We start from the raw sequence: 57,671 nt of genomic DNA, 5'->3' as shown, positions 1-57,671 counted from the left end.
ATCACGATGTAATGCACATCGCCTTCGTTGTCGATGTCGTACGCCAAGACAATGTTGGGGTGATTCAGCGACGCGATCGCTTTGGCTTCGAGCTGGAATCTCGCCAAGTAGGTGGCGTCATTGACGCGTTTTTTCGGCAACACCTTGATGGCACGTTTGTCGCCCAACCGCATGTGTTCGGCAAGATAAACGCTGCTCATCCCCCCCGAACCGATGTGCCCGAGCAGTTTGTATTTGCCGAGGAAGAAACCCTTGTATTTCCCTACCAGCAACTTATCGAGATGCCACTGGGTCAATAATCCCTGACGCCGGAAAAGAGCCGCCAACTTATTGGCGTCCGACGGAAGCTGACCGTCACACTTTGCGCGCACCTTCTCTAACAAGCGTTTCAGAGTCGCTTGCTCGACTAGACCACTTTTCTCGACCATCTCGAGAAATTTTTCCGTGGAAATCTTGGACATACCGTCCTGATGTTTCCTTGAAGGTTGTCAATTGCACGCGCGAAGAAGCATAACAATTTCTAGATGACGTGAATAACCTTATCCTAGCCGAAATTCTACATTACGCGAATTTTTCACTCGGTGAATTCAACCGCCGCTAAGTCTGTACACTTTGTCTGAAAACCGAATCCCAGCGGTGGCCGTTCGTATCGAGCCGTCAGCGTCGCTGCCGCCGAGATGATCAGCCGCCAGCGTAAATCCATCGAGCAAGCATTCCGTTGGGGCAAGATCGTGTCGCTGCGTTTTTTGCCCCGAACGGGCTCGTTTGATGCGGAAATGCCGTATTTCCAGCGGTGCGGCACGATCCCGGTCCAGTCGCGTGTTCGAAATCAAAGTGGGATTTGCCAGCCCGATCCTCATTTCTGCCATCGCTTGTCGGTGTGCGGAAAACGACCTCGCGAACCTCCTTTGCAAGGCTCGAATTTCGGAAAGAACCGTGCCTCGCTGACACGCCCCGCCAGGGCGACCCTGGACCAACCCGAGTGAATTTAGGCAAGGGGGCAAGGATATCCCGCTGCGAATTGGATGAATCTCGTAAAAAACGGCTCATTCGCTACTACCGGTACCAGTCCCCGCTCGAAACAAAAAGATGCCTCGGATTATTGAGTCTGTGAATTCTACCTTCATTTAATGCCATGCTCCGCCCTAAAACCGCATTCATGTTGATGCTGGTCATCATCGTATCGGGCTGTCATTGGTCGGATCGCTGGGCCAATCGCCGCGACCGAGTGAGTATGCATTATGCACTAGACGCAAACCGAGCGCTGGATCGCGAAACGGTTCACTCGACGCCACTACCAGAACCGCCGGTGCAGTTGGCGTCGATGAATGTCGCGGAAGAAGTCGTCGAGACCGAAACGCCGGCGGCCGAGACTCCGCCCGCAGCGGGCCCGAGTAACCTGCACCCCTACGGGGGCGATCGCGAACTGTCGCTACATGAGGCTATCGAGACAAGTCTGCAGCAATCACGGATCGCTCGCGTCGCCGACGGGGGTCAGATCACCACATCTGCGACCACTTTTTATGACGTCGAGGCGTCCGAAGCCCGACTGCAAGCCGCGCTGGCGGCGTTTGACACCCAATTTGAATCGCAGTTTTACAGCAACGAATTCAACAATCCACCGAATGCTTTTTTTGGCCCCGGATTGTCCGAACCGCTACAACGAGATGAACGGGCGTTAACCGCTTCGCTGACCAAACCGCTTCGCAACGGCGGATCCGTCACCGCGGCCTACAACCCCAATCCCGGTTATCTGTTTCTGCCCGATTCGACCACTTCGGGATTCAATCCAACGTATGCAAGCGAGTTGGCGTTTTCGCTTCGCCAACCGCTGCTGCGGGGTGCCGGCACCCAGGTCAACATGGCGCCGATCCAAGTCGCAAGACTCACAGTGGAACAATCCGCTTGGGAATTCAAAGGCTCGCTGATGGCATCGGTACGCAGTGTCACCGAAGCCTTTTGGGATCTCTATCAAGCTCAAGTGGCGGTCGATGAGTATCGCAAAGTCATCCCGGTACTCGAAGAGATCGTGCGAATCCAACGAGAATCGTTGGCAGCCAAGTTGGTCATCCAAGCCGATGTCGCCAAAGCACGTGCCCAGCTTCATGAGTATCAACAAGAGTATATCCGTTTGCAGTCCGAACGGCTCTCACGAGAGCTGCGTCTGCGCAACCTACTGAAACTATCGCCTGGCGCCGGAGGCAAGATCGTTGCGATCACCGAGCCGACTGACCAAAAAATACACGTCGATCCGCAGGGTGCCTATTTCCAAGCAATCGACAACCGTCCCGACGTGGTGCGGCGGCGACTCGACGTGGGGCTCCGGCGACTCGAATTGTTGGTTCGCAACAATCAACGCCAACCCAATCTCGATTTTACAGCCTTGTACCGGATGAACGGTTTGGGCGAAAACTTAGGCGATGCGATTGAGCAAATGGCTTCGGCCGATTTTTCCGACTTGCAACTTGGCATCGCCATGACGATGCCGGTGGGATTGCGGCAAGCCAAGGCGTTGTCGCAAGAAGCCCGTGTAAACCTAGTGCGTGACAGTGAGCTGCTCAAGCAGCAAATCTTTACGGTTTCGCACGAGATCAGCGAATCGGCCCAGCGAATTGAGTACGCGTACCAAGAATACGAACAAGCCAAACTGCAACTCGAAGCAGCCGATGAGTGGACCCGTGGTGCCAAATTGCGTTACCAGAACCCGGCGCCCGATTCGAGCGACAACAATTGGATGCTGCCCTATCTGGATGACTACTATCGCGCCATTCGCTCGCGTACCGACGCTGCGATCGCGGTCGCCGAAACGCTCACCAATTACAACTCCGAGATCGTGCAGTTCGAAGAGATCAAAGGCACGCTGCTCGAGTTTTTCGCCATCCACTACCTGGGCGACCCTTGCCACCAATCGATCGCGCTACCGAAACAGAGCGAACCGGTGATCATGAGCCCCTTGCAAAACGATCTGTGGACCGAGGACGGATTTGAAAGCTTCATCGAAGCCGCAGCCCACCCCTGAATCGCAACCCAACCCTGAATCGCAACCCAACCCTGAATCGCAACCCAACCCTGTATCGCAGCTCACCGCTGAAACGCAGCTCAATGCTAAACCGCAGACGCGGCCTCGACCCTGATCACGAATACCGATCATCGGTCGGTACCGTGTTACCACATGAATTCACTGCGGACCAATCGTGCGCCGGCTTGAAACAGCAAGATCCCCAGCGGTTGCCGTTCGGATCGAATCCGTCCAAATCCGGTCATCCCGGTTCGCAGCATGCCGTCGCGGTTATCGACCACACAATACACGGTCACTGTGCGAGGTGCGTTGGGAACAAGCGATTGAGCCGCCGGGGCGATACGATCGACGGTCGCAGGGATGCTGGTGAACGGAAGCGAACGGGGTTTTAGCGTGATCGGATGCCCGGCGACCAACACGCGAGCGTCCTTTTCGGAAACGGAAATCTCCGCTTCAAGCTGATGAAGATCCTCGATCACACAAAGTGGCATGCCGCGTTCGACGAACACGCCCACCTTTTCCTTTAACCGGGGCGTGATGATCGTGCCGCCGACAGGACATTTCACAAGCTGCTGCGATTGTTGATGCAGTAGATGCTTTAGTTCTTCATTGAGCCGCTGCAGATGTGCTTTTTCGGCATCGATGTCTTCAAGCCGCGAACCCGCCTCGAGCAGCGTTAGTGCTCCGACGGCATCAGCGAGCTCTTTCTCGCGTCGTGCCAATTCGCCTTCGAAACGAATCACCCCTTCCGCCTCGCGAGCTCGCATTTCGGCCACCGCCTGGTTCGCATCGAGGACAGCGTCTTGATGGTTCTTTTGATGTGTCAACAATTGCTGTCCCGCCAATCCACCTCGATCGTGCAGCGATTGCATCTGAGCAAGGATTTCGCTGCGATATTTGACTTGCGCATTGGCGCGCTGGACCGTCAATTCCAACGCCGCCAACTCTTGAACCAAACTCTGCCGCGCCCGTTTAAGATCGCTTTCAGCCAACTCTTTCCAATGTTTCGCCCGCTCGATCCGTTCTTGTTGATCGCGGATCTGCTCGACGCGAGGTCCACAGTTCAGCCGTCGCAGCAGCGCTTCGGATTCGGCGATTTCCGCTTTCTTGCGAGCGATATTGCTGATCAATTCCGGCACCTCGATCATCGCTAACAACGAATCGGCCGCCACCGTATCGCCTTCGTCCGCGTTGATTTCGCGTAAGAAACCGGCGATCGGCGCCCGCACCTCGCGGCGAACCACCGGACGAACATGGAATTCGCCGCCCGCACGATCGTGAATGGGAATGGCCAAGACGCCAGCGAAGATCGCCAGTCCCGAGAAAACGCGGAGTTTACGTGAACGAAACATCGTACTGAAATTCTCTCCGAGTGTTCCTTTGAAATAGCTTTTCGTCGTCAACGAAAAGAAACCCAACGCGGCCACGACCCCGCCGATGCCCATCATCGATTGCAGGTACACCGAGGCTTGGAAGCTCATCAGCCCCAAAAAGCCGACGGTAAAGACCCAATTTCCCGCCCCATACACCATTAACATCGTATGTTCGGTACTTGGTTCTGGTTTTTCGCCGCCCCATAAAAACCACCGCGAGTACCCAACAAAACGCTTGCGAGCCCGACGACGCAAGTTATGGGTATGCAGCAAATCGCACAGTGCATAATAACCATCCAAACGCATCAACGGATTTAAATTAAATGCAACTCGCAACCCGCACGCCGACACGATCACCCATGCCGCAAAGTTCAGCGCCGCATCGGGCGTCGTCACTCGCCACACCGCCACCGCGACAATCCACACCAAAAAATCGACATAGGTTCCCGCCATGCTAATCAACAATCGCTGCCAACGATTCGGCAACAACCATGCGTCCGAAACGTTGCAGTAGAAGCAGGGGGTGAAAAAAATCGACAACGCCCCCATCTCGTGGACATCGCCGCCGTAGCGTTTGCAGGCCAACCCATGACCATATTCATGACAGATCGTGATTAGAATCGTGGTGCCCCAAGCCACCACAAAGGCTTGCCAACCAAAGTTGGCTGCGAATTGTTGGACAAACAATTCGCGTTGAATCCACACCGTCCCCAATGCAACCATCCCGCAACATAACGCGATCACAAACAACACGGGGCTGAACAACCATCGCGTCTTGGGCTCTAACCAATTCAGCGTTTCGTTGGGATCAAACAGTTTGACGCGAAAAAAGAGCAGACTCTGTTTTCTGGCTGCCTTGACACAGTGGCGATAGAGTTCCCCGAGCGTCTTAGGGGTATCTCGCTCGGACGTCGACTTCGAAGAGGATGTGCTGCGAAGCAACCCTTCGCTTTTGGCCAACGCGATAAAGTCACCAAATTCATCGAGCGAAATCGGCTCGTGAAAATTGGACTCGAACCGCGACGCGGCTTCCCCATACGTCGTTTTGCCGTCAAGCATCGACAACAGGAATGATTCCTGCGGCCCCAATCGCATGTAACGATTCTTGCGTCGATTCTTGATCACCCGGATCCCGTCCCGATCCGGCGTCGACATGCGTATATCGTCACTCAGAGAAGGCGGGATCTCAGTAGCGACGGGAGTTTCGGTAGACATGGGACGGAGTTGACACCGAGCTTGTGGACAATGGCATTCGGGCCAAGCAAGTCATCAATCCAAAACGGGAACTTTTGCACCAACAAGATGCTCCGGAGTGGACCCTTTGGGCGACCGGATCAGGGTCGCGATACTCTCTTCCTCGCTCAACACATAAACATAAAACGGCATCTTATCCTGGCGACAACGGCTGGCGCGATGATGCCCATCAATCAACCGGTGCGCGTGCACCAGGGTCCCATCGTCCGCAGGGTAGTACAAATGAGCGACAATCCCGGGAATGCTAGGATCGACATGCGCTAGATGCCCTTGGTTGATCTCCACGCGGTCAACCGAATAGTTGACATCTTCGGGTTCAAGCTCGATCGATTCGCGACCGTCACTGACAAACGCCCTCGCCATATCGACGTCAAACACGTAGTTTTTTTTGAAGCAGTAGAATGCTTCTCCTTCGCGAGTGCAGCGTGAACACTCGATTGATTTCCGCTGCTTGGCTTTTTTGCCTTTCTTTTGGCCCATTGTCTGCTCACCGCTGAAGAAGTAAGTGGGACGACGCTCCATCGCACGCGAGATCATCCACTATTGAACACAAACTGGGAGGACGAAGCAAATACGCAACTCACTGTCCTCCCGGTTGAAAAAGACAGGCCCCGCTGAAAATGACAGGTCGTTTCCGACCAACAACAAACCTTTCCGACAGCAAGGCCTTGAAACAGCAACGAGATGGCAAATTTTTTAGATGGCAAGGCTCAGAGACAAACCAACAGGGCTGCGTGATGCATTCATGCTAGTCTCCAGGGCCTTGCCTCGCCATCTACTTGCTCTTGCTCTTGGATCCCGACTTGGACTTGCTCTTCGATTTACTCTTAGACTTGGACTTCGACTTCGATTTGCTCTTCGACTTCGACTTGGACTTGGACTTGGACTTGGACTTGGACTTGCTCTTCGATTTCGATTTGCTCTTCGATCCCGAGCCGCTCTTGCTCCCAGACCCGCTTTTGCTACCGGAGCCCCCGCCACCGTAGGAAATCTTGCTCGGCGCGATTCGTTCTTCAAGACGTTCCAGTTTGAACTTTTTCATTGTCTCAACTCTCATCTCTAGAAGGGAGAAATACCTGAGCACTTGATGAAGATTCATCAAGCAAGCCCGTTAAGAACGCGTGAGTCTCTACCATCCGGGGGGACCAGTCAACTTAATAATCGGAAAAATCCGAAAAACCGTTAAACACGCCACAAACCACGCAAACAACCAAACTAGGGGCATTTACCTACCGCAAAGCGAACTTCGCTATACTGAAACCGGAAACCGCCGGATCGGTAAAGTGGGCGGCGACGTGCCAGCCCGACAACACCCCCCCCATCCGGCGAAGACATTTGATTTTGCCAAGATCCGCTATCGAGGCAGAGCAGAAGTCACGTAGCGAGATGAGATTTGGTCGCGGCGAAAACAACCGCGACCGCCCAACGGTCGTGATCCCACCGGTACGCCTCGCTGAGCCGCTACATGGCAATATCCGCCGCCCCTGGTTTAACGCGGCACTCCCTTTCGTCTATCCTGTTCGTCGACACCGCGAACGTCTCTTCACCCCCTCTTTGCCATCGACCCAACCAAAATGCCACATCCCGCTTCCGAACTGACGTTGGGGATCATGGCGAAATACTGGACCCCAGGAAGCGTCAAGACACGGTTGGGGCAATCCATCGGCATGAAGGCAGCAGCCGAAATCCACCGCGAATTTGTGCTGCATTTGTGCAACCGGTTAGCCGCGGTGCGAGATCGCCGCGTCCTTTCGATCGCTCCCGACTCTGCCACGACGTGGGTTCGCGAGGAACTGGGATCCGCCGACTGGCAGATCACTCCTCAAGGCGACGGTGATCTGGGGGACCGAATGTCACGGTTCTTTCGAACCCAGCTGGGCACAGCGTCACGCGATACGTCTACTTCGCGTGTCATCTTGATTGGGGCCGATTGCCCCCTGCTTGGCGCGTCCGACATTGCCAACGCGGCAAAACAGCTCGAATCTCACGATATCGTCGTGGGCCCGGCGATCGATGGTGGCTACTACCTGATTGGGTTGCGAGGCCCTTGGTTGGACCGATTCGAGCGACTGTTTCAGGAGATGCCATGGAGTTCAAGTGACGTGTTTGCGATCACGAAACAACGCGCCGAGGAGACTCGATTATCGCTGGCGGTGCTTCCCCAAAATGAAGATATTGATACGATCGAGTGTCTCGACCGCTTACGCGATCATTTAAACGAATCCCGAGCACGAAACCGATCGCTTGCCGAATTTGCAGATCGGATCGACACCATTCTGAGCCAAAATCCAGCGTCATGATGCCCGCCACTACCACCGCAACCATCGTCGGCGGCGGTGCGATCGGACTCAGCCTGGCCTGGGAACTTTCCAAGCGAGGCATCCAATCGCGAGTGCTCGAGCAACGCCGGATTGCCGAAAGCACGTCGACGATTGCCGGTGGCATTCTGCCGCCCGCTAATCTCGATCGCGCCACCGATCCGCTGGACCAGCTCCGCGGGCTAAGTCATCGATTGTTTCCCGAGTGGGCCGAGCAACTCAAACAGATCACAGGAATCGACATTGGACTGCGTCGCTGTGGTGGCTGGTACTTGGCCAGTTCCGCGGGCGAAAAAGCGGTGATGCTGGGGATGTCCGATTACTGGAGCGAGATGCAGATCCAGTGCGAACGGGGCACAATCGATTCGCTGCAAGCGAATGAACCCGCACTCGCTAGGTGGCTTTCGCAGCATCCTGACACCCAGCCATGGTGGGTGCCCGATGAATACCAAATCGACTCGCCGCTTTACATCGACGCATTACACCAAGCGTGTCTTGCCGCCGGAGTCACGGTTTCGCAGCAAACTGCGGTACTGGATGTCCGCAACGACGAAACCTCGGCGGCAGTGCAAACCGCCGAGGGCTGGATCGACAGTGACATGGTGATCGTTTGTGGCGGATCCTGGACAGGACTGGTATCGCCGGAATTGCGACTGACGCACAGCTTGATTCCGATTCGAGGCCAAATTTTAGTCGTCAAAACGGAACGTCCTCTGCTTCGCTCGGTCATCAACATCGGCAATCGTTACGTGCTGTGTCGTGATGATGGACGGACGTTGATCGGATCGTGCGAAGAAGAAGTCGGCTTTGACAAAACGACCACTGACGACATGATCGAAACGCTTCGCCGGTTCGCTGTCGACTTGGTCCCTGAGCTAGCCTCGGCTGCGACGGTGCAAAAGTGCGCAGGGCTACGTCCATTGACGTTCGACGGGTTTCCGATGATTGGCCGCGTCCCCGATCAGCCTTGTCTGTACGTGGCATCGGGTCATTATCGCAGCGGCATCCATTTCTCGCCCGCCACTGCGGTCTGTCTCGCCGACGTAATCACCGGCCAAACGCCAACGATCGATCTGCAACCCTTCCGGGTCGGCAAGCAACAACAAAAGGGGTCCGACACCTTCAAGTCGACCTAGGCAAACCCAAAAAACCTTCCTTCCCACAAAAGGTGCGTGACACCTTTGTTACTCGAGATTCTTTATATGAGCTCTGAAACTGCGACTCTTGATCCGCCTGGCAGTATTGCAATTGTTGGGGCGGGGCCGCTTGGCGTCGAAGCGGCGTTGTATGGCCGATTCCTTGGCTATAACGTGACTTTGATCGAAGCGGCCGGCGTGGGGCATTCACAGCGGGTGCACTATGCATCGCCGCTGCCGATCATGCCGCACGAGTGTTTATCGCCGCTGGCGGTTTCCGCTTTGCACGCGCAAGACCCCGAACTGCTTCCGCAAACCTTGCCGATGACGTACGAGGATTGGGTCGAAAAAGCCTTGAAGGGAATTGTCGCAGGGGACCTGCTCGAAGGCCGACTTCGCTGCCCGTCACGCGTGACGAAAATCTCGACGGTCCCAGTCGAACTCGACGAAGAGGATTCCGAAGACGACGATCCGATCCCTCCCGATTTCCGGCTGGAATTGACCAGCGTGTATGGCCAAGCGGATCCCCTCGATGTGGAAGCCGTGATCTTGGCGATTGGCAATTCCGAGGAAATTGCATTGGAATTCTCGCTTCCGGCAGACTACTTTTTCCGGATTGGCCAATCGTCCACGGGCGACCTTGCCGAAGACCTAAAACGGGGGCGCCAGGAAATTGTCAACCTGTACGCCGGGCTTGCCGGTCGCGAGACATTGGATCTGTATCGGCCTCGCCGCAGCGAGTAAACGTCCTCGCCATCGCGAGTGATTGGACTTGCCGCCGCAAGTCCCGTGCCCTGGAATAAAGGATGCCGCTAGAGTGGCTGCGCGCTCTAGCGATGTGGCGATCGGGTAAGACGTTCCGGCGGTGACGATTATCCCGATTACGTCAACATGTTGCCTACATCGCTCATCAGAACGAGCTGTTTCTTTTTTGCAACTGACGTCTTGTTGCCACAACGTGATCTAGCTTTCTACAGACTCACGTCGAGTCCCATCGTCCACTTGGGCGTGACCAATCCGCACGGGGAATCCATCGATGATCAAGTTGACGCGACTTGACGGCGAGCCATTTGTGCTCAACGCAGACCTGATTCGCTACGTCGAACGGCGTCCGGATACGTTCGTGACGTTAACGTCGGGCGATCGGATTGTGGTCAAAGAGTCGATGGACGATGTCATCGAGCGTGCGGTGCAGTACCAACAACGCAAACACTACATGCCCACGCCGCACGTCGCCCTAAAAACCACGTCTTAGCACCGGTGTTGGTCACCCTCCGCGGGGTGACGACCGTCCGCCGGGCATCAAACCAAAATCAAAATTCGCTGAACAAGCTTCGGAATTGAATCACCATGGATATCGCCAGCCTTATCGGGTTGATACTCGCCATCGGATTGATCATCGCATCGATCGCGCTAGGCAACGCGCCGTTCTCGGCCTTTATCGACATCCCCTCCCTGTTGGTGGTTGTCGGGGGTGCCGTTGCTGCGGCACTGATTTGTTTTCCCATGGCCAGCATGCTCAAGTCGCCGATGATCGCGTTGAAAGTACTGCTGAACAAAGGCGAAAACCGCTTGGAACTGATCAAACAAATCGTTGAACTCGCGGAAACGGCCAGACGTGACGGGTTGTTAGCGTTGGAGTCCAAGGTTGGGGACATCAAGAATACGCTGGTCAAAACCGGCATCCAAATGGCGGTCGACGGCAGCACGCCTGAGATCGTCGAAGAAGTGCTTCGCACCGAAGTCAATGCGATTGCCGTGCGTCATCGCGAAGGCAAAAGCATCATGGACCAACTCGGACGCTTCGCTCCGGCCTATGGAATGATCGGAACGCTGATGGGGTTGATCATGATGCTTCAAGACATGAGTGACCCATCGGGGATTGGTGCGGGGATGGCGGTCGCGTTGATCACCACACTTTATGGAGCGATCGTTGCGAACGTGTTCTTCAGTCCGTTTGCTGAAAAACTAGGACTGCTAAGCCGTAACGAAATGGTCAGCATGGAAATTGCAATCCGCGGTGTGATGGCGATCCAACAAGGCGAAAGCCCTCGAGCGATTGACCAAAAACTTCGTACCTTCCTGCCACCGAACCAACGTGGTGCGGAATAACCGTCGACGACTCGCTCCGAAAATGAACATCCCCGTGCATTCCCTCGCAATCATGTCAAAAGAAGTAAACGATGGACGATGAACCAGATGAAATTGGCATCCCCGAGTGGGTTGTCACGTTCGGTGACATGATGAGTCTATTGCTGACGTTTTTCATCATGTTGGTTTCGCTTAGCGAAATCAAAGAAGAAGAAACCTACCAGGCGCTTGTCGATTCGATGAAGCAACAGTTTGGCTATGCGCGAACGATCGATGCGTTGACCCCAGGCGATTCGCGTCCTCGATCGAGCAAATTCAGCGTGCTGTCGACCACCGGTCGCGCGAAGAAGAAAGACACCGCCAAGGGGGGCGTTCCCGAGAAGGCTCCTAGCGGCGAAGACCCGATGGTGCGAATCGTTCGTCCCGGGCAAGTCACCGCGGTCGGTTCGGTGATCTTTTTCGACATAGGTTCGGACGAACTGCGTCCGAGCGCAAAGGCAGCAATCAAAGACTTGGCGGCTCAACTGCGAGGCAAACCTCAGAAGATCGAAGTCCGCGGCCACACCTCGGCCGAATATGCCGCTCGCACCGAGGGTACCGACGAAGCAGTTCAGTTGGCGTTTCGGCGAGCGATTGCCGTCCGCACCGCATTGGTGTTGGAACAGGGGATCGAAGCCGAACGATTTCGGGTTTCTTCCGCAGCCGACAGCGAACCGATGCACCGCGCCGGCGGAAGCGTCGCGATCGCTCGCAATCCTCGCGTCGAAGTCTTTCTGTTGGACGAAACGGTCGAGGATCTGCACGGAACTGCCGATGAACGCAAGGCACGAACCATTCAAATGCACGACTCCATTGGGGAGGAACACTAGATGGCAGACGAAAAAGAAACGACTGAAAACGGCGATGGCGAAGCCGTTGTCCCGAAAAAAGCGGCGGTTGGCCGAGGACTTGTGATCGCATTTGTGGGCGTGATCGTCCTGATCGAATCCGCCATGTTCTTTTTGATGGTGCCCAGCGCCGAAGAAGTCAGTGCATTGGCCGAAGCCAAACTGATCAAATCGGTCCAAGAGGGCGAAGTCGAAGCCGAGAAGAAGGCCGATGACGAAAACGAAGTCAAAGAGATCGACCTGGGAACCTTTGGTGAAACCTTCAGCCCGATCGATACCGAGCGTGAATACACGATCGAATTGCATCTGTACGGTTTGATTCGCAAAAAGAACTCGGACGCCATGGACGCCGAATTGGCGGAAAAACAGGGGCGTTTGCGTCACGCGATTCGGATGAAAATCCGCACCAGCGCGTTGACCGAACTGCAAGAAAACCAATTGGGGTTGCTTGAAAGACGAATTTTGACGACATCTAATCACTTACTCGCGGAAGATTATCTGCTCGGAGTCGGTTTTCACGACTACCAGCTACGCGAGGAGTAACCCCCCACACGCTTAGGCTCGAAACGACACTTGGCGTGTGAAACAGGTTGTGAAACAACGTCGTCCACGGAAGGACCTAGCCAGTGCCAGACCCTGCCAAGCCTACCTCTACCAAGCCAGACGCGTCATCGTCTGGTTCGACCGATCCTGTGGTCGACCCAAAGTCCAAGAGTTCCGAAGAACATCTGGACATGGACGATATCGAAAAATTGCTAGCCGAAGCCTCGGGAAACCTCGATCAGGCCGCTGGCAAGGGAGTCGCCAATTCGGGGACTGCCGAACCGTTCAACCTTGGCAATCTCGAACCCGGGCCTTCCTCGGGCGAACGGCAATCGATTGACTTGCTAGGCGAAGTCGAGTTGGATCTGCGTATTGAGCTCGGCCGCACTCAGATGAAGCTCGAAGAAGTGCTCCAGCTGCGTGGCGGATCGGTTGTCGCATTGGACAAATTGGCGGGCGATCCAGTCGACATCTTTGTCAACGGAAAACTGATCGCTCGCGGCGAAGTCCTGGTCATGAATGACAATTTTTGCGTTCGTGTGACGGAGTTGATCAGTGCGTAATCATTGCCAACGGCTTGCCTCGACGTTCTGCCCGGCCGCCAACTTGATTGCACTGACCGCACTCGCGGTGGCATTTTGTGCCACTGACGCGTCGGCACAGCAGTATTCGCTTGGCAATGCCGCCGGCAGCGAACCAGTTTCGTCGTCAACGCTACCCACCGCCGAGCCCACTTCGGCGGTGGAGCCATCGCCCAAAGTCATCGCTCGCGGCTTCCCCGCGTTGTCGCAGCGATCGCCCGCGACGGACAAGCCCAATGAGCCATCCGAGGGCGAAAAAGGAAGCCAGTTGGCGATCCCTGGATTGACCGTTGCATCGAGTTTGGCTGTGGTGCTCGGATTGTTCGCGGGCTTTGTCTGGCTGACGCGTCGCTTCAGCACGGGCGGATCCGCCAACGGCGTGATCCCCAAAGACGTGGTTCAAAATCTGGGCAGCACCTCAATCGACTCGCGAACCAAGGTGTCAATGATTCGCTGTGGCAACCGCATCATCGTGGTCGCCCAAACGGCAACCGGAATTCACCCGTTGTCCGAGATCACCGATCCAAACGAAGTGCTGCAATTGACCGCTTCGTGCATTGGCGAATCGAAACGCAATTTCGCCAGCACGCTTCGCGAGTTTGAAAAAGAACCCGCCGAGAAGGGGTTCGTCGGCACACCGATTGAGACGCCTCCGACGCCTCGCAGCCGCGGCCGTTTGTTTGCCAGTGCCTAGAGGCGAAACGCGTCGCGATGTAACCTGATTTCACGAAAGTCTTGGCGACTTTCGCTACCTCGGGGACTCCATCCACTGGAAAGTCGATACAATCGCGGCCATGATTGCCGCACTACTTTTTGTCACGTTCTTGCTGTTGGTCGGAGTCGCACTGCGAATCCGGTTTGGGATTTTCCAGTGGCTCTATATTCCTGCGTCCGTGATCGCGGGAATGCTCGGATTGGCGATCATTCAACTTGCTCCGGCCACGGCCGGCGGCACCGCCAAAGCGATCGCTGGCACGCTGAGCGATTGGCCGAATCTGTTGATCGCAGTCGTGTTTGCCGGCATGCTGCTGGAACGCAAACCGACCGAACATCGAGAAAACGCAAGCAACGTGGGGCGTGAAGCGTTGATGGTTTGGATCATCGTGCTTGGTCAAACCGCATTCGGATTGCTTGCCACGTGGATCTTCATCCAACCTTTTTACGATCTTCCCAATTCATTCGGAATGCTGATCGAAACCGGATTCGCTGGCGGGCATGGAACAGCTGCGGCGATGGGCGAGGTGTTTGCCCACGAATCGATCGCACTGGCCGGCGGCCGCGACCTGGGCATATTGATGGCCACGGTAGGACTGGTCTACGGCGTGGTCAGCGGGATCGGATGGATCAATCTAGGAGCACGACGAGGTTGGTTTCCGACAAACCGCGCGGACCATTTGGCTAACGAAACGCTGCAGCTCGACTCGGTTACCCCCGAGCCAACCTCGCCGCCGCCTCGCGTGCCGATCGGCTATGCCACCATTCGCGGTGAAACCCTTGACCCGCTGCTGTTGCAAACGCTGTGGTTGATGACCGCGTTTGGGATTGGGATGGCGATGCAGCAAGCGGTGCTGATGGCCGCCGCCGCGGCGGACGGTTGGTTTGCCAGCGACACGCTGCGTGATGCGGCCAACCAACAGCTATCCACGCGATTGTCGTTTTCGCGAATCCTTGACTTTCCGCTTTTCATCTACACTTTGTTCGGCGGGCTGATCGTTCGCCGCTGCACTCGGTTGTTAGGGTGCGAAGATCGGATCGACAGCGATTCCATTGGCCGGCTTTCCTCTGCGGCGATGGATGTGTTGGTGGTCGCCGCGATTGCGTCGCTGAACCTTGCCGCCGTGGCAACGATGATCGTTCCATTTTCGATCCTGGCGATCGTCGGAGCGATCTGGACCGGCGTCTGCCTGCTGGTGATTTCGCGCTGGGTTTTGCCGCGGGACCATTGGTTTGAACTCGGATTGATCAACTACGGGATGTCGACCGGCGTGACCGCAACCGGGTTTGTCTTGCTGCGTCTCGTGGATCCTGATTTGGATACCGACGCAGCGGAAAACTACGCGCTTGCGGCCCCCCTTTCCGCCCCGTTTATCGGCGGCGGAATGTTGACGATCGGGTTGCCGCTGTTGGTGCTCGAGCGAGTTCCGCTGGGCATGACGTCATTGGTCGCCGTGACGACCGTGATCGTGCTGATTGTTGTGGGGCGACGATGGCAATCAACGAGTTAAGGTTTGACCATGCCTAGACGTGCCAGCCATGTTTGACACAAACTTGGCCACTGGTTCGCGCCGTCAACCTTCTTAGCCAACCCCAACCCGTGTGCTCCGTCGTTGAACAAGTGCATTTCGACGGGCACTTTGTGTTCGACACACGCACGGTAATACAACAGACTATTTTCGACCGGCACTGCGGTGTCTTTGGCGGTATGAAACAAGAACGTCGGCGGTGTTTTCTCGCTCACCTGAGTCGGCGTGTCCAACGACGCCAGCAATGCTGGATCGGGGTTCTCGCCTAACAGATTCCGCTGGCTGCCTTTGTGGGTGTGCGGCTTGCCAAGTGACAGCACGGCGTAACACAAAATGCTGAAATCAGGACGCGAAGAAACACGTTGCACCGGATCGGATGCGGATGGATCCGCATCAGCAAAATGAGTCGAAACGGTGGAACAGAGATGTCCGCCGGCCGAGAAACCGATCACGCCGATGCGATTGGGATCGATATTCAATTCCTTGGCGCGAGCCCGCAGCGTTTGGATCGCACGCTGAGCGTCTTGCATCGGCGCCGGGTGGCCATAACCCTTGCCATCGTTTCCTTTGCCACGCAAACGATAGGTGCAAATCGCCGAGGACATTCCCATCGAATGGAACCACTCGGCAAATTCATACCCTTCGTGTCCCATCGCATGGCCGCCGTACCCGCCGCCTGGCAGGATCACCACCGCGGCAGTAGGGGTTTCCGAATTGGCTTTGGTGATGATCAACTGGGGCACATCCCCATCGCCGGTCAACTCGACCCCGGGAATCCCGTCGGGCCAAAGTGGTTCGCTGGTATGGGCCGGTTGTTCGGCGGAAAGGACCGAAGCGTTTACCAACGAGAGGCACAACACGAAGAGCGAAAGAGATGGCAACAGGGTAGGTCGGGTCATGGAGAGTCCTTGCAGGAAGAAAAAAGGGGGGGGAGGGTAGGGCAGTATAGTCGCAGATCGCACCGCAATCATCACCATCGTCGTTGATCGCTTCGTGATCATCACGTGAAGCGAATCGAAATCATCCATCTGCAACCTCCCATTCTACCAGCACGTTTTCCATCTACAGCACGTTTTGATCGCGGGAGCGATCAACGACGATCGATCACAGGAGCGATCGGCACCCGGCGGGGGGACGAGATGGGAACCAGGCAGTCGTACTTATTTTTTCGCGGCTGCTTGGGTAGGATACGCGAGCCGGTTCCCTCTTTTGTGTTGCCTTGCAAACCGTCTACCTTCACCCCTTACGATTTTTCAATGTCCACCACCGCTGAAGAACAATGGAGCCCGCCGCATCACAACAGCGGTTTGGGGTGGCGTTTGTCGACGTGGTGGGTGATTCTGCGGACCGCGCTCGAAGAGCGTCTGGTTTATCGCGGCGACTTTGCGCTCGGAACGCTGATGCGGTTCCTGCCGATCATCACGCAAATCTTCTTGTGGTACGCGGTGTTCGAATCGATCGGAGCCAGCCAGAGCGGCGAAGAGGTGACCATCGGCAAGTTCGGCTTCAAAGAAATCATTGCCTATTATTTGCTGACGATGGTCGCGCGGGCGTTTTCGAGCATGCCCAATTTGGCGTCCGGCATTGCCCAGCAGATACGCGAGGGCGAGATCAAACGCTATCTGATTCAACCGATTGACTTGGTTGGTTTCTTGTTATTGACGCGGATCGCTCACAAGTTGACCTATTACGTCGTTGCGATCGCCCCGTTCGCCTTGGTCTTTTTTCTGTGCCGCGGTTATTTCGTCGAGGGTTGGCCGTCGCTGCCGGTGTTCGCCGCTTTCTCAGCATCGTTGATCATGGGGTTCTTGATCGGCTTCTTTATGGAAGCCTCGATCGGGATGATCGGATTTTGGTTTCTCGAAGTCTCGTCGCTGCTGTTTGTGTTCATGTTGTTCAGCTTCTTTTTGTCGGGACACATGTTTCCGTTGACCCTGCTGCCCGACAGCATCGAACCGTTTGTCCAATTTTTGCCGTTCAAGTATCTGGCGTATTTCCCTGCGGCGATTTTCTTGGGCAAAGTGGAACCGGACGCGTTGCCAATGGAATTGAGCATTCAGTTCGCCTGGCTGGTGTTTTTCATTTTCGTGTGCCGCTTTGCTTATTCGCGTGGCATGAAGCGTTACAGCGGATATGGAGGATAGGACCATGGCAGCCCCAATTGCTGACGAGAATCCCAAGCACAGCCCGCACTATGGAAAGGTGTTCCTGACGTTTGCCCGCAATTCGCTTGTGCGTGACATGACGTTCCGCATGAATTTCTTTTTGCAGTGCATCAGCAGTGTCGGCTGGACGCTGATGAACGTCGGCTTCTATTTGATCATTTTCCAGTACACCAATACGATTGGCGAAGGATCCGGGTGGGACCGCGACAAGTTTTTCGTCTTTCTGGCAACGACTTGGTTTATCAACAGCTTGGTGCAAGCGTTTTTCATGCCCAATGCGGAAGAGTTCAGTGAACTGATTCGCACCGGCGGATTGGACTTTGCCCTACTGAAACCGATCGACACTCAGTTTCTGATTTCGTTCCGGCGAATCGACTGGAGTGCGTTGTCGAACTTTGCCGCCGGTTTGGTGATCTTGGTCGCGGCGCTCTATTCGCTCGCCACGCGTGAAGTCGATCCGATGGTCCCCACGCTTTTGTCCGCGGTGCTGTACGTGGTGTTTATCGGCTGCGGCGTGGCGATCATGTACAGTTTGATGATCTCATTGAGTGCGACGAGCATTTGGCTGGGCCGCAACCAAACGCTCTACAATTTTTGGTTCTACATCACTAACTTCAGCCGCTATCCGATGGAAATCTACAACCGCGGGTGGGGAACGCCGCTGTATGGATTCTTTACGTTTGTGATCCCGGTGTTGCTGGTGGTCAATGTGCCAGCACGGTTGTTGGCCAAACCGATCCAACCACGAACCGATTGGGAATCGATGCTGGTGGTGTGGGCCGTCGTCGCGACCGTGCTGAGCGTGGTGCTGAGCCGATGGGTGTTTAAGAAAGCACTTTTGAGCTACCGCAGCGCCAGTTCGTAAGCAGATCGGGCTGCAAATCGGCGGCTCGCCCCCAGGAAGGCCCGTTGCCAATTTTGCCCATCCTGACTACCAATACGGTATGCCTATCGAGCCAAGCCGCAGCCGTTTTTCCAGTTACCGCGAAAAAATTCGCCAACGCAATTCGCGTAAAAAATCCTCCGAGCACCATTCGTACCATGGCTCGGGACGGAGTGCTCGTAAACTCGGCACTCGCGAACGAGGGTTCTGGGAACTGTTTCGTGAATTCATCCGGCTGATCAGCAACTACCACCGCCAGATCGCGGGCGCGATCGCGTTATTGACCGTCGGGATCGTGCTGCGGTTGATTCCACCGGTGGGGACGAAATTGGCGATTGACTCGGCGCTTTCGACGCCGCGAAAACCGCTGCCCGATTGGACATCAGGGTTGGGGTTGCCGACCGAGCCGTTTTCACTGCTATTGGCGATCGCCGGTATCGTGACGGTGGTCACCATCCTGGCGACGATTGCCCACTTATCGAGTCGCTGGATCGCAACCAAATCGGTCAACCAGGCCCAAGTCGGAATCCGCCGCCGCGTGTTTGATCACGCGATCCGCTTGCCGCTGCAAAACGTCTACGACATGAAAAGCGGCGGCGTGGCGAGTCTGATTCGCGAGGACGCCGGCGGGGTTGCCGAATTGATCTTCAGCATCCTGTACAACCCGTGGCGGGCGATCGTTCAATTCATCGGCAGCCTCGTGATCTTGATGCTAGTCGATTGGAAATTGATGCTCGGCGGACTGCTGTTGTTGCCGGTGGTGTGGGTCACGCATCGCACGTGGATCAACCGCATTCGCCCGCTGTACAAAGACATCCGCATGCAGCGGCAGAAGATCGATGCCGGCGCGACCGAGACATTCGGCGGCATCCGAGTCGTGCGAACGTTCGCGCGTAGTCGCAGCGAATCGTCGCGTTTTGTCCGTGAAGGCGGCTTTTTGGTGCGTCAACAACTCTTTACATGGTGGTGGACGCGGATCATCGAAACGGTTTGGGAGGTCATCATCCCGCTGGCTTCGACCGGACTGCTGCTGTACGGCGGTTATCAAATCATTCAATCCGAGCTGACGCTTGGCGATCTGATGATGTTCTTGGTTTACCTGACCATGCTGCTAGACCCGCTGGCCACCTTGGCGGGCAGTGCGGTCGGATTCCAAAACAATCTAGCGGGGCTCGATCGGGTGTTGGACGTTTTGGAGATCGAAGAAGAACTGCCAAGTCGGGCCGAAGCGGTCACGCTTGATCGCAATCGAGTCGATGGCAGGGTCTCGATCAGCAATGTTTCGTTTTCGTACCCCGGGTCGGACACGATGGTGCTGAAGGACATCTCACTGGAGGTCAACGCTGGCGAGACCGTCGCCTTGGTCGGCCGCAGTGGTGCGGGCAAGACAACGCTGACCAACTTGATCGCCCGGTTCTATGATCCCGATTCAGGCTCGATTCAACTTGATGGCCGGGATTTGAAAGACATCCAACTCGAAAGCTTCCGCCGGTTGCTAGGCATTGTCGAACAAGACGTGTTCATGTTCGATGGCACGATTCGCGAGAACATCGCCTACGCGCGACGCAACGCGACCGATTCGCAGATCGCCGAAGCCGCTCGGGCCGCCGCTGCAGACGAGTTCATCAATGCGTTACCCAACGGATACGATTCGATCATCGGCGAACGAGGCGTCAAACTCTCAGGGGGTCAACGTCAACGACTGGCCATCGCCCGAGCCATTTTGGCCGATCCGCGAATCTTGATTCTCGATGAAGCGACCAGCAATTTGGACAGCGAAAGCGAGCGATTGATCCAGCACAGTCTTGCCGATCTGCTGAAGGGACGCACGGCGTTTGTGATCGCCCACCGGCTGAGCACGATTGTGGGAGCCGACAAGATCGTCGTGCTCGAAGACGGCCGGATCGCCGACGTGGGCACGCACGAACAATTGCTCAGCCGCGTGGGACACTATCGTGACATGATCTACCTGCAAATGAACGAAACCGTCCCCGCCATCACGTCGTCTTGATGTTCGTGTTCATCACGACAGCCCCCACGTTGGTAAAAATGAACTAAGATACAGTGCTGCCCCATTGCGACACGGGTCTGAAATGCGTGCTCGCTTTGCCGGCGGCACCGCGTCGTTGCATTTCATTCGTCCCTTGCTTGCCCCCTCTTTCTGCACATGAAGATCAAATGTCCCGCTTGTTCAGCGGTCTTGAACATCCCGGAATCCGCTGCGGGAAAAGTTGTTAAGTGTCCGTGTGGAAAGCAGTTACGGGCTCCTGGCGGCGCAGCCAAACCGGCCGCAACGGCGGCGGCCGCGGCAAATCCCAACCGAGCTCCGGCCGCACAACGACCGACCGCACCGCGTCCAGCTCCGCAGCCGGCCGGCCCCTCGGCGGGCGACTTTGATCCGGCGATGTTTGACGATTTGACCGATGACGACTTGAAACAACCGGTCTTACCGGTTCAGCGTCCCGGTTTTGGCGGAGGCGCCCCTGCGGCCACCAACCCCTACGCGGTCGGTGCTGCCGGAGCAATGCCATCGCCATCCAGCGGCAATATCGCGGGGATCGGAAAGCGAATTGGTGGGGCGCTACTGGATGGTCTGTTTTATATGGCCGGCTATATCGTGGTCGCGGTGATGATGGGGCTCTTGATGCCCGCAGCGGAAGCGGGTGACAACCCGGCGGCTACGGGAATTGGCCTCGTCATCCTGCTGGTTGCCCTGTGCATCATGCTGGTTCCGTTCATCATCAACATGGTGCTGATCTCGATGTCCGGACAAAGTCTAGGCAAGAAGATTGTCAAAACACGCATTGTCGACCGGCACACCGGCATTCCCGTCGGTTTTCTGCACGGAGTGCTGATTCGAAACCTGGCCTTCGGTGCCATTACCGGAATTCCAATCATTGGTGGCGTTATCGCATTGGTCGATATCGGTTTCTTGTTCAGCGAGAACCACGAAACGCTGCATGACAAGCTGGCCCAGACGCTAGTGGTCGAAGCTTAATGGCCGATCACGCCTAACTCCGCCACCGTCGCAAACTCGCGTCCGTCCTGTTCCGACGTGGCTCGCAGCAAGACGTAACGTCCGGAGACCGGATCACATGGAATCGTTTGAGGCATTCGCGTTTTGGCAAGCTCGGCCGTGACGACGGGATCGGCGAAGTGATCGGCAGAATCGCTAACGCAGAACTCGATGTTCTTGATCGCGCCATTCCAACCGCCGTCTTGTCGAGCCAGATAGACAAAGCCTTCGATACGGCGAACGTCGCCTAAGTCGATCACCAATTCATGAGGCGGCGGCGTAATGCCACCACTGAACTTAGTATGCCACAGCGTTTCGGGATCGCCGTCGATGACATGACGAGCGAATTTGCGGTTCGCGACATTTTCGCTGCTAAATCGCACCACGCTCCAACCCTTGTTGGACAACATCCCCTTGCTGGGCATCGTCATCGCGGATTTGTTTTTGCGAGTCTGCTTTGCCGGCGGCTTGCCCCCAAACTTTGCCGCGCGATCACGCTCGTGTAGCTCTCTGGACTCGAACGTTCCTTCGACCACCGGTGTATGAGCTTGTTCGGCAAACGCCTTTAGTTTGGCAAGCACACTTGGGTTCGCCTGTGCGACATTCATCGACTCGCTGACGTCGTGATCCAGATCGTACAATTCCCAATCCGCATCCTTTTTCGGTTGGATCGCTTTCCAATTGCCCATTCGGACCGCGGTTTGGCCGCTGATTTCCCAATACAAGTATTCATGTTTCGCCTGCGGATGTCCCGCGGCGGTTTCGCCGATCAATTCAGGCAAGATGCTAATGCCGTCAATGTCCGCCGGAGCGGTCGCGCCGGTCACCTCGGCAATCGTCGGCAGGATATCGGGAAAGTACCACAGCAGATCGCTGACTGTGTCCGGTTCAATTTTGCCCGGCCAACGTGCGACCACGGGAATCCGCAATCCGCCTTCGTACAGTTTTCCTTTCTTGCCACGAAACTCGACTCCGGTGGTGGGATGTTTATTGGCTCCATGAACCCCACGCGGCTGTTCTTTTGACGCAAAGTAGTCCGCACCTCCATTGTCGCCACTGAAAAATACCAACGTGTTTTCGTCGAGCCCCAACTCTTTGACGAGGTCGAGAACCTCGCCGACTTGGCGATCCAACATCGTGACCATCGCGGCGTAACGTTTTGCTTGCTCGGGCAGTGCCAAGTCTTTGTAGATCGCCCAGGCGGGATCGTCATCGGGAATGTCGAAAATGCCATGCGGCGGAGTGACGGGCAAGTAAGCAAAAAACGGTTGGTCCTTGTGCTCGCGAATGAACTTCGTCGCCTCGTCCATGATCACGTAATGCGAATAGGTATCACCGTTGCTGTTGCCATGGTTTCCCGCCAGCGGTATTTCTTCGCTGTTCCGCAGAATGTAGGGCGGATAATACGAGTGCGCGTGAACTTGATCGTAGTAGCCCACGAACACATCGAACCCGTGTTTTTCAGGGACGCCGGTCGATCCACGTCCACCGCATCCCCATTTCCCAAATCCGCCTGTGGCATAGCCAAGTGGCTTCAACATCGAAGCGATCGTTTCCTCGTCTGCTCGCAGTGGCGTTCCGCCTCCGTTGGACCGCACCGACGTGTGACCGCTGTGCTTTCCGGTCAAGAAACAGCAGCGAGTTGGGGCACATACTGACGACCCGGCCAAGCCTTGAGTGAAGCGAATCCCTTCGGCTGCCATGCGGTCGATATTGGGCGTTTGAATGATTGGGTTGCCCATAAACGAAGGCTCGAAATAGCCGAGCTCGTCGGCCATGATGTAGATCACGTTGGGCCGCGTCGTTTGAGCGTCGGCATGGCTGGCGACCCAAAGAATGAACACTCCCATCACGCTCAGACAAATTCGGTTTTGCATCAATCGCACTCACATATTGATTTCGGGGGAAACGGACGCGCCCAAGTCACCGCAACGAACGATTCACACAGCGAACGATTCACGCAGCGGTACCAAGTCTCCACGATACTCGATCCACCACCACGCTGCCGCCGTGCTTGGGGATTGGCTCACCATTTTGGATTCGCCCACGTTTTGAGACTGGGTCGTGGCTTGAGGTTGGGCCGGGGCTCGAGATTGATGCCAAACGGAAGGGGCGACAACTCGATTGTGGCGTTTGCCAAGCCGACACTGGGGGTACTTCTTCGACCTCAGAACCCCCTCAATATCCCTGGCCCACCTGAGCTGGGGTTTGGTATAGTGGGCTCTCTCGACACCCACCCCCAAAATCCTTCCTGCAAAGCTCGACCCTACCCATGAAGTCTATTGCCAAAGTTGCGTGCGTTTCGTTGCTCGGGGCCTCCACTCTGCTGTTGAGTTCTTTCGCGGTCGCCGGCGATGCCGATTGGCCTCAATGGCGAGGCCCCAACCGTGACGGTTACGCAGCTCCCCAAGCGTTGAAAAAGTCCTGGGAAGACGCCGCCCCCCAACTTCGATGGTCGTTCACCAACGCAGGACGCGGCTACTCGGCCGTCGCGGTCGTCGATGGACGGCTCTATACGATGGGCAGTGACAACGAAAAGTGTTACGCGATTTGCTTGGACGCAAAGACCGGCGAAAAGATCTGGGAAACCGAAGTGGCTCGCGCCAGTACCGCGGACGATTACAACCACGGCTGGGGTGGCGGACCACGCAGCACGCCGACCGTGGATGGCGACCAAGTCTTTGTGCTTAGCGACATCGGACAGCTCGCCGCACTTTCTAAAGCGGATGGCAAAGTCCAATGGACGACCAATTTCGTCAGCGATCACGGTGGCAGCATCCCGAAGTGGGGCTACGCCGAATCACCGCTGATTGACGGAAACCGCGTTGTCGTGACACCGGGCGAAGCCAACTTTATGATCGCACTGGATCGCAAGACCGGCGAAAAAGTGTGGAGCAGCCAAGGTATCAATGCGCCCGCACAATACGTTTCGATCATCAAAGGCAATGTTGGCAACAAGTCGTTTTACGTGACCGCCAGCAAACCGGGACTGATTGCTGTCGACACCGAATCGGGAAAGCAAGTCTTTAGTGATTCGACCACAGGAAATAACGTCGCGGTGATCCCCACCCCCGTGCTGTCGGAAAACCTGCTGTATCACACCAGCGCCTACGGGGCGGGCAACACGCTGCTGAAGTTAAACGCCGAGGGCGGAAAGATCACAGCCGAATCGGTTTACCATTTGGCTGGCAAATCGATGCTGAACCATCACGGCGGCGTCGTGCTGCATGAAGGCGTGATCTACGGATGCACCTTTGCCAACGGTGGGATGTGGATGGCGCAAGACTTGGAGAGTGGTGAAACATTGTGGGAGCAGAAGTTGCGTCCCAATCGCAGCGGATCGATCTGTTTTGCCGACGGCATGCTGTACTGCTACAACGACGAAGAGGGATCTGTCGTCTTGGTCGAACCGAATCGCGCCGAGTGGAAGCCCAAGGGAACCTTGACGCTGCCACGGCAAACCGAACTGCCACGTGACAAGGGAGCCATCTGGGCACACCCGGTGGTCGCCGACCAGATGTTGATCATCCGCGACCAAGATTTGATCTTTGCCTTCGACATCGCCCGCTAAAGAGCGGATTTCGATGTGGGATAGGCTTCCCAGCCTGTCATCGCATACAAATTTTTTCGTAGCGAAACTCGCCAAGAGTTTCGGTTACAGCCAGGGTGGCCGAAAGTCTTCGCGACTTTCGCTACTCGGAACCTCTGACAGGCTGGAAGCCTATCCCACACTTTAACGTTGGTAGATGGGCAGGTAGCCGTGGTCCAATTGCAACATGATCAAGTTGCATGCGGTCACGTAGACCGGGTGAATTTGGCCTTCCCAGAACCCGTCCGGCCGCTGCTCGCTGACGATACGGTCGTACAAACGGTCGCGGAACGTCGTCCACAACTCGTCGCCTTGGCGATAAACCACTTGGCTGTAGTACAAATACGTGTAGTGCCAATGGCCAAACGCGCGTGTGGAATCGCTGATGTCATGCAGCGATTCCTTGGCATACGCCAGCATCTCAGGCACATGCTCGCTGTCGTAATCACCGGCGTTGTATAGCGCAGCCAGTGCAGCAGCGGTAATTGCCGGCCGGCTGCTTCCTTTCTGGCGACTGCTATAGCTGATCCCGCCATCCGGGTTCTTGCACTCGTAGATGTATTCTTTCGCTTTCGTGATCACCTCGGCGCTAACGGGAATCCCGGCGTTGCGGCAGCCACGAAGTCCTTGCACCTGAGTGATCGTGGTCGAGCCTTCGTCGAAATCATTTCCCTCGCGAGCCGAAACGTAGCCCCAGCCCCCCGCGGCGGTCTGTGCATTCCCGCTGAACTCCACCGCCTTGGTCAACACTTCGACCAATTCTTCGCGGCGATCCAACAGCCCTTCTTCGCCCAAAACTTGCGACAAGAACAGCATCGAAAAGCCGTGCCCGTAGGTGTAGCGGGGATCCGACTGCGGATCTCCGATCAAACCGTTGTCGCGGCTCTTGCTGATCAAATAATCGGCAGCACGGGCGATCTCTTTGGCGTACGGTCCTTGGGTGGTTGTCGATCCGCTGCCGATCATCGCCGTGCCGGCCAACGCCGCAAGTGCGGTGGGATAAGCCTGCGTGTTCCACTGACCACGCGAGGATTGAGTGCGGCTGAGCCAATTGAGTCCCTTGGTGATCGTATCGCTCCAGCGTGGATCACGGGCAGCGTAGGCTGTCCGCGAACTCGCCGCCGTGGCTCCGGCAACCGACAGAACCGCAGCAGTACGAAGCCAGTCTCGGCGTGATGTTTTTTGCGTCATGAGGAAAGTCGGTGACGTATTGGATGGGACAAATTCGAGATACAGCGAGCGGCGATTCGCTCACGTCCTTCAATTCTAGCGATTCAGCTCGCTGCGACGAACCGCAACCTTGATTATTCGTGAAAACGGGGGCGGATCACAAATCAACGAAAGCATTTTCTCGTAGCCACCTTCGCCAGAAGGTGGTGATTCGTAGTGGCCGGCAACCATCCACGCTCTGGCAAGCGTAGCTACGGAACGCAAATGCCGTAATTTACCGTCTCTAAATGCCTCACAGCGTTGCCGCAAGCGGCTCGTAAATCGTCGAAAGTCTTGACGACTTGTTGATCTAATGAGCCGCGACGCGTCAGCGGCCGGGTCCCACACGATACCCGGTGCCTTACGGCCCACGGCTCACCCTTGCGATTTCCATTTGGAGTAAATCAACAAGCCGTTGACGGGTTGTTGATTCAGTGAAGCTTCCTGCGGCAACGGGTGTATGATGGACTTCCTAGTCCGTCAATGGCGCATTCGACGGACTAGGAAGTCCATCGTACGAATAAAACAACGAAAGTCTTGACGACTTCCGCTACGGGGACGGGGGGTATTTTTTAGTCGACTAGGGGAACGACGAGGCGGTGCAGACCACGCTTTTGCTGGCAAACCGGGCAGAAAAACGTGCTCCGCTGGGCCTGGACGATCCGCCGGATCACGCCGTCGTAACAGCGTGGACAGGGGTCTCCGGCACGAGCGTAGACCTGATGATGGGCTTGATAGCCACCTTCGCCATTGAGTGCATTGCGGTAGGTGCCATCCCCCAATGTGCTGCCCTCGTATCGAATCGCTTCCTCTAACACATGCCGCATCGCCGACTCAATTCGCTGCCACTGAGCCACGGTCAGCCGGTCACAGCGAGTACGAGGATCGATCCCGGCAATAAACAGTAGCTCGGCGGCATACAAATTCCCCACGCCCGCCACCACTGCTTGATCCAGCAGAGCGACTTTGATCGCGCGTTGGCTCTTCCCCAATTTCGCTTTTAACTGCTCCGCCGTGATCGACAGCGCATCGACCCCAAGTTTCGCGTCGACAAGCGTTTCGACCTGTTTAGGCGTTAACAAACGGACGGTCCCTAGACCGCGGCGATCCCAAAATAACAACTGGTCTCCCGCAGGCCCGGTCAACGTGATCCGCAGCCGGAGATGCTCCAGCGTCGGCGGATCCGCCAACAACACCAAACCGGTCATGCGAGGTTCGATCACGATGGTTTGTGCATCTTCGATTCGCAGCATCACGCGTTTGCCGCGGCGGTCGACGTCGACGATATGCTTTCCGCGAAGCCGACGATCAAAGGCATCGATTCGCGGCGTCATCAGAATTGGCTTTCGCTCGCAGGGCGGCCGAATCACGGCATCAATCCGGCTGCCGACAATCGGCAACACTCCCCGGCGCATGGTTTCGACTTCGGGTAGTTCAGGCACAGATTCTCTTTTGGCACGCGATCGCTGCATTGACCATTGATTGACCTCGGGCGACAATCTTAACGAAAACTGATTGCCATTTTCAGAGCCCCCGCTCGAAGATCCCGTTCATTGATCCTGTTTAGAGACCCAATATGAGCCTGGAAGAAGCCGCAGCCCCCCACGCCACCGCATCGGTTCCCGATATTCGCGGGCGTTTTGGTGATTTTGGCGGACGCTTTGTTCCTGAAACGCTGACCCGCGCATTGGATCAACTCGCCGAAGAGTACGACAAAGCCAAGAAAGATCCCGAGTTTCAACGCGAATTGTCGTCGCTGCTGAAGACATTTGTCGGTCGCCCCAGCCCCCTCTATCACGCTAAACGGCTGACCGACTCGGTTGGCGGTGCCCAAATCTGGCTCAAACGCGAAGATCTAAACCACACCGGTGCTCACAAGATCAACAATACGATCGGGCAAGCCCTGCTGACCCTTCGCATGGGCAAGACTCGGGTGATCGCCGAAACCGGAGCGGGCCAGCACGGTGTCGCCAGCGCCACGGCATGTGCCCATTTTGGTTTGCCGTGCACCGTTTATATGGGCAGCGAAGATATTCGTCGGCAAAAACCAAACGTATTCAGCATGAAGCTGCTCGGTGCGGAAATCTGTCCCGTCGAAAGCGGCTCGAAAACGCTTCGCGACGCTGTCAACGAAGCGATGCGAGATTGGATGGCGTCGGTGGAAAGCACGCACTACATCATCGGCAGCGTGATCGGACCGCACCCCTTTCCGATGATGGTTCGCGATTTCCAATCGGTGATCGGCCGCGAAACTCGCGAACAGTGCCGCGATTCGTTTGAGCGGCTGCCTGATTGTGTCGTCGCCTGTGTCGGCGGCGGCAGCAACGCAGCCGGCATGTTCTATCCGTTCGTCGAAGACGATAATGTTCGCATGGTCGGTGTCGAAGCCGGCGGCCGTGGCACCGCGCCTGGTGACCACGCGTCCCCGTTGACCTACGGCAGCCCAGGTGTCCTGCACGGCAGCTTCAGCTACGTGATGCAAGACGAAGACGGCCAAACGTGCAACGTTCATTCGATGAGCGCCGGTTTGGATTACCCCGGCGTCGGTCCCGAGCACAGTTATTGGAAAGACACCAAACGAGTCGACTACCTGGAGTGCACCGACGATGCTGCAATGAAGGCGTTTGACCAATTGGCACGCACCGAAGGGATCATCGCGGCACTCGAATCGAGTCACGCAGTGGCTCGGGCGATGACGTTGGCCGCCGAGATGAAACCCGACCAACATCTCGTCGTCTGCTTGTCCGGCCGTGGTGATAAGGACGCCATGGAAATCGCCCGTCTCCGCGGCGAAACCTGGTAACCCGCTTCACCTCCCTCTGACCTTCAGCGAGATTCCTGATGTTAAAACTAACCTGGCTATCCCACGCTAGCTGGTTGATTGAAACCGACGAAAATCGCATCCTGCTGGATCCCTTTTTTAGCGACAATCCCGCAGCCAAATCGACAGCGGATGACCACCGGGACATCAGCCATATATTGGTTTCCCATGGTCATTTTGATCATGTCGCCGATGTGGCGGCGATTGCCAATCGTGATGACAGTACCGTGGTGGCGATTTTCGAGATCGCCCAGTGGTTCGCGGAAAAACATCAAGTGCAATCGACCGTCGGCATGAATTTGGGCGGCAAGACGCAGCTGCCATTCGGCACCGTAAAAATGGTTCCGGCACTGCATAGCAGCCAATTGCCGGACGGATCGTACGGCGGCAATCCCGCGGGATTCGTGCTCGAGATCGATGGCAAACGAATCTACTTTGCCTGTGATACCGCGTTGTTTTCCGACATGCGGCTGTTCGCACACCAAGTCGATGTCGCCGTGCTGCCGATCGGAGACCTGTTTACGATGGGGATCGACGACAGCATCGAAGCGACCAATTTGATCGAGCCGAAATGCGTGCTGCCGACGCACTACAACACTTGGCCTCCGATCGAACAAGACGCCGAAGCGTGGGCCAAACGGGTCAGCAGCGAAACCGATGCGATCCCGGTCGTACTGAGCGTCGGCGAGAGCTTCACGGTTTAGGGTTTAGCTCGGGGCTAGTACTTAGGATCGAGCGTAGCGGAAGTCGTCAAGACTTTCGTCGTCCAGATTTTCGCTGTCAGGAATGACCGTTTCGTCGTCCAGGATGATCGAAACTCTTGACGGCTTGTTGATTTAGTGAAGTTTCCTGCGGCGAGGGTGTATGATGGACTTCCTAGTCCGTCAATGGTGTATTCGACGGACTAGGAAGTCCATCGTACGAATAAATCAACAAGCCGTTGACGAGTTCCGCTACGCAAGAAAAACGCGAAGATCGCGGAGCGATCAGCGACTTTATTTTGACGGGGCTTCTTTCTCGCGAACTTGGACGTCATCGCCGACGACTTTGACTTCAAAGCAATCGACTTTCACTCGCGGGTTGTCCTCCCACGTTCCATCGTGAATACAGAAACGCCAGGCGTGCCAGGGGCAGGTCACGACGTCGGTTTCGGGATCGACATGACCTTCGGCCAACGAGGCGCCCATGTGGGGACAAAGGTCGTCGATCGCGTACCACTCGTCTCCCTTGCGAAAAATCGCGACCATCCGGCCATCCACGGGAACCGCTCGTCCGACGCCCTCTTCAAAGTCACTGACTTTACCCACCGTTTCAAAATCGCTCACGCAAATATCCTCATATTTTGTTATGGTTTCAGATTGAGCCCGATCATCCGCTTTTCGATACGGCATCTACTTTAACGATGAAGCAGCGATTCCCCTACCTGACAACGATTGGAATTCAGCGACTATGATTAATCAACAACGCCGCCGATTACTTGAGTCCCGGGTTTGGCCGCATGTTCAAACGCCCGCCCAATACGTGGGGGGGGAACGCAATATTGTCGTCAAGGATCATCGGCAATTGCGAGGCCGATTGTGCCTGGGGTTCCCCGATGCCTACACGATCGGGATGAGCCATCATGGGTTGCAAGTGCTGTATTCGTTGATGAATCGGCGTGACGATTGGTGTGCCGAACGGGTTTTCACGCCGTGGCCGGACATGGAGGCGTTACTGCGAAAGCACGAAATCCCGCTCTATTCGCTCGAAACGTTCACCTCGCTTGCCGATTTTGACGTGATCGGGCTGAGTCTTCAGTACGAAATCAGCTCGCCCAACGTGCTGACCATGATCGACCTAGGCGGCATTCCGCTCGAATCGGTCGATCGCACGATGGCCGATCCGCTATTGGTCGCCGGAGGCCCTTGTTGTCAAAACCCCGAACCGATGGCCGATTACTTCGACGTCATGATCATGGGCGATGGCGAACCGGCATTGCCTGAGATCTGCGACCTGTGGATCGACCTGCGTCAGCGGTATCGACGCGACGATGGCACGTTCGCTGGCGGCGATGAAGGACGCCGACAGCGTGAAGAGGCGGTTGCGGAAATCGCTCAAAAACTTGCGTATGCTTACGTGCCGCGGTTCTATCACCCCGAATACGAAGACAATCGTATCGTCTCGCTCTCTCGCACCCGCGATGATGTTCCGGCGACGATCGCCCCCAGCGTGATCAGCGATCTCGATGGCATCCCGCTGCCCACCTCGCCGATCGTACCCTACATCGATTGTGTGCACGACCGAATCGCACTCGAGATCATGCGTGGATGTCCCCATCTTTGCCGGTTCTGTCAAAGCACCGTGATCAAACGTCCGCTGAGAATTCGCGAGGTCGATACGATTGTCAACGCGGCGATCGAGAGCTATCGCAACACTGGTTACAACGAGATCAGCGTGCTGTCGCTGTCCAGCAGCGATTACCCACACTTCGCCCCGCTGATCCATCGACTGCATGAGGTGTTCCGCCCGCTTGGCGTGAACATCAGCGTGCCGAGTTTGCGAGTGAATGATCAACTTCGCACATTGCCTCAGTTGATCGGCAATGATCGCCGCAGCTCGCTAACGCTAGCACCCGAGGTGGCACGCGACGACATGCGGGAACAAATCCGCAAGAAGATCAAGAACAGCGATCTGATCGAGGGTTGCCGCGTCGCGTTTGAAAACAACTACGAAAGTGTCAAGTTGTACTTTATGTGCGGTTTGCCGGGCGAACGTCCGGTGGATCTTGACGGCATCGTCGACTTGGCCGAAGAAATCGCCACGGTGGGTAAACAGGTCAAAGGCCGCTACCCGCGAGTGACCGCGTCGGTATCCAACTTTGTCCCCAAGGCACACACGCCATACCAGTGGAACGGGATGCAGCGACGCGAGTATTTCAAATGGGCTCACAAGTATTTGTGGAGTCGCCGCAAAATTCGCAGCGTGAACATCAAGTGCCACGACATCGAAACCAGTTTGCTTGAAGGGGTGCTCAGCCGAGGCGATCGCCGCACCGGCAAAGTCGTCCGTTTGGCGTGGGAGCGTGGTGCTCGCATGGATGGATGGACCGAATACCTCGATCCCGAGCGATGGTGGTCCGCGATCGAAGATGCCGGATTGGATGTCGAACGACAAGTCCATGACAAGTACGAAATGATGGACAAATTGCCGTGGGATCACGTCAACGTCAAATTCGGCCGTGCGTATCTAGAGAAAGAGCAGGGCAGGGCAACGGTGCAGTTGGCCGCCATGGCCAACGCCACGTAGTGGCGATGCTTGTCTCATATTTTTGGTGCCGTTGGCCTGCTACCTCTCCCAGCAACTTTGCAGACTGCTGCTTTAGCAGCAATCCCATAGGCCGGAGGCCGAAACAGGACCTGCCGTTGGCGTGAGCCAACGGTTTATGGGCGACCTGGCGATGTAAGGCCGGAGGCCGACACACGGACGGCGGAGTGTGTCGGCCTCCGGCCTGAAAATCAATGCTACTAAGTCAGCATTCTCCTTGGTTTGGCAGAGGTCGAGCAAAGCCTTCAGCAATGCTCGGGTGAGGGCGACCGAGCAAGTGGAGGCCTGATGCCAGCTCAGCTGCTCGGTCGGCCCTCACCCGAACGAGGCCTCAAGAGCCCGTTCGACCTCTCCCAGCTTCGCCGGGAGAGGTGACTCGCTTCTGCCACCATTCCTACTTCGCTGTCCGCTCAATCTGCAAATCCTTGAACTGGACGACATCATTCAAATCCCACTGCTGTACCGCCGAACAAATCACCACCATCGTGTGAATGTCCTGCGGAACAGTGACCTTTGCATGAATCGCTCGCCACGATTCGGGTACACCATCTTCGGGGAACGCGACGACGTTGTGCGAGGTTGATTCCAACCATTTGCCATCCGCCGTTTTGAATTGCACCGCCAGACTCGTGAGGGCGCGACCGGTTTGCTGGACGCGAACCGAGACGCGGAACTGCTCGCCGGGCTCGACCGTCACCGTCGCCAATCCTGCTGCTTCTGCGGCACCGCGGATCACAACAACATCTTCGCGGATGTCAACGTCACCCGACGGTGTGTCCGCCATCGGTCCACTGCCCAACCACGTCGACCACTGGACCGCAACCTCGTTCCGTGTCGCACCACGATAATCTGGCGATGCCAACGGCTGCAGCTTTGCAACCGGCCGAGTTCCGGTCGCTTCAATGACCTCCTTCAGCACAACGTCACAACCGGGAATCAATGTCGGCCACTCGGGATAGACATCTTTGTTGTGCCACAGTGCTGTTTCGGCGGGCTCAGGCCACCAGCGTCCATGTTCACCATAAATCCACACCAGCCCGTCACCGTAGTCGATCGCCGCTGCGAGATTGCGGCGAAATAACGCCAATCGATCCGGATTCTCGGGCTCGAGCGTATAACGTCCTGCCAGTTCGGGATGAATCGCATCCATGTAGATAGGAAAAGCAACCTTCAATTGTTTTGCATACTTGTCACGATTCTCGGGCGACACCAACTGCACCCCGCGGCGGCGAACATCGTCCGCCTCTTGGGCAAAGTCATTCGCCGATTTGTGCCAATACGCGTACTCACACCCGTCATACAGCGTCACACTTGGCGGCAACACATCGAGCCAGCCATCCAAGAACGCCGGCAGCAACCCATACGAGTGCCCCGCCAAACACCAAGATTCGTCGGAGCGGCCGACTGGCGAGGGGCCGCGATAGCGGTGATCGCGTATCAGGTAGCTCATTAGAAAGTAGCTCACCAATTCCACGTCGGGAAACTCGGCGATGACCGCGGTCATCACTTCGCGGCCTCGCTTTCGCGCCGTCGCACGATACTGTTCGAACGGATGGTCGATGGCCGCTTCCTGACGCGAATATTGAAATTGGCGAAACGGTTCGCTGTACGGTTCCGGATCAAACAACACCCCTTTTAATTTCCCACGTTTGGCGATCCGTGCGGCGAGACGCCAGTGATCCACAATCGCGGCCCAACCTTCATCGTCCAGCCAATCGACGTCGCCGGGGTTCGCTTTGACGAGTAGATAAGCCGAGGTCAATTTGCCGACATCGGCATTTTGCAGAGGATCGACGCCAGCGTCGAACGTCAACGACGACCAATCATCGCGACTGTGGGCAGACCAAAACGGATGAGGCATCTCGGCGTCGGGGCGAATATCCAACACCGCTCCACTAAACACAGACGATTGCATCTGCGCCGCGTCACGAGCAAACTGAGTGGTCGTCGGTGCATTCCAGCCGCAAGTGATAATGCGGGGTGGATCAGCAAATAAGTTCGCCGCACTCAGACAAACCCAAAGACAGCTCCCGACGCGGAACCATGGCAAATGCGACAACATCAGTTTTCCGATTTCACGCGAGCGAAACAAGGGACACGACCGGGATATCCTAGCGTATTCCACGTCGGGATTGAAAAGTCATCACATTAATTTTCAATCGAACGAATGTGTGGTCTGTGAAGTAAACGACAACCACCTGGCAACGAGTTTCGGGGTTGAACGCAAACATTTGCAAGGCCGCATTGGCTACATCGGACAAACCAACGCAGCTCGATACAAAAAGCGGATGCAACTATCTGCTCCGATTGACTGGTCTTAAAAATGAACCTAACTCGAAGCGTTCACGGAAGACAGAAAACTTGTTGCGACAGAATGATAGGATGGTCGGCAAGCATCGAAAAGGACAATCGCAACGTAAAGCTAATATCGCATTGGCTCCATATTTATTTCGTAACTTCGGTCTGACGCAGCCGCGTGTTTTAACCGAATACTCCTCGGAACCCAAAACAAACAAAGGGTTAAAAAATCAAAGGTTAGAAAATGGGAAGGCCGATACGAGCGGATTGGGGGGGCATGACGGGCTATTGTTTAACCTTCCATTTTTTGACCTTCAGCAGACGGCGAATGAAAACGGGCTTGGCTGGTGCAGATTCGACAAAAAGGCATCATTCGACTCGATGATTGTGACGTGCTCTGCACGATTCGGGGTCAGAGCAAGCAGGAATTGGTCTCTTGCTTTTCCTGCGTATATTGCCGCCCAGACAGAAAATTGGATGTCTTTTTAAATTTCAGTGAGAAAATACCCATTTCCCGGTGACATCTGTATGTGCGATGAGATGCAAGGACAAATTTCTCCGCCTACGCTGAGATTCAGCGTTTAGGTGTTTCTGCCGCCCCGTCACTGAATGTCCAGCGGCCAAACACCGACACGAACAGACACCGATTGTGAATCAAGCGTACGAAAACAGAGTGGTCCAAGAAGGTGAAACCAATTGACGCAACGTACTTGCAGCAACTGATCGATGCTCAAGGTGCGGCACTCAAACTGTACGCTAGGCAGTGGAGTCGCGCCCCCGAAGACGCGGTTCAAGAAGCATTAATCGAGCTGATGAAACAAACAACGCTTCCGAATGACCCCATAGCGTGGCTGTACACCACCGTGCGGCGTCGGGCGATCAACATGGAACGTGCGGACTCACGACGCCGCAAGCACCAAACTCGAGCTGGCCAAGAGCTGGAATCGTGGTTCATCCCCGCAGAAAACGATGACGACGATGCCGTTGATTGCGAAAGGATGCTAGGTCAATTGGCGGAGCAAGATCGCGAGATCGTCGTCGCACGAATCTGGGGCGACCTTTCATTCGCACAAATTGCAAATCTAGTTTCGCTGCCGCTCAGCACCGTTCATCGTCGTTACCAGCAGGCACTGCTGACACTAAAACAGTCGATCGATCAAACACAGAACCCCGAGGCCAATGATGGATCAAAACAACCACAATCATGATGCAGTACACGGCGATGTACGTTCATTCGAGCAACAGCTGAAGAAATTTCGGCCACGCCCGGTCGGCTTTGATGCTGAAGCGATTTTCGATGCAATCGCCGGGTCCAATGATCCTGTTGTTCGTCCGTCAAACACACGTGGTCGGAATCGATTCCATTTAGTAACCGCGTCCGCATGCGGATTTGCCGCTGGCGTGCTCGTGACGTTTTTGTTGCTAAGCCCCGGCGGTGATTCGACTACCACAAACCAAGAATCGGCGGTGTTCCCTCAGGAGCATCTCGTCCATCAAGAATCAAGCAGCAATCCGTTGCAGTCAGCCACTCCTGTTGATTTAGCGATCCACATGCCGTTGACAGCAGGAAACCTAGCGTCACGACAGAGTTTGCCTGGAAGCGAGCATGTCATGTCGTTCCACTCAAGCGAACACGCAATCTCGTTAATCGGGGGTGAAACGCTCGCCAGCCATGCGACACCCAATGTCGAGCAACTAATCAAAGAACTGCTTGGCGTACGACGGTAACATCGCTTTCGATCTATCGGTTCATTTCGTCCTCTTCTGCGAACTAATACGATGTCCCAATCCTTCCAAGTTTTTTCCAGACTGATCCTATTGCTATTCGTTTGTCTGCTCTGCAAGCAATCCAGTGCCGAACCGCTTGCGAAAAAATCAGCAAAAACATCCGATGGATGGTCGCAGCAAGAATCGGATGAAACTGACATCGTCATCAGGACAAAACAGCTCGTCCTGCATCCGGCTGCGGAGCCTCAACCAGCCATGAAGTATCGGCTAATCCCAAGCGGCTTCGATGCAATGCCTGGAAACGCGTCCCTGTATTACTTGAAAGCGGCCGGCTTCCTTGAACAACAAGGCCCCCGCCATTCGCTCTCGGAATTTTTTTCGAACGCTGCCAAACAAGCCGAAGCGGAAGGTAAAACGCGAGACGAGATGAGACCGTATGTATGGCTCTCGACTCCACCCGCGGACTTGCCAATCGATGACGTCAAAGCGTATTTAGAATTCACGAGTTTTCAGACTGGATTTCTTCGGGAAGCCGCCAGCCGTCGGCATTTTGATCTGAATCGAAACCTCAAGCTGATCGATGACGATATGTTTGGCTACCTACTTCCCGAGATTCAAAACTTTCGTGAATTGGCGCGAAACCAAAGCCTCCGCTGCCGCGTCGCGATTGCGGAAGGCCGCGTGGACGATGCGATTGAAATATTAGGGCAATTGTTTTCAATGGCTCGGCACGTTGGCAGCGACGACTTTCTTGTTTCCGGTCTGGTCGGAAACTCGATCGCTTCGATGGCTTGGAACGATGCTCTGTATCTGTTGCAACATGCCCAAACACCGAATCTGTACTGGGCGTTCGCCGCGATGCCGACGCCGTTAATCGATATGGAACAAGCCTTTGCCGTGGAACGTGAATTTATACACTTGCAGCTAAAGTTGCTTTCAGAGATTGATGAAACGCCTCGCTCTCAAGGTTATTGGCAAGACTTCATCGATCGTTTGTTGCCCGAACTAAGGTCGCTTGAAGTCGAATTCAATCTTCCCACCGGAGATTCTGTCGCGATTCGAGCAAAAATCGAGAAATTCATCTTGGATGCCTATCCCAGTGCCCAAAAGTACTTGATCGACGAGCAGAAATTGAAGCCCGAGCTCGTTAAGAAGTATCCAACCGAGCAGGTGGTGTTCTTGGCAATGGTTCGCTTTCTGGATCGATGGCGAGACGAATACTACAAATGGACGACGCTGCCCTATTGGCAAATTCGCACGAACCCCGCTTTTGTCGAGATCGAAAAAAGGATGCAAACGGAGGCACAGGCGGCGGGCTTATTCGCCAAGCCGTTCAAGTCATGGTCTCCATCGTTTTCAGTGGCTGCAAAAAATGCACAAGCGGGCTGCGAACGAAACATTGCGATGCTACGGACCATCGAAGCAATTCGGATGTACGCTGCCGCACACGGCTCTGAATTGCCGCCATCACTCAACGCACTCGACGTGCCCGCAGCGGTCGATCCATTCACCGGAAGCTTGCTTCAGTATGAACGAAAAGACGATCATGCGGTGCTGAAAGGTTTTCCTGTACCTGGAATGCAACACCAACTGATCCTACGGATTGCTGAATAAGGTTAGTGCCCGAGAGGGAAATCGCTCGGAGCAACGCACATTCACCCTCCGTTGCCCTGACGACCTCCGTTTCCGATTGGATTCTCGTCATCGTTTCCGGTGTCCATTCCAGTGTCCGTCCCATTCGCAGACGCGGAGGCCGATGGATACTCCCAGGGGAACACCTCGTTGGGCTGAGTGACGATAGCAGCAGGGGGCTCACTTGAATACATTTGTCTGACGGATCCGTCGCTTGGATAGCTTGGCATCACATACCCCGTCGTGCACGGACGAGAGTGAAGCGGCAAGCATCGATTGCAGTGCGTCGGTTGATATGCCCTGGGATAACAAATCACTCGCGTGGGAGCGTGATGAACAGGACTGCTTCGAAACAATCGACAGCGATGGAACAAGCCTCCTGCGGCAGCAGCGTAGGGGCCACTTACAATCGCCAAAAAAAATAGGGCAGCAATGATTCGCCGATTCATTGTATTGGTCCTTGAGCGTCGGGATCGGGTTGGGGGAGCATGTCTAAAAGTGTCGTTTTCCAATGCTCGGCATCGGCTTCATCACAGTTGGAACCGAAATTTGCGTTGATCGTAACCACGGCACCTGGCTTTCCAGATATCAAAAAATCTGCAGAGCCGTCCGATGACTCACCAGCATGCAGTAGCGCCGTCCCGCCACCACCCTTTTGCAGCACCAGTTTGGTCCCCGCGGGTGTCGTCACGGTTCGCTTATCATTCCACTTCGGTTTGTAGTAGTGCCCCTGGCTGTGTACATCTCTCCACTTGAGCGTTCCCGCACGCTGTTTGAGGTCGATCACATCTCCTGGAGCCATCTCGGGAATATCCGATAACGAAGCATGCACTACGGCATAAGAAACTTCGACCGGTTTGCGACTGTCATTTTTGATGACATAGGTAAAGGTGACACGGTAAACCCGATCGCCTCCAACGCCAAGAGCTGCCACGTCGCCAATCTTTAATGAATGCGTGATTCCAAGTCGCGTGCTCTCGGCAACCCCCAGTTCGATGTCGTCCAACTGTCGTTGAATCCGTCGCTCCGTCGCATCGAAGCTGACATATAGAAAAATGGTCCACAAACCAATCGCAATCGTCGCCCCGATTTGGAACAGTGCAACGACCGCTGCTAACCACTCCGTTCGCCGCGGCGAAGATTTGCGTGTCGGGATCATTTTTGCGGAGGAGTGGACAGCCATCGACTTGTTGCTCCTTCCGTCATTAGATGCAACACGGCGGCATCAATCATTTCCAATGGTTTAGCAATAATTTTATCCGCCTACTGTGGTGCACCCCAGTGTACGCGAGTTACCTCTGGCTGCGATTACTGTCGATGGACACCAGTCAGTGCTAATTCGGGTTCGGTCGGCTGGGGCTTTTCCCATCCCAATTCAAAATCCTGCCAGTGCATCGATTGCCAAAAAGACAAGTTCCACGGTAGACAGTTGGTAGTCAACCGGAATGGTTGATTCGACAAAAATCAAAACGAAGGGCATTAACTCTGACTCGACAAACCGCAACGTTTTGTGGGTTCATCAAGACGCTGCACCGAGTTCGCATTGCCTCCGCCCGCACGAGAGCACGGAACATTCGATGACGCAAAGTGAAGCTGGGAAAATCGCCCCCATGGTGAGATGAAAGAACGACAACCACGGTTCGAACGTGGTCTCTCCTTGCCTGCATGTTCCTGTCATTTCACTGCTTTGTCGCAACTTCGCATTTCAGCGGTGCATTTCGCGGAAACTAATGCTTTCGCAAGGTTAAAAAATCGAAGGTTAGAAAATGGGAGGGCCAATACGAGCGGATGGATGGCATGGCTGCGATTGGCTTCCGCGAATGTGTGTTTGCACACGAGATTGCGCGGGCGGAATCCACGAATTTAAGAAGTGACGACATCCCATTGCACGCGAATCGAACGATTGCACGCAATTGCATTCGACGAATTCCTAACCCTAATCTTCTGCGGCAGCCTTGCGTCTGACGCGACTGCGCAATTGGGTGAACGATTCAGAGTGTTTGTGCAAGAGCCGGAAGGTTTTCTTGGTGGAGTGCGTTGTTTGCCAGGAGTCTGAAAACGAGCGTCGCTTTATGATGATCCGCCGTGGGTGTCGGGTTCGATGTGGACGTGGACGTCGCGGACTCGCGGCATTTCGATTAGCAACATGTCTTTGACGTCGTGGCCGATTCGGTGGCCTTCATCGACCGACATCTCGCCTGGAACCTGCACGTGGATCTCGACAAAAAACTCGAGTCCACTCTTGCGGACCCTCAACTTCTCGACATACGAGACGCCGGCGACCGCTTCGGCGACTTGACGGGCTCGTGCGACCGTCGCCTCGTCCGCCTGTTGATCCATCATCTCGCGCGCTGTGCTAATGAAAATTCGGATCCCCGTGATCACCAACATGCCACAAACACACAATGCGGCAATCGGATCGATATAGGGTCCCCACTTTCCGACGTACGGCGATACCAAAAGTGAAACCGCCACCGCCGCCGATCCCAAGGCATCGCTGCGATGATCCCACGCGGTCGCGCGCAGCGCCGATGAATCAAGCCGCTGGGCCACGCGAGCGGTGAATCGATACGTTACCTCTTTGACCAACGCACAGACGGCGGCAATCCAACCCGCCAACAATCCAGGCACTCGCAACTCGCCGCCGAATCGCTTTGCCGTTTCGATCGCTAACAAACCGGCACTGAAAGCAACGAGCAGGGCGACGCACAGTCCGGCAATCGATTCGGCTTTGGTGTGACCATAGGGATGATCGTCATCCTCTTCTCGCTGGGCGACACTCAGCGCCCCGCGGACGGCCAACGCGCTGGCGACATCACCAATCGAATTGACTGCGTCGGCAATCAGTGCGGCGGAACCGGTGATGATCCCGCCTGTCATCTTGGCGATCACCAAAACGACGTTCACCCCCAATCCCCACACGGCCGCGCGGCCGGCGTCGACGTAGACACGGTGACGCACCGCAATCGTCGCTTCGTCTCGAGGGGGGGTGATCGACAAGGGCGAGGACTCGCAGGTAGGGGGACGTTCGACAGCTTCGATGAACGTCAGTTTCAAGCTTATCGTACCGCCAAACCATTCCAATTGAACCAGGGCAATTTCCGGATTCATCCCCCCAGCGCGGCGAACCGTGACCTACGTTTTTCCAACGTGTGTCCGCATTGCCCCTCCGTTGCCTGCCTGAACCGCTGCCTGCGAAATCGAAACCATGAGCCCACCACCCAATCAGACCGCAAAATCGGAACAAACCGGCCTGTCCACGCTGTGGTTCGCCGCGACCACGCTGCTGGGCGCGTTTTTGGTTTTCCAAGTCCAACCGGTGATCAGCAAATGTGTGCTGCCGTGGTTCGGTGGCACCCCCGCAGTCTGGACCACCTGCATGCTGTTTTTTCAGCTGCTGCTGTTTGCCGGCTACTTATACGCTCATGTTCTAAAAAGTTATCTCAAACCGTCGATTCAAGGTGCGATCCATTTGTCACTGCTGAGCGCCGCCGCGCTGAGCTTGCCGATCGAACCGTCGGACGCCTGGAAACCGTCGGGCACCGAGTCACCGACACTCTATTTGCTGTGGATGCTGCTGTGTCACGTCGGGCTGCCCTACTTTGTACTGTCTAGCACCGGGCCGCTGATCCAAGCTTGGCTTAGCTATCAAGATTCAAGTGAGAAGATTTACCGACTGTATTCACTTTCGAACGCTGGGTCACTGTTAGCTCTACTGAGCTATCCGTTTGCCGTCGAACCCTTTTTGTCGGTGTCGAGTCAATCGGTCGTATGGTCGCTGATGTTCTGCGGTTTCGTGTTGATCCAAAGCGTGATTGCGATTCGGCTGTTCCGCGTCGTCGATCGTGACGAACCGCAACCCTCTGCATCCGCGCATGAATCCACCACCACGTCGATCCCTTGGCAGCACCGCGTGGCCTGGGTGACGCTGCCAGCGTTTGCATCAACGTTACTGCTTGTCGTGACGAATCATGTCTGCCAAGACGTTGCCGTGATCCCGTTTCTGTGGGTGCTGCCGCTGAGCCTGTATTTGCTCAGCTTTATCATCTGTTTTGATTCGCCACAGTGGTACAAGCCGAAATGGATCGCGCTGGTCAGCATTGTGGCAATCGCGGCGATTCAAACCAAAAATGTGTTGCCATTTTCACTTCAACTGCTCACCGAAGCCAGTTGTTACATGGTGCTGTTGTTAGGCGTGTGTTTGTTGTGCCACGGCGAGGTCGCTCGAGTGAAGCCTGCGGCGCGGTGGTTGACTCAGTACTATGCGTTGCTGTCGGCAGGCGGAGCGATCGGCGGTTTGATTGTCGCGGTCGCGTGCCCGTTGCTGTTTAACCATTTCATCGAACTTCCGTTGACGTTGTCGATTGCTTCGGCGCTGACCGTGGTGATCTTTTTCGCATGTCGTGGTTGGCGGTTGGCCGACTACGATTGGAACGCCGCCAAACAAGTCAAGTTCGCAGTGATGTTGGTGATGGCGTTGCCGATCGTTCACCTTTCGATGGATGGTCATGCGTCAGCCATCGCATCGAACCGCAACTTTTTCGGAGTCCTACGAGTCCAGCAAGACGAGGAAGGAACTCATTTGGTCCATGGCCGCACGATTCATGGCATGCAGCGCCCCGGCGAAGCGTCGTCGCAGCCAACGTCTTACTACTATTACGACAGTGGTGTGGGCCGTGTGATTTCGGCATTGCAAGAACGTTCGCCGTCGATCAAAACCGGCGTCATCGGTTTGGGCTGCGGCGTGCTTGCCAGTTACGGTCGCACGGAGGACGAATTCGACATGGTCGAAATCAATCCTGCGATCCAGCAGATTGCAAGCGAGCACTTTACCTTTCTGAGCGATTGTCCATCGACGATTCGGCATCATCTCGGTGATGGCCGCTTGGTGATGGAACGAATGCACGACAGCCGCTTTGACCTGATCGTGCTCGACGCCTTCAGCAGCGATGCGATTCCCGCTCATCTGTTGACCAGTGAAGCGTTCGAACTTTATCGCATGCGGATGTCGCCGGGGGGGGTGTTGGCCGTGCACGTGTCCAACAACCATCTCGATCTTTCTCCGCTGGTGCACCGGTTGGCGAAAAACGCGTCGCTGGAAAGCCGAGTCGTCTACGGAATCGGTGACGCTTCGATCAGCGTGCATCAATCTTGCTGGGTTATTTTGGCGGACGCCGACAATGCGGTCTGGGATCATCCAGCCATGGCGACGGCTCGCCCGGCGAGTCCCGAGCAGCTTCGCGACGCACCGTTATGGACGGATCAGCACCACAATTTGCTCAGCGTGCTGAATTTGTGGTAGTTGCTAGCCATTCGTTTGAGTGGTGAACATGAGCGTTTGCGAAAAAAAATCTGCAACTTTTCTGGATTGGCTCAAGAAGTCGGAAAAACCGGTATTGCCCGTTGTTTCACGGGTTTGCTAACTTCCGCAGCGTCCCTGGGAGTCAATTTGTGCACCGCACGGTGATCAGTTTGATTGAAGTTGTCGCAGTCGATGGACGATGAAACAAATGTTTCCGCCCGATTCGCGCTGACGAAAGTCTCTTTTCGCTACGACGGATTGCATCCTGGGACAAGGATAGCGGCGCTGACGACCGAAGCGGAAACGGTCAAAATCGAGTGATTTCAAGGAAGATTTCGCTGGATAGGCCCGGTCAATTCACGCGCTTTCGCATCCATCGAACTAACCCACGGCGACTCATCACTGAGTTACGGGTGGTTTGATGGGAGTCACCAGTCCCAAACGGGAGCAATCAGATTATGCAAATTTTTGGCCCTTTTCGTATGTCCGCCTCGCAACAAGCAGGTGGGGCACAACGAACCCAATCCCCGACCCCAGCGACGCCACCGAAATCCGCGGCACCTGTGGATCAGCTCGACATCAGCAGTGCGGCGTCGGGCGTCAATCGGCTCGAGGGTGCGATCGCCGGTGGGGGCGAGATCCGCATCGACCGCGTGGCCGATCTTCGTCGCCAAATTGCCAGCGGCAATTACGATACGCCTGAGAAGATGGATGCCGCCTTGGAGCGGATGTTGGACCAGTTCGCATAGCGACACGGCACTCACACGCCCATCCCGGCTCGGATTTCGCTGATTCGGCGTGGTCAAAGTCGAAAATTTGCGGTAAGACAGTGTTAGGGCATTCAAACAGCTCGCAAAATTGGTGTACTCTTTGAAGAGGACCACCGCGAGCTGTTTCCTCCGTTCGGACGGCGAAATTCGCCCCGCAATGCACCGACGCTACCGCCAATACTTTTCAACGTGTCTGACTCATCATCTCCTTCGCTTCAACCAATCGACGTTTCGCTGACCCCTCAAGAGCGTTTTGAGGAGTACCTGCAAACGCGTGGGCTTCGACAAACCAGCCAACGCAAAACGTTGGTCGATCAAGTCTTTAGTCACCACGACCATTTTGATGCCGACGAACTGATTGATCGCTTGCCTCGAAAAGGGGCCAAGAACTATGTCAGCAGCGCGACGGTCTATCGAACGCTGCGTGAATTCGTCGACGCCGGGCTGCTGAAAAGCTTCCAGCTCGAAGGACGGACGGTCTACGAACACGACTACGGTTACCCCCAGCACGATCATCTGTACTGCACTCGTTGTCGCGAGCTGTTCGAGTTCCAAAGCGAACCGCTCACCAAGCTGCTTGAAGAGATCGGCGTCGAGCATGGATTTCGCATCTCGGGTCACCGCATGATCATCCACGGGGTGTGCCGCGAATGCAGCAAGAGCCGCCGCAAAAAACGCAAGCAAGACTTGGTTTAGTCCAGGATTGGGAGTGGCTTTTGTAGCGGCAGATGGCGTTGGGCCAGCGTCATCTACTTTGGGTAGCGCTCGCGGTGCGGGGCCCGCCCGGTTGCGGCGAGTAAGACGTTCGATTTTGACCGGGCGGCTCATGCCGCACCGCTATAAAAAACATCCGTTTAGTGCAAAAGTGAATGGCGCTGGGCGTTGTGATCGCGGAGCGATCAACAACGTAATCGATCAACGACTCAGTCGTCGCTGGGGTCACACTCGCGGATCTGTTTCAGGATGGCGCCGAAGACCATTTCGTTGGCATCAAAGTCGCGACTCTCGGCCTGGATCTGAATCACAAATCGCTGACCGGCGATCCGCGTCACGATCGTCCGCAGCATGATCAGCAGATCGAGATAGTAGAACTTCAGATCGACCGCCAAACCGTTGTCAAAGAAGGAATCGATCGGCAGGATTTCGGATTCCACCTCGTTGTATTCGGCAATGATGGCATCGCGAATTTCGTCAACAAGCTGCTCGTCCAAATTCTGACTCTGGTCGCGGACGATCGAACAGAACCCGCCGCTTGGCATCTGCAGCGTTGCACTGTTGCCTGCTTCTTCCTCGTCGACAACGGAAGTCCAGTTGTCGGGATACAGGAAACGGAGTCCAAATTCGTCAAAAGTTGCTGGCATTATCTCGTTTTGAATTTTGCGTAATGGGCAGGTGCAAACCCCGCCGCAGTAAGGACGAAGGTGATCGATAAAGGGGACGTTGGCAAAACGTAACATTGGCTGGAAAAAAACACGTCCTCAAGCAACGCGGCGGACGTGGCCCCAATTACCGATCTTTACATTGCTTTTAACAGAGAAATCTTGCTAGAAGAAGTAACGAACGTTCTTTTCCCAACGCGATCAAGCTGAAATGAAATCGAATTTCGCCCTCATGATACTGATGATAGCGGTGTTGGCGTTAGCCGGCTGCCGCTCGATTCGGCGGATTGGCGAAAGTCGGCAATCGATTGCGGCTCGGCGGCTTTCCGGGCAGGGGTTCAAAGCGATGCACAGCAACCAGTGGGATGTCGCTGAAACCTTGTTCAGTGACGCGTTGGAGGTGTCTAGCGCCGATGACCGTGCCCATTGGGGGTTGGCGGAATCGCTTTGGCAACGCGGTGAACATGACGCCGCAATCGAGCACATGGAGCAAGCGGTCCGGCTCAGCGCCAGCGATCCCAAACGGGTCCAGCGACTCGGCCGCATGTATCTCGAAGTGGGACGCGACCAAGAGGCTCAGCAGCAAAGTCTTGCGGCGTTGGCGGCGGCCCGCAGCTCGGCCGACGTGTGGGCATTGCGAGGCGATTGTTTGCTCGCAGCAGGCCAGCTGCCCGAAGCGTTGGCAGCGTACCATCGTGCGTTGGCGCTGCAGCCTGATTTTCCCGAAGTCCAATTGCAGGCAGCGGAAATCTATCACCGAGAACATCGGTACGGACGGCTGTTGGCAACATTGGATCGGTTGCAGGACGGAATGGGAACCGATGCCACCCCGGCACGCGCGGACGTGCTGCAGGGGATCGCGATGCGGCAGCTTGGACGCAGCGACGAAGCTCAAAAATGTTTCGTGCGTGCGACCGAGAAAGACCCCACCGACTCGACGGCGCGTCTTGAACTCGCCACGCTGTTGTTGGACCAAGGCAACGTCGAAGCGGCCAAAGAATCGCTGGCGATGGCGCTGCGGCTGAACCCAAATCTGGTAGGCCCCAATGCACTAGGCGGTGAAGCCAATTGGGCAAACGAGGTCAAAAAGCAACAAGAGCGGCTGGCCAACGAACAACACGGGTTCGACATGCCAGCGAGTTTGCGGTAACGGCATTGCCCAACGGCACGTACCAATTTCGTAGCCCAATTCGTCAACGGTCTGTTGGTCGAGTAAGCCGCGATGCGTCAGTTTTGGAGCTGCGCCATGGTCGATTTTTTCCCGGCAAATCACAACCCGACGCATCATTTCAAAACGCGGCAGCGGGTGGGTTGTAGCGATGGCGACGGTTATCCGGTGCGATTAGGGGTGACCATGAGCGGCAAAAACGAGAAACCTCCGCGAAAAGAGTCGCAAACACGACGGCAAGCGATTTTGCAAGGTAGGCTTTCAATGGATTACCATGCTCATCCAGTAAAGAGTGAACTGATGCAACAATCGAATGTACCTACAAACTATCTGTCAGCGGTAACTCCGGAAAACTTTTCGGTGTCGAGCCAACCTGCGTCTGCATCCGATGCATTTGTCGATCGTCGAGCCAAAGACGCGTCCAAACCGCGTGGCGAACGTCGTCAATTCGGCAGCTCGCACAGTGGGCTTTCCGAAGAGGGACGTCAACTCGCATTGGCGATCGACCAATACAAATTGGAACACCACCGCCGCTACATCACGTGTGACGAGATGTTGATGGTGATCGGAACACTCGGTTATTCCAAATGAATCCCGGGATGGGAAAACTATTTGATCAGCGGCTGCAGTAATTGACGGCGTGTGACGACGGATCGCATGTCACCATGATCATCAAATAACACCGCCACGTCGCTTGCGGCATCATATAGCCGCAGCAGAATCCGCAGATGTCGATCAGTAGTTCGCCCTCGAATGACCGGTTTGATGTCGACTCGCGGATTGGCAACACACAAATCGGCATAACGCAAAAAGCCGATGATTCGCCCGCCACGCTGGACGAGCACGATGGGGTGGTTGCGTCGACGAGCTTGCTGTTTCGCCTCGGACACATTCACTGGCGCCTGCACGATCGCCAAACGCTGGGGCGGCACTCCGTACGAAACGGCCGGTTGATTGCCGACTTCGAACAAGTTCTGGGCCAACACCCGCTGGCCGGCCGCCAAGATGCCGGCTTCGTGACCGTCTCGTAACACTTGATCCAATTCACCGCGAGCCATCGTCAATCGCACGCGGAACGGCGTCTCGCCGGTAAGCAACCGCAGTGCGTTGCCCAGCAATCCCAACAGGATCGTGACCGGCGCAAATACAATCGTGGCGATCAGCAGTGCAGGGCGGGTCGCTCGCAGCAACCGATAGGGAGCGTGAAAGAACAGGTACTTTGGCAACAATTCGCCCAGCACAAACACGACAGGCGTCATCAACACAGGACCGATCAGTTCCGCGCTGGTGTCGACACCGAACAAGATCAACGCGGCCATCACGATCGCCAAACTGACCAAGTAGTTGGCGATATTGTTTCCGACCAACATCGTTGCGACAAAGATCGCAGGATGATTTAAAAGCCATACGACCCCACGCGCCATGCGTGAACCACTGAGCCCGTCGAGCACCAAGCGGGTTCGCGAGACACGGTACAGCCCCGTTTCGCTGCCACTAAAAAACGCGCTCAGCAACAACCCGACCGTGAAGATGATTATCGCGATCATCATGACGGCATCTCCGGTGAATCAGAACGTTCTTCGATCACACGGACATCGATCCACACCGCATCGTCTTTTTCCTCGATCACCTCCAGCGTGTAACGATCCAGCGGAGCACGATCGCCAACGCGGGGTAGTCGTTCGTTATGTCGCTGGATCAGCCCCGCCACCGTCGTCACGCCCTCTTCGACCGTTTCGATCCCCAATCGTTTGGCCAGTGCACGCGCGCTGGCGGATCCGTGGACACGGTAGTGATTTTCTTCGAGCATTTGGATGGTCGCTTCCCCAATCGTATCCATCTCGTGCGCGTGCCGCGAAGCAAAAACGTATTGCAAAATATCGTCGATCGTGATCGCCCCGATGGCTTCGCCAAACTCGTTCACGACCACAGCAACACTGCGGTCGTCGTCGTTGAGCTGATCGAGGACTTGCGACACACGGGCCGACCAAGGGACGTAGATCACCGGTTCCATCGCATTGGCGATATCGTCGATTTGGCTGGGGCGTAACAAGCGGATGCTGATCGCCGCATCAATCGATTCTCCGGCGCTGTCGGTGATCAAAACGTAGCCGTTTAGCGGTTGATCTTGGCTGAAAATCTGATGCACTTCGTCAACGGTGCACAACATCAACTTGCTCCGAAGCCGCATCAGTTCGGCAACGCGAATTTCGGCCATTTCCACCAGTCCTGACAACACGATCCGCTCGCGTTGCAGTAGCGCCGCGTCGTCGGTTCCCAGTTCGATGGCGCGTTCGATATCGGCGAGATCGATTTCCGGTTCGGGGCGAAACGACGGCCAAATCAAACGGCTGACGGCAAGGTTGGTCGTTTTGACCAACGGCAACACCGGGCTGACGATTTTGACCGCGATATTCAGCGGCGGTGCGACAAGCAGACTCAGCCGTGCCGGGGCAAGCACCGCAATACTTTTGGGCAACATCTCGCTAAAGAAGATGATCACCATCAAGCTGCCCGCAGTGAAGCCGACCGCGAGCGACGAGCCGCCTTGCGGATCCTCTTGCAATTTGGTCCCCACGATCGAAGCGATCGCAAAGTACGTCATGTTAATGAGAAGATTCCAAAACAAGATCGCCGACAGCAAACGATCCGAATCGTCCAACATCGCCGCCGCCATGCGGCCGGTGACGCCGCGTCGCTTCAATCGCAAGCGTTCGCGATGAGGCAGCGAAAAAAACGCCGCTTCACTACCACTAAAGAGTGCGCTTAGCAGGATCAACACTCCCATCACCAGCAGCCATCCCCAAGCTGCTAATAGCGGACTCAAGCGGAATCTCCACCGGCGCCACGATCACGATCAAGCGACACATCAAACTCGCTCAAGGCAGGAATCATCATCGCGGCGGTGGTGAATCCGTAACCGACCACCAACGAGAAGACGACAAACAGATGGTCGGTCTGCAACAAAAATTGAGTGATGGCGTAAAACGTGATCAAGGGCAACAAGAACGAAGCGGCAAAGATTGCCGAGGACGGGTTTCGCCATCCCAAGGACGCGAATAGCGCCGCCCCTCCACCAAGAATCATGACCAAAAATGGAGCCAATTGCAGCTGGAACGCACCACGGAAACTGACCATGATCGTCATGCAAATCGCAATCCCGACGCAGAGAAAAAAGACGGTCCCGAGACTCGCCAGCGTGGCGGTGCGTCCGGCCACGTAGTTCAGTGCCGAGTGAATCCCCAACATCGAAACGAACACGTACAACGTGATCGCCCCAACAAACAAATACGTCGCGTTCTCGACCGTCATCACCCCGTTGGCCGCCAAATAGACGACCAACGCCAATGGAAGCAGGATCATTTCTTTGGCGACGTACAGCACGCCCAACAGTTTGCCAAACACAAATTCGCTAGGCGTTAGATCGGTGACCAACAACAAATCCAGCGCCAATCCGTCGCGTTCGCCTGTGACGGCATTGACCGCCAACGCGTTGACCAACACCAAACTGATCACCCCAAGCGCCGCCAATGGCAACGTCGCCGCAGGCAGGGCGCGACCGATCCGCCCGGCAGGCTCCATCGCCACGCCGCTTTGAATCTGGAAATAGAGTGCCCCCGCCACCAGCAGGAACAATGCGACAAAGGCGACTCGGATCACCACGACTTTGCGGCCGTAAGCCCAAGTCATGATCTCGCGCCACAAAATTGGATTCTTCCAAACCTGGCGTGCCTGACGTACTTTCCAGGTCGCGGGCTCGGAATACTCTCGCAAATCTTCGGACGTTTCCGGTTCCGGTGCCTTCAAGCGAACGTCTCGCGACGGGTTCCAAATTCGCACCTTCATCACGCCGAAGACCAGCGTCGCGATCGACATCAACACCGACACACCGACAAAGTAACTGATCCCGATCGCCGTCGCGCTCGACAAACTGGCCAGCGGCGAGGCAGCGGCCAGCAGCGCGCGTGGCGGGCTGAGCGCCAACGCAATCGTCTCGGGAACGCCACCGATGACCGCAATGATCTCGGCGATGGCCATGTACATCAACAACAACAGCACGGTTAGTGCGATCGCTTGAAAGGTCTTCTCACGCCACAATCCCACCACCGTCCCGACCGAACCGGCAAAGACAATCGTCGCGGCGGTCACCACAAACACACTCAACACTTGTGCAGGCGAGACACCGCCAAGCAGCGGCAGCACCAAAAACAGGGGCATGGCGCAAACCAGCATCGAAAGCGGCCCCAGCAGGCTGGCGGTCAATTTGCCCACCACGACCTCGAAACCACTCAGCCGCGTCATCAGCAGCAACAACAGCGTACGGCGATCCTTTTCTTGAGCCACACTACTGGCGGCTCCCACGGCGGCCAAACTGCTGAGCACCAGAAATTGCAGCGGCGACAACAAGGCGAACATCCAGCCGCCAAAACGCGCCGAATCCGAGGTCGTCAGCAGCGACCGAGAACCGTCGAGCACCAAATAGCCCGTGCACAGCAGCAGAAACAGCACCAGCACGTAGACGCCTCGGCTGAGGTAGGTCTTGGGCCGTTTCGGAACGACCAACGCTTCGCGATTAAATACGGGTCCGAGCATGCTGGTGATAACGTGACAGTGATAGGGATGACGAGGATCCGTTACAGGTTACCAAACCCATCGTGGTGAAACAGCCACCATCGATTTGTCGCTGGTCGCCATTGGCGGGCGTTTTGGAGGTCCTCTTTTGCGAGAGATGCCCCCCCAGAGCAAGGCGGTGAAGTATTTTCTCGTAGCTACCTTCGCCAGAAGGTGGTCATTCGCATTCGCACGCCAACAATCCACGCTCTGGCGAGCGTCGCTACGGAACGCAAATGCTGCAATTTTCCGCCGGTAAATGCTTCACAGCGTTGCCCCCCCAAGGCCGCTATTCAAAGTGGACAGTCAATCCTAGGGGAATCCCCCACCAGACTGAGGGTTTGACGGATTATCAATCTAACCGGCAAATTCAGCCTCTTCGACCATCGAACACACAAAATCAGCACGACCCCACAGAAGCCCTCCGTACTACGCGCATGGGCGCACTATGGTTTTGATAATAGAGCACAAGTTTCGAAGAATGTATTAAAAGCGAATGGCTGGCTTTTAATGTAAGTGCTTGGGGCAAGCCAGCAACGCGATGAAATACAGACAAGAACTTACCATCATGATCAAGCCTTCTTACAAACGTGCGGTCCTTGAATTCCTGCGAGAAGAAGATGGTCCCACGGCAGTCGAGTACGCAGTGATGCTGGCGTTGATCCTTGCCGTCTGCATCAGCTCGGTCTCGTTTTTAGCCGCCAAAACGCAAGAAAGCTTTGTGACGTCCGGCGACGCGATCAGTGGTGCGTTCGGTAGCTAGTGCTGAGAACGGACAATCCTGTGGACGCAAAATGATGGACCTCAAACGATTCTCGTCGAACTCGACTCGAAAACATGTGATTGCCGATCCACATGTTCAAGGCGCTATCCTGCGTCGCGTGGCACTCTACGCGTTCGCGGCGATTCTGTATTACAGCGTCGTCTTCTGCTGTACCGTTTTTCTTTCGGACCGCGATGGCACGTCCACCGACCGGATGATCGAGTGTCTTGATGACGCGATCACCTGGATTCCAGGTCTATTTGTGATTTTGCCGATTGCTGCCTACGATTTGCTGGCCACGACAAACCGCTTTGCAGGCCCGATTTGTCGGCTGCGAGGCGAATTACAGCGTTTGATCGCCGGCGAAAGTCCCCGTCCACTGAACTTTCGCGAGCATGATCACTGGAGCGAAATCGCCGAATTGTTCAATGAAGTTCGTGCGGAGCTGTTGGTGTTGCGTGAAGAATCAAAGAACCCAAGCGGGCCTCGCAAACCAGCGGATCCGTCCAAGGAAGTCGTCGACGTGCTGCTCTAAAGACCCGCTTCGATCAACCGGACACAGTACGCTCGTTCCTGGGTGGCGGGTGCCGAGCGCTGTCAATTTTGGCATCCTTTTTCGTTTTGGACGGTCAATCACTGCTTCGGCAATCGTCCCGTGCCTCTTGATATGGCATACTCTTAGACGACAATCTGACCGAATCAACGCGAAAGTGGACAAGACAGCATGGAGTTGCTCGAAAAATCTTTCAGCGAGGATCGATGCATTCTGGATCTTGAAGCATCAACCCTCGATGACGCGCTAGGCAAGATCCTGCACGAACTTGCTCGCCGCGGAACGATCTCGCCCGAGCAACGAGATCCGCTGCTTTCGCTACTGCTACAACGAGAACACACCGCAGCCACGGCGATCGGTCAAGCGGTGGCCGTGCCACATGCTTACAGTGAAATCCTGACGGAACCGTTGGTCGTGTTCGCCCGTTTGCGGCAACCGATCAACGCCGGAGCGTTGGACGGTGTGGGGGTTTCCTACATCTTCTTGCTAGTCGGTCCTGACCAAGCCGCGCGGCGTCACATCGACACGTTGGCCGCCATTGCTCGTTTTATGAGCGATTCAGAAGCCCGTTACGAGCTTCGCCACGCCAAGGACGCCGAGGGACTCACTGAAGCGTTTCAGCATTTTCAGTCGCGGATTGCTCCAGCCGCACCGGCGCCGGAAGTCGACGTTCACAAGGGGTTGCGTTGGACAGGTCGCTTTGCCGGCGGATTGATCGACGATTTTCGCCACCGATTGCCATACTACGTTTCCGATTTTCGCGATGGCGTGCACGGCAAAAGTATCGCGTCGATCATGTTTTTGTTCTTCGCTTGCTTGGCCCCGACCGTCACGTTCGGCGGGATCATGGGTGTGACGACCGGCGGACACATCGGAGCGGTCGAGACGATTTTGGCGGCTTCGTTCGGCGGAGTCTTATATGCATTGTTCTCGGGTCAACCACTGATCATCATCGGGACCACCGGTCCGTTGTTGGTGTTCATCACGACGCTTTACACGTTATGCCTACAGCTCAAAATCCCTTTTTTACCGACGTACGCATGTGTCAGTCTGTGGGCCGGCGGGCTGACGATCCTGTTGGCGGTTACCGACGCAAGCGCGTTGATGCGTTACTTTACGCGTTTCACCGACGAAATCTTTGCGGCATTGATCTCGGTCATCTATATCTACGAAGCCCTCTCGTCGCTGGCCCGCGAATCCCAAGACATTAACGACGTGGCCAACCCGTCGCATGCGTTATTGACGCTGCTGCTGGCGCTTGGAACGTTGTATTTGGCAATGAACTTGCAAGCGTTCCGCCGCAGCCGTTTTCTATTGCCATGGATGCGTGAACTGCTAGGCGACTTTGGGCCGACGATTGCATTGGTCGCAATGAGCGCGGTCGCATTTTGGCTGAGCAATGTGGAACTGGCAAAACTTGACATCCCCAATGAGTTCGCCCCCTCGCTTCACGGCGGCCGGTCTTGGTTCGTCAATCCGATGGACGCGCCCCAGTGGGTCTGGTTTGCCTCTGCGATCCCCGGACTGCTCGGTGCCGTGCTGATCTATCTGGATCAAAACATCACCGCTCGATTGGTCAACAGCCCGGATCATCAGCTTCGCAAAGGTCCCGCGTATCACTGGGACCTCGGCGTGATTGGCATCCTAACCGGAGTCTTCAGTCTGTTTGGACTTCCCTGGTTGGTTGCAGCGACAGTGCGATCGCTGAATCACATTCGCAGCTTGGCGGATGTCGAAGAGGTAGTGACGCGTAGCGGCGAGCGACGCGACCGGATAATTCACGTCCGCGAAACACGCTTGACCGGCTTGCTTATTCATCTGGGTATCGGTGGATCGCTGATCGCATTGGCGCTGTTGAAGATGGTGCCGATGGCGGTGCTGTACGGAATCTTCCTGTTCATGGGGCTAGTGTCGATGAAGGGAAATCAGTTCCTCGAACGACTGACGCTGCTGCCGATGGAAAGCAGTTTGTACCCGCAGGCGCACTACATGCGACGTGTCCCCAAACGAGTCGTGCATCTTTACACGATCTTGCAACTCATCTGCTTGGCGGTCTTGTGGGTGATCAAAAGCAGCGCGATCGCGATTGTCTTTCCGCTATTCATCACGCTATTGGTACCGATTCGGCTGGTGGCCGATCGATTCTTCAAGAAAGAGCACCTAGCGGCGCTCGATGCCGCCGAAACGCCAAACGAATCCTCCAGCAGCCTGCCAGGCTAGTGTGGGATAGGCTTCTAGCCTGTTGCCGGTTCCTGTCATCCGGCAAGGCCTGCACCTGATGACAGTCTGGAAGCCTATCCCACATTTGCAACACTACTGCGCCGATTGCTCGCGTGCTTGGCGACGCTGCACACATCGCTGGAGGATCGTCCGTTTTTCTGCGACCGAGGCACTCGACCAACGAGCGACCTCCATGCGGCTGCGATCACAGCCGACACAAAGATCGCTTGAATCAAGCGAGCAGGTGCCGATGCATGGCGATTTCACTCCGCCATCACCACTTGTCGCGGGATCACTCATCGCAGACCACCCAACCAATCCCAGTCGAGCGAGCCAGAGGCCGACTCGAATTCGTCGTCAAGCTCAGCAACATCGCCACTGAAGTCTCGCATCACCTGATCGATGACATTGACGCGGTGGTGCGATGATTCGGTGCCAAAGGAGAGCAAACGGTTGGTCGTCGTATCGACTACCAAATCGCTGTGGACCTGCGTGCTTCGGATTGCCGAGGTCGTTGCATTTGCAGCGGGGAAGGGCAGGGCGGTTGCCATTTCGGGTTCTGCCGACGGCGTTACGAGGGTGTTGTTCAAGTAATTGATCACGTTCAGCGCATCCAGCGCGGTGACTTTGCCATCACCGGAAACGTCGTAATACATCCCGGTAAAATCAGCCAGCGACTCGATTACCGGCAGACTCGATTCCCCTTGCAGCGGCAAGCGGTTGATGATCGTCAACGCGTCCGACGCGGTCACGGATCCGCTGTTGTTGACATCCCATCGATCGCGCGAATTTCGCCACGGCGAATCGCTGATAACCAAAATCTCAACGTCGTTATAGCGAAGCACTTGAGCGAATACACCGGAAACGAAGGTAGGATCTTCGAGTGTCCAATCCGAGCTGGTGGTCAACTGCGAGACGCCAATATGCAGTACCATCGACGCGTTGGGACCAAACGCCTGAGCGATGGCGTTGGCATCCAGACTTAACATTTTCGCTTCGGTCGCCGCAATCACCACTTCTTCGAAACCACTGATTTGGTTCGCCAGGAACGCAGCGAGGTCGATTTCGCTTTCGGACAGCGACACGGTCAAACGATCGAAACCGTCACCGCCATTGATTTTCACCGTCGACAAACCGGTCAACGTCACCTGATCATCCCCGCCTGCCAAATCGAGCGTCACCGATTGATCACCGACGACCTCGGCATCCACCGCGAGCTGCTGGACGCGGTCATCACCCACCCACTGCAATCCGTCCTCGGTTTGCGTCAATGCAAAGCGGTTCGCGGAATCAAGATCGCGAATGAACAGCGACTCATCCTGGCGGACCAATTCGACATTCTCGATCGCAACCTCTTCGATGGTCAAACTTAGCGAGACCGATTCGGCAGCGGCAAACCCAGCGTCCGATTCGTCGGAAACCACCGACACGACAATCGAATGGGATTCCGTTGCTTCGACAACAAAGTCGGCAACGCCGGTCACCGTGACCGTCTGCGGGACGTTCCAGTTTTCGCTCGTGAACACCAATCGTGTCTTGTCCAGACCGTAGTCACCCGAGGCAGATTCGGTGACGGCAAGCACGACATCGGTCGCGGGCTGTGCCGACAAGCGAACTTCGAACGTATCAGTCGTCCCCGATTCACTCACTTGGATCGCATCACCGCTGATCGCGAGTTCGATCTCCGCGACTTCATCATCATTGACTCGAATCGTCCCCACCCCATCGGCAAACCCGCCGGCAGCAACCGTTACCTCTTCGTCACGATCACCGTCAAGCCGCACGTTGTCGATCAAATCGATGGTGATCGATGCCGAGCGTTGGTTTGCGGGAATGGTGATCGAATCGGGCAGGTCCAGCCGAGTATCGACAACACCTTGAAGCGAAACCACCAACGCTTCGGAAACGTCCAAGCTGTTTCGCGACACGGTCAATTCAACCGCAGCCTCACCCTCATCTTCGTTAACAGTCGCTTCGGAAAACTCGATTGCCAGGGCAGGCTGATCCACCTCGGTCAATTCAATCGTCGCAGTGGCATCAGCATGACCAAGAGCCTGGGCGGTGATCGTTACGGTTTGGTCGTCGCCTGCGAACCCGTCCGAGACGACGTCGCCGGTAAAGGCAACCGAGCGGCTGCCCGCAGGAATGGTCACGGTCGCAGGCAACACGATTCCACTGGCCGACCCGACATCGATCGATACCTCGATGGCCGAATCCAGGTTGGCATCGTTTCGCGAAATCACTCCGGTGATCGCACCGACGCCCACGTCTTCGGCGAACGTCAATTGATCAAGCCACAATCCGATTTGCGGTTGGTCGTCATCGAGCACGCTGATTTGCCCCGGCACCGACGTGTATCCATCGACCGCCGCCGAGACCGCAATGGTCGTGTCGCCATTGGCGATCGCATCGTCGATCACATCAAACGAGAACGAGGCGACGGGGCTGCCGGCCGGAATGGTTACCGTTGTCGGCAATTGCAGACGCCCGCTGGGATCGGCTTCCAAAGTGACCACCAAAGGACTCGACAAATCATTGTCGTTACGATGCACCACGCCGTATCCCGCCGGCTCGGTCGCCGGTTGGACGTGAACGTCATCGACCGCGAAATAAGCAGGTGTATTCACGCCAAACGCGCCAACGTCCGACGAGGTGACGGAGAGCTCGAGTCGCTCGGCTGCTGCGATTTGCGTCAAATCAACCTTGGTCCAATCTTGGACGATGTAGTCCAGTGCATTGTCTGCGAAACGATAATCCGCAAGGTAGAACGTCACGGTCCCAATCGATTGGTCATTGGCATCCAATCCTTCGATCGT

The 57,671-nt window shown here is 55.8% G+C and carries 49 protein-coding genes (2 of these 49 cut by a window edge); 32 read left to right on the top strand and 17 right to left on the bottom strand.

Going from position 1 to position 57,671, the window contains the following annotated elements:
* On the bottom strand, positions 1-461 hold the 5' end (the start) of the coding sequence (locus ABEA92_RS09500; RefSeq protein WP_345683580.1) for a serine/threonine protein kinase. It extends 1,132 nt beyond the left edge of the window; only the first 461 of its 1,593 coding nucleotides appear in the window; it begins with the start codon at positions 459-461; the stop codon falls past the left edge of the window.
* A gap of 674 nt (positions 462-1,135) precedes the next feature.
* On the opposite strand from ABEA92_RS09500, the gene ABEA92_RS09495 reads away from it, so the two are divergent.
* Positions 1,136-3,019, top strand: a complete 1,884-nt coding sequence (locus tag ABEA92_RS09495; protein WP_345683579.1) for a TolC family protein — start codon at positions 1,136-1,138, stop codon at positions 3,017-3,019.
* A gap of 146 nt (positions 3,020-3,165) precedes the next feature.
* Here ABEA92_RS09495 and ABEA92_RS09490 read toward each other — a convergent pair whose 3' ends face one another.
* Positions 3,166-5,547: an efflux RND transporter periplasmic adaptor subunit gene (locus ABEA92_RS09490; RefSeq protein ID WP_345683578.1), complete on the bottom strand. Its 2,382-nt coding sequence runs from the start codon at positions 5,545-5,547 to the stop codon at positions 3,166-3,168.
* Positions 5,548-5,661: 114 nt separating this feature from the next.
* Entirely contained in the window at positions 5,662-6,183 is a 522-nt protein-coding gene (locus ABEA92_RS09485; RefSeq protein WP_345683577.1) for a hypothetical protein, read from the bottom strand.
* 1,037 nt (positions 6,184-7,220) lie between these two features.
* On the opposite strand from ABEA92_RS09485, the gene ABEA92_RS09480 reads away from it, so the two are divergent.
* From ABEA92_RS09480 to ABEA92_RS09435, 10 genes are all read left to right on the top strand, one after another.
* Complete coding sequence (locus tag ABEA92_RS09480) at positions 7,221-7,946, top strand: TIGR04282 family arsenosugar biosynthesis glycosyltransferase (protein WP_345683576.1); 726 nt, start codon at positions 7,221-7,223, stop codon at positions 7,944-7,946.
* Positions 7,943-9,100, top strand: a complete 1,158-nt coding sequence (locus ABEA92_RS09475; protein WP_345683575.1) for an NAD(P)/FAD-dependent oxidoreductase — start codon at positions 7,943-7,945, stop codon at positions 9,098-9,100. The genes ABEA92_RS09480 and ABEA92_RS09475 overlap by 4 nt, the downstream gene beginning before the upstream one ends.
* Before the next feature lie 66 nt (positions 9,101-9,166).
* Positions 9,167-9,844, top strand: a complete 678-nt coding sequence (locus ABEA92_RS09470) for a hypothetical protein (RefSeq protein ID WP_345683574.1) — start codon at positions 9,167-9,169, stop codon at positions 9,842-9,844.
* A gap of 292 nt (positions 9,845-10,136) precedes the next feature.
* Positions 10,137-10,355, top strand: coding sequence for a flagellar FlbD family protein (locus ABEA92_RS09465; RefSeq protein WP_345683573.1), 219 nt, complete (start codon positions 10,137-10,139; stop codon positions 10,353-10,355).
* A gap of 95 nt (positions 10,356-10,450) precedes the next feature.
* Positions 10,451-11,212, top strand: a complete 762-nt coding sequence (locus tag ABEA92_RS09460) for a motility protein A (protein WP_345683572.1) — start codon at positions 10,451-10,453, stop codon at positions 11,210-11,212.
* Between the two features lie 71 nt (positions 11,213-11,283).
* Positions 11,284-12,060, top strand: a complete 777-nt coding sequence (locus ABEA92_RS09455) for an OmpA/MotB family protein (RefSeq protein ID WP_345683571.1) — start codon at positions 11,284-11,286, stop codon at positions 12,058-12,060.
* Positions 12,061-12,621 (top strand): dihydrolipoamide acetyltransferase, encoded by a 561-nt coding sequence (locus ABEA92_RS09450; RefSeq protein WP_345683570.1) that lies wholly within the window; start codon positions 12,061-12,063, stop codon positions 12,619-12,621.
* Positions 12,622-12,704: 83 nt separating this feature from the next.
* Complete coding sequence (fliN, locus tag ABEA92_RS09445) at positions 12,705-13,184, top strand: flagellar motor switch protein FliN (RefSeq protein ID WP_345683569.1); 480 nt, start codon at positions 12,705-12,707, stop codon at positions 13,182-13,184.
* Positions 13,177-13,896: a FliO/MopB family protein gene (locus ABEA92_RS09440; RefSeq protein WP_345683568.1), complete on the top strand. Its 720-nt coding sequence runs from the start codon at positions 13,177-13,179 to the stop codon at positions 13,894-13,896. The genes fliN and ABEA92_RS09440 overlap by 8 nt, the downstream gene beginning before the upstream one ends.
* Before the next feature lie 100 nt (positions 13,897-13,996).
* On the top strand, positions 13,997-15,427 hold the full coding sequence (locus ABEA92_RS09435; RefSeq protein ID WP_345683567.1) for a sodium/glutamate symporter: 1,431 nt from the start codon (positions 13,997-13,999) through the stop codon (positions 15,425-15,427).
* Here ABEA92_RS09435 and ABEA92_RS09430 read toward each other — a convergent pair.
* Positions 15,424-16,344, bottom strand: a complete 921-nt coding sequence (locus ABEA92_RS09430) for an alpha/beta hydrolase (protein WP_345683566.1) — start codon at positions 16,342-16,344, stop codon at positions 15,424-15,426. The two genes, ABEA92_RS09435 and ABEA92_RS09430, sit on opposite strands and share 4 nt — an antisense overlap.
* Positions 16,345-16,701: 357 nt before the next feature.
* Between ABEA92_RS09430 and ABEA92_RS09425 the strand changes: the two genes are divergently transcribed.
* From ABEA92_RS09425 to ABEA92_RS09410, 4 genes are all read left to right on the top strand, one after another.
* Positions 16,702-17,589, top strand: coding sequence for an ABC transporter permease (locus ABEA92_RS09425; RefSeq protein WP_345683565.1), 888 nt, complete (start codon positions 16,702-16,704; stop codon positions 17,587-17,589).
* 4 nt (positions 17,590-17,593) lie between these two features.
* On the top strand, positions 17,594-18,475 hold the full coding sequence (locus ABEA92_RS09420) for an ABC transporter permease (RefSeq protein WP_345683564.1): 882 nt from the start codon (positions 17,594-17,596) through the stop codon (positions 18,473-18,475).
* Positions 18,476-18,554: 79 nt separating this feature from the next.
* Positions 18,555-20,504 carry an ABC transporter ATP-binding protein gene (locus ABEA92_RS09415; protein ID WP_345683563.1) on the top strand — a complete coding sequence of 650 codons (1,950 nt, stop codon included), beginning with the start codon at positions 18,555-18,557 and terminating at the stop codon, positions 20,502-20,504.
* A 156-nt stretch (positions 20,505-20,660) separates the two neighbouring features.
* Positions 20,661-21,491 carry an RDD family protein gene (locus ABEA92_RS09410; RefSeq protein ID WP_345683562.1) on the top strand — a complete coding sequence of 277 codons (831 nt, stop codon included), beginning with the start codon at positions 20,661-20,663 and terminating at the stop codon, positions 21,489-21,491.
* Here ABEA92_RS09410 and ABEA92_RS09405 read toward each other — a convergent pair.
* Complete coding sequence (locus tag ABEA92_RS09405) at positions 21,488-23,386, bottom strand: sulfatase-like hydrolase/transferase (protein WP_345683561.1); 1,899 nt, start codon at positions 23,384-23,386, stop codon at positions 21,488-21,490. The genes ABEA92_RS09410 and ABEA92_RS09405 overlap by 4 nt on opposite strands.
* A 395-nt stretch (positions 23,387-23,781) precedes the next feature.
* Here ABEA92_RS09405 and ABEA92_RS09400 point away from each other — a divergent pair, with 395 nt between their 5' ends.
* Positions 23,782-25,080 carry a PQQ-binding-like beta-propeller repeat protein gene (locus tag ABEA92_RS09400; RefSeq protein ID WP_345683560.1) on the top strand — a complete coding sequence of 433 codons (1,299 nt, stop codon included), beginning with the start codon at positions 23,782-23,784 and terminating at the stop codon, positions 25,078-25,080.
* A 162-nt stretch (positions 25,081-25,242) separates the two neighbouring features.
* Here the strand turns inward: ABEA92_RS09400 and ABEA92_RS09395 are convergent, their stop codons facing one another.
* Both ABEA92_RS09395 and mutM read right to left on the bottom strand, forming a co-directional pair.
* Positions 25,243-26,289, bottom strand: coding sequence for a prenyltransferase/squalene oxidase repeat-containing protein (locus tag ABEA92_RS09395; RefSeq protein ID WP_345683559.1), 1,047 nt, complete (start codon positions 26,287-26,289; stop codon positions 25,243-25,245).
* 590 nt (positions 26,290-26,879) lie between these two features.
* A complete protein-coding gene (gene mutM / locus ABEA92_RS09390; RefSeq protein ID WP_345683558.1) occupies positions 26,880-27,749 on the bottom strand; it encodes a bifunctional DNA-formamidopyrimidine glycosylase/DNA-(apurinic or apyrimidinic site) lyase in 870 nt (289 codons plus the stop codon).
* 134 nt (positions 27,750-27,883) lie between these two features.
* Here mutM and trpB point away from each other — a divergent pair, with 134 nt between their 5' ends.
* Together trpB and ABEA92_RS09380 are read left to right on the top strand one after the other, a co-directional pair.
* Positions 27,884-29,110 (top strand): tryptophan synthase subunit beta, encoded by a 1,227-nt coding sequence (trpB, locus tag ABEA92_RS09385; RefSeq protein ID WP_345683557.1) that lies wholly within the window; start codon positions 27,884-27,886, stop codon positions 29,108-29,110.
* Between the two features lie 38 nt (positions 29,111-29,148).
* Complete coding sequence (locus ABEA92_RS09380) at positions 29,149-29,832, top strand: metal-dependent hydrolase (RefSeq protein ID WP_345683556.1); 684 nt, start codon at positions 29,149-29,151, stop codon at positions 29,830-29,832.
* 291 nt (positions 29,833-30,123) lie between these two features.
* Here the strand turns inward: ABEA92_RS09380 and ABEA92_RS09375 are convergent, their stop codons facing one another.
* The gene (locus ABEA92_RS09375; protein WP_345683555.1) at positions 30,124-30,453 is read right to left on the bottom strand and encodes a Rieske (2Fe-2S) protein; all 330 of its coding nucleotides are present in this window, start codon (positions 30,451-30,453) and stop codon (positions 30,124-30,126) included.
* Between the two features lie 124 nt (positions 30,454-30,577).
* Here ABEA92_RS09375 and ABEA92_RS09370 point away from each other — a divergent pair, with 124 nt between their 5' ends.
* Positions 30,578-32,413: a TIGR03960 family B12-binding radical SAM protein gene (locus ABEA92_RS09370; RefSeq protein ID WP_345683554.1), complete on the top strand. Its 1,836-nt coding sequence runs from the start codon at positions 30,578-30,580 to the stop codon at positions 32,411-32,413.
* Positions 32,414-32,825: 412 nt separating this feature from the next.
* On the opposite strand, the gene ABEA92_RS09365 is transcribed toward ABEA92_RS09370, so the two are convergent.
* Complete coding sequence (locus ABEA92_RS09365; protein ID WP_345683553.1) at positions 32,826-34,523, bottom strand: hypothetical protein; 1,698 nt, start codon at positions 34,521-34,523, stop codon at positions 32,826-32,828.
* 125 nt (positions 34,524-34,648) lie between these two features.
* On the opposite strand from ABEA92_RS09365, the gene ABEA92_RS09360 reads away from it, so the two are divergent.
* The 4 genes from ABEA92_RS09360 (at position 34,649) to ABEA92_RS09345 (ending at position 38,071) form a co-directional block, all read left to right on the top strand.
* The gene (locus ABEA92_RS09360) at positions 34,649-35,218 is read left to right on the top strand and encodes a hypothetical protein (RefSeq protein WP_345683552.1); all 570 of its coding nucleotides are present in this window, start codon (positions 34,649-34,651) and stop codon (positions 35,216-35,218) included.
* Between the two features lie 197 nt (positions 35,219-35,415).
* Positions 35,416-35,937, top strand: coding sequence for an RNA polymerase sigma factor (locus ABEA92_RS09355; RefSeq protein ID WP_345683551.1), 522 nt, complete (start codon positions 35,416-35,418; stop codon positions 35,935-35,937).
* Positions 35,909-36,457 carry a hypothetical protein gene (locus tag ABEA92_RS09350; protein WP_345683550.1) on the top strand — a complete coding sequence of 183 codons (549 nt, stop codon included), beginning with the start codon at positions 35,909-35,911 and terminating at the stop codon, positions 36,455-36,457. Before ABEA92_RS09355 ends, ABEA92_RS09350 begins: the two co-directional genes overlap by 29 nt.
* 51 nt (positions 36,458-36,508) lie before the next feature.
* Positions 36,509-38,071 carry a hypothetical protein gene (locus ABEA92_RS09345; protein WP_345683549.1) on the top strand — a complete coding sequence of 521 codons (1,563 nt, stop codon included), beginning with the start codon at positions 36,509-36,511 and terminating at the stop codon, positions 38,069-38,071.
* Between the two features lie 463 nt (positions 38,072-38,534).
* Here ABEA92_RS09345 and ABEA92_RS09340 read toward each other — a convergent pair whose 3' ends face one another.
* Together ABEA92_RS09340 and ABEA92_RS09335 are read right to left on the bottom strand one after the other, a co-directional pair.
* Positions 38,535-39,272, bottom strand: coding sequence for a hypothetical protein (locus ABEA92_RS09340; RefSeq protein WP_345683548.1), 738 nt, complete (start codon positions 39,270-39,272; stop codon positions 38,535-38,537).
* 887 nt (positions 39,273-40,159) lie between these two features.
* Complete coding sequence (locus ABEA92_RS09335) at positions 40,160-41,089, bottom strand: cation diffusion facilitator family transporter (RefSeq protein ID WP_345683547.1); 930 nt, start codon at positions 41,087-41,089, stop codon at positions 40,160-40,162.
* A 208-nt stretch (positions 41,090-41,297) separates the two neighbouring features.
* Here ABEA92_RS09335 and ABEA92_RS09330 point away from each other — a divergent pair, with 208 nt between their 5' ends.
* From ABEA92_RS09330 to ABEA92_RS09315, 4 genes are all read left to right on the top strand, one after another.
* Positions 41,298-43,391, top strand: coding sequence for a fused MFS/spermidine synthase (locus ABEA92_RS09330; RefSeq protein WP_345683546.1), 2,094 nt, complete (start codon positions 41,298-41,300; stop codon positions 43,389-43,391).
* A 192-nt stretch (positions 43,392-43,583) separates the two neighbouring features.
* Positions 43,584-43,712: a hypothetical protein gene (locus tag ABEA92_RS09325; protein WP_008705088.1), complete on the top strand. Its 129-nt coding sequence runs from the start codon at positions 43,584-43,586 to the stop codon at positions 43,710-43,712.
* A 161-nt stretch (positions 43,713-43,873) separates the two neighbouring features.
* The gene (locus ABEA92_RS09320; RefSeq protein WP_345683545.1) at positions 43,874-44,140 is read left to right on the top strand and encodes a flagellar biosynthesis anti-sigma factor FlgM; all 267 of its coding nucleotides are present in this window, start codon (positions 43,874-43,876) and stop codon (positions 44,138-44,140) included.
* 210 nt (positions 44,141-44,350) lie between these two features.
* The gene (locus ABEA92_RS09315) at positions 44,351-44,857 is read left to right on the top strand and encodes a Fur family transcriptional regulator (protein WP_345683544.1); all 507 of its coding nucleotides are present in this window, start codon (positions 44,351-44,353) and stop codon (positions 44,855-44,857) included.
* A 227-nt stretch (positions 44,858-45,084) separates the two neighbouring features.
* On the opposite strand, the gene ABEA92_RS09310 is transcribed toward ABEA92_RS09315, so the two are convergent.
* Positions 45,085-45,522, bottom strand: coding sequence for a hypothetical protein (locus ABEA92_RS09310; RefSeq protein ID WP_345683543.1), 438 nt, complete (start codon positions 45,520-45,522; stop codon positions 45,085-45,087).
* A gap of 250 nt (positions 45,523-45,772) precedes the next feature.
* Between ABEA92_RS09310 and ABEA92_RS09305 the strand changes: the two genes are divergently transcribed.
* The gene (locus ABEA92_RS09305) at positions 45,773-46,690 is read left to right on the top strand and encodes a tetratricopeptide repeat protein (RefSeq protein WP_345683542.1); all 918 of its coding nucleotides are present in this window, start codon (positions 45,773-45,775) and stop codon (positions 46,688-46,690) included.
* A 96-nt stretch (positions 46,691-46,786) separates the two neighbouring features.
* Positions 46,787-47,299 carry a hypothetical protein gene (locus ABEA92_RS09300; RefSeq protein WP_345683541.1) on the top strand — a complete coding sequence of 171 codons (513 nt, stop codon included), beginning with the start codon at positions 46,787-46,789 and terminating at the stop codon, positions 47,297-47,299.
* A 17-nt stretch (positions 47,300-47,316) separates the two neighbouring features.
* Here the strand turns inward: ABEA92_RS09300 and ABEA92_RS09295 are convergent, their stop codons facing one another.
* The 3 genes from ABEA92_RS09295 to ABEA92_RS09285 are packed head-to-tail and all read right to left on the bottom strand — an operon-like array spanning position 47,317 to position 51,301.
* Positions 47,317-48,258, bottom strand: coding sequence for a CNNM domain-containing protein (locus ABEA92_RS09295; protein WP_345683540.1), 942 nt, complete (start codon positions 48,256-48,258; stop codon positions 47,317-47,319).
* Complete coding sequence (locus ABEA92_RS09290; RefSeq protein WP_345683539.1) at positions 48,255-49,535, bottom strand: CNNM domain-containing protein; 1,281 nt, start codon at positions 49,533-49,535, stop codon at positions 48,255-48,257. Before ABEA92_RS09290 ends, ABEA92_RS09295 begins: the two co-directional genes overlap by 4 nt.
* A complete protein-coding gene (locus ABEA92_RS09285; protein ID WP_345683538.1) occupies positions 49,532-51,301 on the bottom strand; it encodes a hypothetical protein in 1,770 nt (589 codons plus the stop codon). Before ABEA92_RS09285 ends, ABEA92_RS09290 begins: the two co-directional genes overlap by 4 nt.
* Before the next feature lie 586 nt (positions 51,302-51,887).
* On the opposite strand from ABEA92_RS09285, the gene ABEA92_RS09280 reads away from it, so the two are divergent.
* The 3 genes from ABEA92_RS09280 to ABEA92_RS09270 all read left to right on the top strand — a co-directional run bounded on the left by ABEA92_RS09280 (position 51,888) and on the right by ABEA92_RS09270 (position 54,855).
* Positions 51,888-52,082: a Flp family type IVb pilin gene (locus tag ABEA92_RS09280; RefSeq protein WP_345683537.1), complete on the top strand. Its 195-nt coding sequence runs from the start codon at positions 51,888-51,890 to the stop codon at positions 52,080-52,082.
* Between the two features lie 31 nt (positions 52,083-52,113).
* The gene (locus ABEA92_RS09275; protein WP_345683536.1) at positions 52,114-52,617 is read left to right on the top strand and encodes a hypothetical protein; all 504 of its coding nucleotides are present in this window, start codon (positions 52,114-52,116) and stop codon (positions 52,615-52,617) included.
* A 189-nt stretch (positions 52,618-52,806) separates the two neighbouring features.
* Positions 52,807-54,855, top strand: coding sequence for a PTS sugar transporter subunit IIA (locus ABEA92_RS09270; protein WP_345683535.1), 2,049 nt, complete (start codon positions 52,807-52,809; stop codon positions 54,853-54,855).
* A gap of 93 nt (positions 54,856-54,948) precedes the next feature.
* Here the strand turns inward: ABEA92_RS09270 and ABEA92_RS09265 are convergent, their stop codons facing one another.
* Together ABEA92_RS09265 and ABEA92_RS09260 are read right to left on the bottom strand one after the other, a co-directional pair.
* Complete coding sequence (locus tag ABEA92_RS09265; RefSeq protein ID WP_345683534.1) at positions 54,949-55,155, bottom strand: DUF1289 domain-containing protein; 207 nt, start codon at positions 55,153-55,155, stop codon at positions 54,949-54,951.
* Positions 55,152-57,671, bottom strand: the final stretch of a protein-coding gene (locus ABEA92_RS09260; protein WP_345683533.1) for a DUF4465 domain-containing protein. 3,492 nt of this gene lie beyond the right edge of the window; only the last 2,520 of its 6,012 coding nucleotides appear in the window; the start codon falls outside the window, past its right edge — the gene reads right to left on this strand; it ends in the stop codon at positions 55,152-55,154. The genes ABEA92_RS09265 and ABEA92_RS09260 overlap by 4 nt, the downstream gene beginning before the upstream one ends.

This window comes from Novipirellula caenicola (assembly GCF_039545035.1).
In the GTDB taxonomy this organism is placed as follows: domain Bacteria; phylum Planctomycetota; class Planctomycetia; order Pirellulales; family Pirellulaceae; genus Novipirellula; species Novipirellula caenicola.
The sequence above is the reverse complement of the archived record's forward strand: the minus strand, read 5'-3'. Positions and strand labels throughout refer to the sequence as shown.

What these genes read in the sequence shown, in the direction of transcription:
- ABEA92_RS09495 (WP_345683579.1), top strand. Translation starts at nt 1,136, where the DNA reads ATGCTCCGCCCTAAAACCGCATTCATGTTGATGCTGGTCATCATCGTA.
- ABEA92_RS09490 (WP_345683578.1), bottom strand. Translation starts at nt 5,547, where the DNA reads ATGTCGACGCCGGATCGGGACGGGATCCGGGTGATCAAGAATCGACGC.
- ABEA92_RS09485 (WP_345683577.1), bottom strand. Translation starts at nt 6,183, where the DNA reads ATGATCTCGCGTGCGATGGAGCGTCGTCCCACTTACTTCTTCAGCGGT.
- ABEA92_RS09480 (WP_345683576.1), top strand. Translation starts at nt 7,221, where the DNA reads ATGCCACATCCCGCTTCCGAACTGACGTTGGGGATCATGGCGAAATAC.
- ABEA92_RS09475 (WP_345683575.1), top strand. Translation starts at nt 7,943, where the DNA reads ATGATGCCCGCCACTACCACCGCAACCATCGTCGGCGGCGGTGCGATC.
- ABEA92_RS09470 (WP_345683574.1), top strand. Translation starts at nt 9,167, where the DNA reads ATGAGCTCTGAAACTGCGACTCTTGATCCGCCTGGCAGTATTGCAATT.
- ABEA92_RS09465 (WP_345683573.1), top strand. Translation starts at nt 10,137, where the DNA reads ATGATCAAGTTGACGCGACTTGACGGCGAGCCATTTGTGCTCAACGCA.
- ABEA92_RS09460 (WP_345683572.1), top strand. Translation starts at nt 10,451, where the DNA reads ATGGATATCGCCAGCCTTATCGGGTTGATACTCGCCATCGGATTGATC.
- ABEA92_RS09455 (WP_345683571.1), top strand. Translation starts at nt 11,284, where the DNA reads ATGGACGATGAACCAGATGAAATTGGCATCCCCGAGTGGGTTGTCACG.
- ABEA92_RS09450 (WP_345683570.1), top strand. Translation starts at nt 12,061, where the DNA reads ATGGCAGACGAAAAAGAAACGACTGAAAACGGCGATGGCGAAGCCGTT.
- ABEA92_RS09435 (WP_345683567.1), top strand. Translation starts at nt 13,997, where the DNA reads ATGATTGCCGCACTACTTTTTGTCACGTTCTTGCTGTTGGTCGGAGTC.
- ABEA92_RS09430 (WP_345683566.1), bottom strand. Translation starts at nt 16,344, where the DNA reads ATGACCCGACCTACCCTGTTGCCATCTCTTTCGCTCTTCGTGTTGTGC.
- ABEA92_RS09425 (WP_345683565.1), top strand. Translation starts at nt 16,702, where the DNA reads ATGTCCACCACCGCTGAAGAACAATGGAGCCCGCCGCATCACAACAGC.
- ABEA92_RS09420 (WP_345683564.1), top strand. Translation starts at nt 17,594, where the DNA reads ATGGCAGCCCCAATTGCTGACGAGAATCCCAAGCACAGCCCGCACTAT.
- ABEA92_RS09415 (WP_345683563.1), top strand. Translation starts at nt 18,555, where the DNA reads ATGCCTATCGAGCCAAGCCGCAGCCGTTTTTCCAGTTACCGCGAAAAA.
- ABEA92_RS09410 (WP_345683562.1), top strand. Translation starts at nt 20,661, where the DNA reads ATGAAGATCAAATGTCCCGCTTGTTCAGCGGTCTTGAACATCCCGGAA.
- ABEA92_RS09405 (WP_345683561.1), bottom strand. Translation starts at nt 23,386, where the DNA reads ATGCAAAACCGAATTTGTCTGAGCGTGATGGGAGTGTTCATTCTTTGG.
- ABEA92_RS09400 (WP_345683560.1), top strand. Translation starts at nt 23,782, where the DNA reads ATGAAGTCTATTGCCAAAGTTGCGTGCGTTTCGTTGCTCGGGGCCTCC.
- ABEA92_RS09395 (WP_345683559.1), bottom strand. Translation starts at nt 26,289, where the DNA reads ATGACGCAAAAAACATCACGCCGAGACTGGCTTCGTACTGCTGCGGTT.
- trpB (WP_345683557.1), top strand. Translation starts at nt 27,884, where the DNA reads ATGAGCCTGGAAGAAGCCGCAGCCCCCCACGCCACCGCATCGGTTCCC.
- ABEA92_RS09380 (WP_345683556.1), top strand. Translation starts at nt 29,149, where the DNA reads ATGTTAAAACTAACCTGGCTATCCCACGCTAGCTGGTTGATTGAAACC.
- ABEA92_RS09370 (WP_345683554.1), top strand. Translation starts at nt 30,578, where the DNA reads ATGATTAATCAACAACGCCGCCGATTACTTGAGTCCCGGGTTTGGCCG.
- ABEA92_RS09350 (WP_345683550.1), top strand. Translation starts at nt 35,909, where the DNA reads ATGATGGATCAAAACAACCACAATCATGATGCAGTACACGGCGATGTA.
- ABEA92_RS09345 (WP_345683549.1), top strand. Translation starts at nt 36,509, where the DNA reads ATGTCCCAATCCTTCCAAGTTTTTTCCAGACTGATCCTATTGCTATTC.
- ABEA92_RS09340 (WP_345683548.1), bottom strand. Translation starts at nt 39,272, where the DNA reads ATGGCTGTCCACTCCTCCGCAAAAATGATCCCGACACGCAAATCTTCG.
- ABEA92_RS09330 (WP_345683546.1), top strand. Translation starts at nt 41,298, where the DNA reads ATGAGCCCACCACCCAATCAGACCGCAAAATCGGAACAAACCGGCCTG.
- ABEA92_RS09325 (WP_008705088.1), top strand. Translation starts at nt 43,584, where the DNA reads ATGGACGATGAAACAAATGTTTCCGCCCGATTCGCGCTGACGAAAGTC.
- ABEA92_RS09320 (WP_345683545.1), top strand. Translation starts at nt 43,874, where the DNA reads ATGTCCGCCTCGCAACAAGCAGGTGGGGCACAACGAACCCAATCCCCG.
- ABEA92_RS09310 (WP_345683543.1), bottom strand. Translation starts at nt 45,522, where the DNA reads ATGCCAGCAACTTTTGACGAATTTGGACTCCGTTTCCTGTATCCCGAC.
- ABEA92_RS09305 (WP_345683542.1), top strand. Translation starts at nt 45,773, where the DNA reads ATGATACTGATGATAGCGGTGTTGGCGTTAGCCGGCTGCCGCTCGATT.
- ABEA92_RS09300 (WP_345683541.1), top strand. Translation starts at nt 46,787, where the DNA reads ATGGTCGATTTTTTCCCGGCAAATCACAACCCGACGCATCATTTCAAA.
- ABEA92_RS09295 (WP_345683540.1), bottom strand. Translation starts at nt 48,258, where the DNA reads ATGATGATCGCGATAATCATCTTCACGGTCGGGTTGTTGCTGAGCGCG.
- ABEA92_RS09285 (WP_345683538.1), bottom strand. Translation starts at nt 51,301, where the DNA reads ATGCTCGGACCCGTATTTAATCGCGAAGCGTTGGTCGTTCCGAAACGG.
- ABEA92_RS09280 (WP_345683537.1), top strand. Translation starts at nt 51,888, where the DNA reads ATGATCAAGCCTTCTTACAAACGTGCGGTCCTTGAATTCCTGCGAGAA.
- ABEA92_RS09275 (WP_345683536.1), top strand. Translation starts at nt 52,114, where the DNA reads ATGATGGACCTCAAACGATTCTCGTCGAACTCGACTCGAAAACATGTG.
- ABEA92_RS09270 (WP_345683535.1), top strand. Translation starts at nt 52,807, where the DNA reads ATGGAGTTGCTCGAAAAATCTTTCAGCGAGGATCGATGCATTCTGGAT.
- ABEA92_RS09265 (WP_345683534.1), bottom strand. Translation starts at nt 55,155, where the DNA reads ATGAGTGATCCCGCGACAAGTGGTGATGGCGGAGTGAAATCGCCATGC.